The organism is Micromonospora sp. URMC 107, assembly GCF_051386315.1.
Taxonomy (GTDB): domain Bacteria; phylum Actinomycetota; class Actinomycetes; order Mycobacteriales; family Micromonosporaceae; genus Micromonospora.
Genome location: NZ_JBPQTK010000018.1, coordinates 1 through 57,671 on the forward strand (window position 1 = coordinate 1; position 57,671 = coordinate 57,671).

Genomic DNA, 57,671 nt, shown 5'->3' on the forward strand with positions numbered 1-57,671 from the left:
CCCCGCCACCTCGGCTCCCGCCCCCGAACCGGCTGCACCGCAACGGCCTGTGGTTGAGCTCTGCGTCGACGTCGCGCTGCTGCCACTGGTGCGGTGGCTCACCTGCCCGCAAGGCGTTCCTGAGCGCGGCGCGACGACTAGAGCCGGTGGCTGACCCAGACGTTGGGCTCGACGTAGACGGCGTGCTCGTGCGCCACGTCGCAGTGCACCGGCACGAGGGCCCCGGGCACGTGGACCGGCCCGCTGGTGTCGAACGGCAGGCCCGTCCAGCGACGCCAGTCGGCGAGGGTCCCGGCGATCGTCATCGACCGGGTGGCGACGCGTTCGATGCGTCCGCCCGCGCGCACGTGCACCCGCAGCCAGGGGTCGACCGGCAGGCCGTCCTCGCGGACCTGCGCCGCGTACTCCGTCATCGGCAGTTCGGGCCGGGCGTGCTTGCCGCTCGGTCGGACGGGCGCGACCAGCGTGTCGTAGCCCAGTTTCGCGACGGCCTCGCGCATCGCGGCGAGCATCACGGCGGACAGCCCGGTGCCGCGCCGGTCGGGCCGGATGCAGATCTCCAACGCCGAGACGATGTTCGGCTCGGCGCCGGTCAGGCGGTTGAGGGCGGAGCGCTGGATCACCCGGTCCCAGCCACCGTCGGGAAGCTCCGGTTCCGTCCAGCGCAACGGCACCGCGTACGCCCGGGCGACCGCGCGTGCGGGATCGGCGGGGTCGACGGCGGCGAACACGAACTGGGGGTACAGGTCGTGGGCGACGCCGTAGTACAGCGCGCCCATCGGGTCCCACAGCATGAACGGCGGCCACGCCCCGTCGAAGTCTTCGTCGAGCGAACGGGCGAGGTCGGGGCGGTCCGCCAGGCTCACGATGTCGAGGGTCACGGCCGAAACGTAGAGCGCCGGGGCCGGCGCGCGCACCTCGGTTTCGGGGCCTGTGCGGCGGGTCACGGCCGTCCCGGCCGACCCGGCGACCCCACGACGAGGCCCCGAGGCTCCGGACGCTGGCCGGTGCGCGGGCGTTCGGTCTATGGTGACGCCGTGATCGCCCCCGGCCCCTCCCGGCAGCCCCGCACCGCGGTGCACCAGGACCTTTCCGTGCCGTCGCGCACGGCCGCGACGGTCGGGCGGCGCAGCCGCCTCGTCGCGGGCGCGATCAGCCCTCGCCTCGTCGTGTCGTCGGTCGTCCGCGCCAGCCGGGGCGCCGTCGCGCCGATCGTCGCGCCGCCGACCCGGCGGGCGCCTCGCCAGGGCCGCCCGCCGCCACCCGGTCGAGATCCACGGGAGCGGCACCGGCGGGCGGAGCGCATCAGCGCTCCGCCCTTTCTTTTCGTTGCGAGCAGGGAGAAGGACCGATCGTGTACCTCGTGAACAGGCAGGACGAGCTGGGGGTGCTCCGGATCGTCCTGGAGGAGCAGTACGAGCGGCACAGCACCCAGCTGGCGCTGCTGGACCGGCAGGCCCGCCAGGTGCGCTCCGACGGGGCCGATCTCGAGGCCGCCGCCGCGTTGACGGCCGCCACGCGACGGGCCCTCGGCGACATCGCCCGGGCCCTGCACTATCTCGAACAGGGCCGCTACGGCGTCTGCGAGGGGTGCGACCGTGACATCCCGATCGAGGAGCTGGCGCACCGCCCCTCCGCCCGGTACTGCGCCACCTGCCGGCCCGCGCCGCACCGGCGCGCGGCCCACGGCCGCACCGGCTGCGACTGTCGCAGCTAGTCGCGCCACCTGTCCTCGCCTGCGCGGTCCTTCGGGCAGCGCGGCGGAGACGACGGCGCCGGCCCGCCACGAGGGTGGGCCGGCGCCGGGCGCGCAGGTCAGCGGATACGTCGGCGACCGTAGGCGCCGGCGGCGATGGCGACGCCGATCGCGGCGAAGACGACCTGGAGGGCCAGCTCGATCCAGTCGATCCCCCGGGTGTCGTCGACGCCCAGGGCCCCGGCGACGAGTGTGCCGAGGATCGCCGCCACCACACCGATGAGCAGCGTGAGCCAGATCGGGATGTGCTGCTTGCCCGGTACGACCAGGCGGCCCAACGCCCCGATGATCAGACCGATGATGATGGCAGTGAAGAAACCGGTGACTTCCACTGGAGCCGTCCTTCCGGAGAGTTGTCGTCGAGCGGGGTGTTGCCCCCGCCGGAAGGGCGACGAAACCACTGACGGTCACTTCCACAGCTTCTTCACACAACTGTCATGAAGCTGCGAACGAACCGTCATCGGTGTCGCCGGACGGCTCGCAGCCGAGCTGGCCTGGCCGATGACCGCGCCGACCGCCCCGCCCGCGCCGGCGAGCCGGCCGCCGTCCGCGGGGCTGCGGTGCCGCACCGGTCACGGAACGTAGGCGGGCGTTTCGTCGCGCCGGCGCACCTCAGGCCGAGCGAACGAGGGCCGCGTCCCTTCACGCCGCCTCCGGCCCGGCAACGAGCGGGACGGCCCGCCTCGGGCCCGGCACCACCGACGAGGCTGACGGAGCGCGCCGCAACGAGCGGGGCGGCCGGCCTCGGGCCCGGCAACGAGCGGGACAGTCGAGGATGTGGCGCGCCGTCAGTGGCGACCGTTGGTCGGCGTGTAGACGCCGGCGCGGGCGGCTGCCGCTGCCCCTTCGGCGGCCCGGTCCGCCGCGGCCTCGTCGACGGGATCTCCGCTGACGAGCAGGCGGTAGTAGAGCGGTGCCGAGACGGCGCGGATGACTTCGGCCGCATCCGTGCCGGCGGGCAGCTCCGCCCGCCGCACGGCCTGTTCGACGCAGGGAGCCCACTCGGCGATGCGTACGGCGTAGAAGCGATGCAGCGCCTCGGCGGCACGGGGATCGCAGGTCGCGGCGACGATGACCGCCCGGAACAGCGCGCCCTGGCGCGGATCGACCAGGGTGCGCTGCACGAGCCGGGCATTGGCCCGCAGGTCCCCGATCAGCGAGCCGGTGTCTGCCCGGGGCGACGACTGCTCCGCCATGTCCGCCAGCAGGTCGGCGACGAGGCCGGCGACCGTGCCCCAGCGGCGGTAGACCGTCGTCTTGCCCACCTCGGCGCGGCGCGCCACGTCGGCGAGGTCGAGGCGGTCGAAGCCGTGCTCGATGAGCGCGTCACTGGCGGCTCGGAGCACGGCGGCGCGTACCCGGGCGGTCCGTCCTCCGGGCCGAATGGCACCCACGGTCATAACGGGTCTCCAGTTCCCTTAACTGCGGATGGCTGCTATCGTACTCACCGGCTTAAAGGAACCACAGTTCCGTTAATTGGGAGGTGTGATCGTGGAGTACCGACGACTGGGGGCATCCGGCCTCACCGTGCCCGCGCTGAGCTTCGGCGCCGGCACCTTCGGCGGTTCCGGACCGCTCTTCGGCGCCTGGGGCAACACGGACGCGCGCCAGGCCAGGCGCCTCGTGGACATCTGCCTGGACGCCGGGATCACCATGTTCGACACCGCGGACGTGTACTCCGACGGCGCGTCCGAGGAGGTGCTGGGGCAGGCGATCAGAGGCCGACGCGACGCCGTCCTGATCTCCACCAAGAGCGGCCTGCCGACCGGCGACGGGCCGAACGACGCGGGGACCTCCCGGGCCCGGCTCATCCGCTCGGTCGACGCGGCGCTGCGCCGACTCGGCACCGACTACATCGACCTGTTCCAGCTGCACGCCTTCGACGCCGCGACGCCCGTCGAGGAGGTCGTGGCGACGCTGGACGACCTGGTGCGGGCCGGTAAGATCCGCTACGTCGGCGCCTCCAACTTCGCCGGCTGGCAACTCATGAAGTCCCTCGCCGCCGCCGACCGGGACCACCGTTGCCGGTACGTGGCGCACCAGGTCTACTACTCGCTGGTCGGCCGGGACTACGAATGGGAACTGCTGCCCCTGGGCCTCGACCAGGGCGTCGGAGCCGTCGTGTGGAGCCCGCTCGGCTGGGGACGACTCACCGGCAGGATCCGCCGCGACACCCCGCCACCGCCCGCGAGCCGGCTGCACGCCACGGCCGCCTTCGGCCCGCCGGTCGACGACGAGCACCTCTTCCACATCGTGGACGTGCTCGACGAGCTGTCCCGCGAGACCGGCCGGGCGGTGCCGCAGATCGCGGTCAACTGGCTGCTGCGACGACCCACCGTGGCCACCGTCATCATCGGCGCCCGCAACGAGGAGCAGCTGCGGCAGAACATCGGAGCCGTCGGCTGGTCACTCACGCCCGAACAGCTCGCCCGGCTCGACACCGCCAGCGCCCGCACCGCGCCCTACCCGTACTTCCCTTACCAGCGGCAGGAGGGCTTCGCCAGGCTCAATCCCTCGCCGATCGCGACCGCCTCCTGACCCCGGCACCTCGCCGACCACGGGGCTTCCTCGCGGGGCGCCGGAAGCCCTGGACCACTCGCTGTGCTGGCACGTCCGGCTGCGCTGGCCCGCTGGCCGCGGGCGGGCGGGAGACGGCGGCCCGCCGGCGGCATCCGAACGGATGCCGCGAGGCGGGGCCGGCGGCGCGTCGGTTCCGGGCGGCGCCCGTCAGCGCAGCGGGTCGAAGGGGCGCAGCTCCACGGCCTGCCCGCCGCCGGTGATCTGCTCGGCGAGCAGCTCGCCGGTGAGCGGGCCGAGGGTGATGCCCCACATGCCGTGGCCGCCGGCCGCGAAGACGCGCGGCGACCTGGTCCGGCCGATCAGGGGAAGGCCGTCCGGCGTGCAGGGTCGCGAGCCGACCCACTCGTCGGTGCGCGCGTCCAGGTCGGCGCCGCGCAGCAGCGGCCGCGCGGCCTCGGCGATGGCCGAGACACGGCGACGGTCCAGCGGCGCCTCGGCGCTGCGGAACTCCATCATCCCGGCGACGCGCAGCCGGTCGCCCAGCGGCGTGCAGGCCACGCGCTGCGCGGGGAAGTAGACCGGACCGGCCGGCAGGTGCTCGATCGCGACGCTGAAGCTGTAGCCGCGGCCGGCCTGCACGAGGGTCCGGACGCCGAATCGCCGGGCCAGCTGGCCGAGCCAGGTGCCGGTCGCCAGCACCACGGCGTCGTAGCGCTCGTCGGTGCCGGCGGAGGTCGCCACCCGGACCGCGGTGCCCTCGTCGCGGACGTCCACCACGTCGACCCCGGCCACGATCGCTCCGCCCCGCGCGCGGACGGAGTCGGCCAGCGCGTGCACGTACTGCCCCGGGTTGACGTAGCGCTGGTCGTGCAGGCGGATGGCGGCGCCGACCGCGTCCGACAGCGAGGGCTCCACCTCCCGGGCCTCGGCCCCGGTCAGGACGTCGAACTCGATGCCCTGGCCCGCGGCGTGGATGTGCGCCAGCTCGTCGAGCAGGACCGACCGGTCGGCCTCGGTCCGGTACGCCGCGAGGAACGACTTCGCCTCGTGCGTCGGCGCCGCGACCCCGCCGGCCGCCAGCGCGTCGAACGCCGCCAGCGCCCGCCGGTTCATCGGGATGAGGGCCCGCATCGCGGCCTGCCACTTCGCCGCCGTGCTGTGCCGCGCGAAGCCCGCCAGGAACCGCAGGAGCCGGGCGTCCGCGCGCGGCGGCACGTAGACCGGCGAGGACGGGCTCAGCACGGCGCGCACCCCGTAGCGCAGCACGGCCGGCTCCGGCAGGGGAGTGGTGATGCCGGGGGTGAGCCAGCCGGCGTTGCCCCACGACGCGCCCGCCGCCACCCCCGTACGGTCGAGCACGGTGACCCGGACCCCCCGCTCCTGCAGGAACCAGGCGGTGGCCAGCCCGACCATCCCCGCGCCGACGACGGCGACGTGCTGGGGGGCGGGCACTGACTCGACGGGGGACATGGCGTTCTCTCCTTAGGCGCAACCGCGATTGCGGCCAATCCTGTCCCCGCCGGGCCGAGAGGTCATTGTCCGTTCCGACCAAGGTTCGCCCAGGTCATTGGCCCGGACGCACAAGATCGAGGCACAATCGCGGCATGCTCACCGTGGCTGGCGTGGTGGACGCGGCCGGCGCCGCGCTGCTCAAGGTCGTCGTCCTCGCCGACGAGGCGGAGGTACGCGACGTGACCGTCGCCGAACTCGACGACGCCCCGCCCGGCCAGAGCGGCGACCTCGTCCTCGGCGCCGGCATCGCGACCCCCGAGCAGGCGCTCACCGTCGTCGCGCGCTGCGCCGAGGCCGGGGCGGCCGGCCTCGTCCTCAAGCCCCCGCTGGCCTCGCATCCCGACGTGACGTCCGTCGCCGCCCGACGACGCCTGACCCTGGTCGAGCTGCAGCGCCACGGCTCCTGGGCCCAGCTCGTCTGGTTGCTGCGCGGGATGATCGACCGGGCCGTCGCGCCCGGCTCGCCGGAGCCCGGGGAGCCCGGCGTGTACGACGAGCTGTTCGCCCTCGCCGACGCCACCGCCGCCGTCGTCGACGCGCCGGTGACGATCGAGGACGCCCAGTCCCGGGTGCTCGCCTACTCGTCGCGCCAGGACCGCACCGACCCGGCGCGCGTGTCGACGATCGTCGGCCGCCGCGCCCCCGGCAACGTGATCGCCCACTTCCGGTCCCGTGGCGTCTTCCGCAAGCTCGCCACGGGCAGCGAGCTGATCTTCGTACCGCAGGGCCCGGACGGGACGCTGCCCCGCCTCATCATCCCGATCCGCGCGGGCGGCGAGCTGCTCGGCTCGATCTGGGCCGTCGTCGAGGGCCCGGTGCCGGACGGGCGGTTGCGCGACCTGCAGGGCACGGCGTCCGTGCTGGCCCTGCACCTGCTCCGCCTGCGCGTGCAGGCCGACGTCGCGCGCCGGGTGTCGGCCGACCGGCTGCGGGCCGCCCTGCGGGCCCCCGGCAGGATGGGGCGGGAGGAGCTGGCCCTGCCCGAGGGGCCGTGGCGGGTCGTCGCACTCGGCGCGCACGGCGGGACGGGGGAGCTGGTCGACAACCTCGCCCTGTGGGAGTCGATCACCCGCCGGCACGGCTGGCGCCAGCCGCTGCTCGCGGACGTCGGCGACGTCCTGTTCGCCGTCCTGGTCGACGAGGGCGCCGCGCCCGGGTCGCGGCGGTGGATGGAGAGGCTGATCCACGACGTCGCCGTGCAGGACCCGGGGCTGTACGCCGCGTCCGGCGGCGTCGCCCGGGACCTGGCCGACCTGCCGCGATCGCGCGCCGAGGCGGCGGAGCTGCTCGCGTTGCGCGGCCCGGCCGGGCAGCGGGGGCCGGTGCTGCGGTTCGAGGACCAGTGGGCCGAGGTGGTCGTGCACCGGGTGGTCGGCGCGGTGCCGGGCGTCGACCTGCTGGTGGGTGGGCCGCTGCCCGACCTCGTGGCCCACGACCGGGAGCACGGCACCGACTACGTCGCCACGATCGCCGCCTGGCTCGACCAGCAGGGCGACCCGAACAGGGCGGCGCGGCAGCTGCACGTGCATCCCAACACGCTGCGGTACCGGATGCGTCGCCTCACCGAGGTCGTCCCCGTCGACCTCGCCTCGCCGCGCACCCGGCTGGCGTTGCAGATCCAGCTCGCGGCGCTGGGCCCCGCGCCCCGCCCGCCGGCGTAGGAGCCGCCGCCCCGCGCCGGCCGTTGGCGTAGGGGCCCGCCTCGCCCCGACCGCCGACGTGGGCCACCCGCGCCGGCCGCGATCCCCACCGCCGCAGCGCGGGGCGGGCGGACCGGGGCGGCGGTGCGTCGGACGGCGGGCCGCTCAGGCGAGGCGGTGGTCGAGGGCGGTGTGGCGGCGCCCGGCGCCGACGGTACGGACGGCGGCGGCGAGGGCGCGGCGGGAGCCGACCAGGACGACGAGCTTCTTGGCACGGGTGACGGCGGTGTAGAGCAGGTTGCGTTGCAGCATCATCCACGCGCTGGTGGTGAGCGGGATGACGACGGCGGGGTACTCGGAGCCCTGCGAGCGGTGGATCGTCATGGCGTACGCGTGGGCCAGCTCGTCGAGTTCGTCGAAGTCGTAGTCGATGCTCTCGTCCTCGTCGGTGCGTACCGTCAGGGTCTGCTCGTCGGTGCTCAGCGCGGTGACGATGCCGACGGTGCCGTTGAAGACGCCGGCCTGGCCCTTGTCGTAGTTGTTGCGGATCTGGGTGACCTTGTCGCCGACGCGGAACACCCGCCCACCCAGGCGGCGCTCGGGCTGCCCGTCGCGTGCCGGGGTGAGCCGCTGCTGGAGCAGCGTGTTCAACGCCGCCGCGCCGGCCGGGCCGCGGTGCATGGGGGTGAGGACCTGCACGTCGCGGCGCGGGTCGAGGCCGAAGCGGGCGGGGATCCGGGTGCAGGCGACGTCCACGGTCAGCGCGGCGGCGGCCTCGGTGTCGTCGCAGGCGAACAGGAAGAAGTCGCTCAGACCCTCGAGCAGGGGCGGCCGGCCGGCGTTGATGCGGTGGGCGTTGGTGACGACCCCGGACTCCGCGGCCTGGCGGAAGACCTGCGTCAGCCGGACCCGGGGGATGGCCGGGGCGGCGAGCAGGTCTCGCAGCACCTCGCCGGCGCCGACGGAGGGAAGCTGGTCGACGTCCCCGACGAGCAGCAGGTGCGCGCCCGGCGGGACGGCCTTGACGAGCTTGTTGGCCAGGATGAGGTCCAGCATGGAGGCCTCGTCGACGACGAGCAGGTCGACGTCGAGGGGATTGTCCCGGTCATGGCTGGCCTCCCCGCCGGGGCGTAGCTGCAACAGCCGGTGCACGGTGGCCGCCGGATGCCCGGTCAGCTCCGACAGTCGCTTCGCGGCCCGGCCCGTCGGCGCGACGAGGGTGACCTTGGCCCGCTTCGCGGCGGCGAGTTCGACGATCGAGCGGACGGTGAAGCTCTTGCCGCAGCCGGGCCCGCCGGTCAGCACGGCCACCCGGGAGGTGAGGGCGAGACGGACCGCCTGTTCCTGCTCGGGGGCGAGGTCGGTGCCGGTGCGGGCCTTCAACCAGGCCAGCGCTTTGCTCCAGTCGACGCCGGTGAAGTGGGGCAGCCGGTCGGCGCGGTCGCGCAGCAGCCGCAGCAGGGACCCGGCGAGCGACTGCTCGGCACGGTGGAACGGCACCAGGTACACCGCCGTCGTCGGCTCGCCGTCCGGCCCGGGCAGCGTCTCGCGCACCACGCCCTCCTCGCCGACGAGCTCGTCGAGGCAGGCGGTGACGAGGTCGCCCGGCACGTTGAGGATCTTGATGGCGTCGTCGACCAGCTGCGGGTGGGGCAGGTAGCAGTGCCCGTCGTCCGTGGCCTCGGACAGGGTGTGCTGCAGGCCGGCCTTCACCCGCTGGGGGCTGTCGTGCGGGATCCCGACGGCCTGGGCGATGGTGTCGGCGGTCTTGAAGCCGATGCCCCACACGTCGGCCGCCAGCCGGTACGGCTCGTTGCGGACAACGGTGATGGCGGCGTCGCCGTACTGCTTGAAGATCCGCACCGCCAGCGAGGTGGAGACGCCGACGCCCTGGAGGAAGACCATCACCTCCTTGATGGCCTTCTGCTCCTCCCACGCCGCGGTGATCTTCGCCGTGCGCTTCGGCCCCAGCCCGGGCACCTCGACCAGCCGGGCGGGCTCCTCCTCGATCACGCGGAGGGTGTCGAGGCCGAAGTGGGCGACGATCCGCTCCGCGAACACCGGACCGATGCCCTTGACCAGCCCGGAGCCGAGGTAGCGGCGGATGCCCTGGATCGTGGCCGGCAGGACGGTGGTGTACGAGTGCACCTCGAACTGCCGGCCGTACTGCGGGTGCGACGACCACCGACCGGACAGGCGCAGGCTCTCCCCCGGCTGGGCTCCGAGCAGCGCGCCGACCACCGTGAGCAGGTCACTGCCGTGGTCGGTGGCCACTCGGGCGACGGTGTAGCCGGTCTCCTCGTTGACGTACGTCAACCGCTCGAGCACCGCGTCCAACACGGCCGACGGCGGGCGGGTGGGGGCAGTCACCCGCCCATCCTGCCTCCTGCCGACGCGGGGGTGCCGCCGGCCCAGCCGCGCGCCCCGGCAGAGGAGACATCCCGTGCGGGCGGATCGTGAATCCCTCCCGCGATGCAACCGACGGCGGCGGGCGGCGCGTTGGCTCATGGGGTGGCCGGGACCGGGACCCCGCCCATCCTCGTGACCCGACAACGGAGGCAGGACCTTGACTTCGACGCAGCCGACCATCACCCGCCGTGCTCTGCTGGGGGCGGCAGCGGCCCTGCCGCTGGCCGGCTGCGCGGACGGCGGCGCGCCCCCTGCCCCCACCTCCTCCGCGCTCCCCGCTTCCCCTACCGCCACCGCTCGCCCCGCTTCCCCTCCCGCCGCCACGACGAGTGGCCGCCACGAGCGCCTGGCGGAGCTGGAACGCACGTTCGACGCGCGCCTGGGCGTGTACGCCCTGGCCACGGGCACCGGCGACACCATCGCCCACCGCGCGGACGAACGTTTCGCGTTCTGCTCGACGTTCAAGGCGCTGGCGGCCGCGGCGGTGCTGCACCGCCACCCGCTGTCCCACTTGGACACCGTCGTCAGGTACACCGAGGACGACCTCATGAAGAGCTCGGTGATCACCAGGCGGCACGTGGCCACGGGGATGACGATCCGCCAACTGTGCGACGCCGCCGTGCGCCACAGCGACGGTACGGCCGGCAACCTCCTGCTCCGCGACCTGGGCGGGCCGGCCCAGCTGACCGCGTACGCCCGTGGCCTCGGCGACGAGGTCACCCGGATGGACCGGATGGAGCCGACGATCACGACCGCCATCCCGGGCGACCCTCGCGACACCTCCTCCCCGCGAGCACTCGGCACCACCTACCAGCGGATCGTGCTGGGCGACGCCCTGCCACCGGAGAAGCGCGCCGTCCTCCGCGACCTGCTGGAACGCAACGCCACCCGCGCCGGCACCCAGCGCATCCGCGCCGGCGTGCCGCGCGGCTGGACCGTGGCCGACAAGACCGGGACCGGCGACTACGGCACGGTCAACGACATCGCCGTCGTCTGGCCCACGACGTCCCCACCGCTCGTCATCGCGATCATGTCGAGCAAGGCCACCAGGGACGCGGAACACCAGCAGGCGCTCGTCGCCGACGCCGCCGCGTACGTGGCGACCACCCTCACCTAGGACGCGGAGCCCCGCCGTCGTGCGGCGGTCACGAGAGGGCCTTCGCGAGGTGGCGGGCGCCCGCCACCAGGTCGGGCAGGGGCGCGTGCACGCCCTCCCGGCACGCCTGGTCGGTGGCCACCGCCCGCGCCGCCGTGCCGGCGCCCCAGATACCCGAGCACGTTCGCCGCCTCGGTCGGCGTCGCCGAACAGCGCCAACGCGACCGTGGTGGCCAGGCGCAGGGGCGCGTCCACGATGGCCGCCTCGATGTCGTCGGTGGCACCCCGCGCGCCACCCACGGCCGCCATACCGACAGGCCCGCGCCGACTTCACCCGCACCGGCGTGGCCTGCCGCTCGGGCAGCCGGGTTGCGGCCGCCGACTCAGGCCTGACGGTCTACGGCAGCTGCTTGCCCGGCCGGTGTCACGCTGGCGGAGCAGACCCTTCGTGTACGCCTACGGGGCCGTCGCCGGCACGGTCGGGTACCGCGCGGTCAGGTGGTCAAGCGAGGCCCTCCGGCCCGTCCGGCCGCCAGTCGCAGCGCCGCCGAGGTGGTATGTAGCTGGTCGACGGCTTCCGACAACGGTGCTCTCGGGGCACGTCCGGCGCTCAAGGCGCGGCGTGAATCTAAAGAGATCCGCGCGGGGAAAGTTGCCCGGGCGCCGAGGGCCGTTCGGTTGCTGCTGGATTGGTCGAGACGTCCCAGTCAGCCTGTTGCCAGGCAGTGTCTACACGCTTCTGAACGAACCGGCTGGCGTGCGCCTCGAAGTAGGGGCGCGACTGCTTGTCGTAAGCAGTGCACCGACGGCCGGCAAGATGGTGGACTGCGGCCAGTAGATCTCCCGCCACGCCGGCTGCGACGCGGATTTTCCCACCGCTATCGACGTGAACATGACCGTTCTCGAAGAGAGCATCACAGCCGAGCAGGCAAGCCGCCATGATGTTGTTCATGTCTAGCCGCTCGTTCCTTGTTGCGTCGGCGCGCCGCTTGATATGAGCTGCCGTGACGAGGCGTGCCGGCAAATCTCGCCCGCACAGATCACATCTGATGATTGCCTGCGTCCCGAACTTCATTTTCCGTAGCCGGCGCTGTTCTCGACGGCGAAGAGCCGCGGTAAGAGCATCAAGGTCACCTTCAAAATCTACCGAATCGCCGGTTTGATTCTCAGCGGCCGAGGCGAGCGCTGTCGCGGCAGGGGGGCCGCCGCCAACCGGCGCTCCCTGCTTGTTGCCTGACATGCGTAGCGCATGCATTGCGGGTAGGCCAAGCTGCCGCCCGGATACTTGCGCGAACGTGTCGAGCACCTCGAGATCGATGCGTTCGGGATAGAGCTTGTCAGTCCAAACCTCTGCGGCGGATTCGTATAGCGGACGTACCACCCGGGTGACGGTCGCCTCCGTCAGGGTGCCGTTAAAAAATTCCTGATGGTTCTTCGCTCGAGGTCCTCCGGGCACGTAGAAGCCGAAGATCAGATAGTCGCCCGTGCGAATTGTGCGGGCGACATCGCGATTGCTGCGTGATTCGGCACCGTTCCCGCCGTCCAGGACGCTGGAAGTCCAGCCCCAGATTCCCTTCGCCTTCCCCTTCTCGTAGTTCCCGGCGGACGACAACCCGACGTATACGTAGAAGTGAGCTGGCACTGATGTTCCCCCTGAGCACGAAAGATTCGCGCGGTGGAGGCGTGTTCAGGGGTGAAAGCCTGTCGGACCGCTTGCTTCCCGGGATTCTAGTCACTTCGCCCGACGTTGTCAGGACACGTTGAGGTTCAGGGGCGATCCCCAGGGTTCATGGTTTCGTAGACCGTCTCCACGCCGCGGTGTGCTTGGACCAGCGAGGCCAGGTATTCGCGCGTCTCAGGGTCGGTAGAGTAGAGGAGGGTGCCCCGCATCCCCCGGGTCATCAGCACCTTGTAGGTGTTGCGAATGAGCCGGTCCGCCTCGAAGTCGTTGAGCGTCTTACGGCTGCGGAACGCCGGGTCCTTTGATTCCGCCCGCTGCGTGACCAGTCGGCCCTCGCGGGCAACCAGGTCTGGGCCAATGATGACGCCCGACCACTCGTACTCGAAGCCCTGAGCAGTGTAAACGCAGCCTACCTGGTCGAAGCCATTCGGATCAGTGGCCCAAAACGCGCTGCCCGGCGCGTCGCCGATGCTGCGGTCACTCTTGACGTTCCACGGTCGCGACCACTCGCCGATCTGGACGTCCTGCACGAGCGAATCGTCGGGCCGGGGGTCACTCCACGGCCAGCAGTAGCCGGCGGACATGCGGGCCGTCTCCCCGGCGACCTGCTTCGCCCTGAGAAACGCCTCGGCCTCCTCCGGTGACTCCGCCAGCCGCAGGTCGAATCGGCCGTCGCCGGTCCACACCGACGGCTTGCCGCCGTCGAGGCCGAGCAGGTCCACGACCCACTGCTCATAGGCCTCGCTGCCACCGCAGCGGAACTGGTCGTGTAGCGAGACGACCTCTACATCCAAGTTGAGCTGTCTCGCGTGTGCCGAGATGACATCGACGCTGCCCAACTCGCCCGGCTTGACCACCTGGTGCTCGTCGAGGAGGAACACCGGCACGCGGGCGACGGCGATCAGTTCGTCGATTTGCGGGCGCGCCTTGTCCCGCTTCGCCTTCGGCGTGAAACGGTTGACCGAGGTCTCCCGGATCCGGTGTGCCTCGTCGCAGATCAGCACGTCGAGGCCGTTCCGCTCGGCTGACATGAAGCCGTTGAAGTACCCGAACAGGTTTTTCAAGCGGGTCGAGCCCTTGCCGGCGTACTTGCGCATGGTCTGCGTGAACGAGCGCGAGCCAGTGGCGTGCATGACCGAGCGCTGCTGCCGGGCCAGTTCGCCGAGCACCGAGAGCGCGATTACGCTCTTCCCGCTGCCAGGTCCACCGGAGACCACCACGACCGACTTGCGATCTGCGGCGCGTGCCCGCTGCACCGCGTGCAGCACCAACTCGTACGCCAAGCGCTGCTCGTCGAGCAGCGTGAAATGCGACCGTTGCTTCAGCTCGGCGGCGGCGTACGACAGGAGGTGTTTGCTCGGCCGGACGGAGCTATTCAGGAAGCGGTCCGCTGCGGCCGCGCCCGAGGCCGAAGCCAGCTGCGTACGGAGATAGTCGAGGAACTGAGCGCGACGCTGTTTGGTGAAGATACGGCTCTGCTCCGTGGGCCGCCGCAAAAAGAGGTCGTTCACGTCCCGGTCAACGGCGTTGTGTAGGTATACGGCACCCACTATCGGATTGCGGCGGTGGGAGAGGACGCCGAGGAAATCCGTCAGGTACTCACAGTAGTCGCCGACCTGCACGCCGGGGTGCAAGCGCGGGCTCCGGACGTGCTCAACCAGGACAAGGCGGTCAGACCCTTCGTAGGCCTCCGCCTGGGACCATTGCTTCAGCTCCACCAGTACGTAGGAGTCCTCGGCTGTCTTGGGATGTACGCCGGCCAGCACAATGTCGATCCGCTTGCTGGTCAGCGGAAGTTGATATTCGACCAGTACCTCGACCTGGCCCAGGCCGGCGTCTGCCAGGTCCTGCCCGAGCACGGGAAGGCTGCGTTCCCAAGACCGGCGTTCGGCGGGGCTCACGTTGTGGCCGATGTGCTCCGCGATGCGGTCGGCCAGCGTACCGGCGGCGGCGTAGCGAAGTAGACCATCGGCGGAGGTGCGGAACGCAGACACACTTGCCCCCGGGCAGCACGAAGTGATCGTGCGTATGGGGGCGTGTCCGGTTATGGCCGGAAGCCCGTCGTTACGCGCTTGTATCGCTGGACTGTAGCGAAGAGATCATCCCGACGCACGCCCGCTACCGCTTGGCGGCAGAGCCCTTGGCCTGTTGGACAGGGTAGCGCTGGGCGACCTCGTCCAACTTGCTGAGGGCAGCCTCCTCGAGGTCGATGCCGAGGACGTCCGCCAGCCGGGTCAGGTAGATCATCACGTCGCCGATTTCTGCTCGGACACGTGCGCCGGCCTCGGGATCGTCCATAACCGTGTCGGACTGCTCCGGAGTGAGCCACTGAAACTCGGCCAGCAGTTCGCCGACCTCGCCAGCAAGGGCCATGGCGAGGTTCTTTGCCGTGTGGAACTGCTGCCAATCACGTTCCTCGGCGAAGGCTCGCACGCTAGCCGTCAGATCGTTCACAGGAGCAGTCTCGCATTGCTGATCTCCTGGACTCGGTTGGCGTGGGTGTCACCGCAGGGCCGACATCGAATGGCTGCACCGCATTGGCGAACTGGTCAGATGCCCTGAGCGGTGCCGGGCCTACGGTCGCCGGTGAGGGGCAAGTCCGTTCGCGGCTGCACCCGCGAACGCAGACCAAGCGGCCGGTCCGAAGATAAGCGTGGGACCAACCGGGTCCTTCGAGTCCCGGACGGCGACGATGCCGGGCAGATTGGTGGCGACCTCGACGCAGTCGCCGCCGTTGTCGCCGCTGCGGGTGCTCTTGCGCCACACGGCGCCGGTCAGGTCAGTCATGTCGCATCTCCCCGATGAGCCGCTTGATCATGTCTCTCGATTCTGCCTCGCCGAGGGCGAGCGCATCCAGGCCCCTCCAGACGCGGTCGTAGGCGGCCATCTCGTCCGGCTTGTCGAGGTAGAGCGCGCCGGTCAGGGACTCGCTGTAGACGACTGAGGGTTCCGGGGCGGCGCGGCCACCTTTGGTCGGTGGAAAGTCGAGGATGACGAAAGACCCGGCTACCGCTCCGGGCTGAGGGCCCGCCGCGAGCGGCAGCACCCTGACCGACACGTTTGGAAGGTCCGAGAGCTTGATGAGCTGGTCGAGTTGGAGCCTCATCACCTCGGGGCCACCGAGAACCCGCCGGAGCACAGCCTCCGACAGCACGGCATCAAGCCGGGGGGCCGCCGGTAGCCGTCGGACGAGAAGTGCCTGTCGCTGGAGCCGAACCTGCACCGCACGCTCGCGTTCCTCGTCGCTCAACCGCCCGCCAAGACGGTAGAGGGCGTGGGCGTACTCCTTGGTCTGAAGGATTCCGGGGATCAGTGATTCGTCGTACCGGCGGAGGTGCGCGGCTGCGGATTCCAGGCCGACGTACAGCTCGAACCAGCTCGGTACCGCATCCCCGTACGCGTGCCACCAGCCCTTCGGCTTCGTCTCCGCGGCCAGCCCGCGCATCGCCTCGGTCATCTCCGGCGACACACCGTACAGCTCGCACATCGCCTTGACGTCGAGCACCCGCACCGGACCCATGCCGCACTCCAGCCGCCAAACTTTCTGCCGGCTGTATTCGAGGGCTTCTGCGGCGGCGTCGAGCGTCACCCCCGCCTCGTTGCGGAACTGCCTCAGCAGCCGGCCGAGCTGCCGGCGCGGCACCGTCGATCCGAGGTCGTCAACCATCCGCACACTCCCTGGTTCCAAGACGCAACACTGCGTGACCTGCTCGTGCAACTCCTAATCCGTTCAGGAAAGAAAGTCAATGCCTGTCAGAGAAATCGCGCTTTGAAACGTTGCGCAACCACTGCGGACTGTCACAGGATGACGACAGCGCGGCGGCCGGGACATCCCCCGAACCGGCCGCCGCGCTTCCCGCCCACACCCTCGCTGAGCAGCCCGGATGTCGTACCGCTGATCGAAGCTGCGGTGTTCGGGCGAGGCGGGTCCGCCCGTGCGGGGAGGGCGGGTGGACCCGCCCCATCCACGACCAGGCGGAAGGTAGAGATGAGCGCCCGCAACCAGAGGCCCTTCTTGGTGAGCGGTGGGACGACCTACCGCTTCCGCGCGTACCCCAGCTTGCTGCCGTGGCAGGTGCGCGAGCGCCGGTTCCCGACCGCCCGGCTCGGGCGCCGGGGCCTGAACCCAGATGAGGTGTACGCCTTCCTCGACCGGGTGGCCGCCGACATGGCCGCCGTCTACGACGCGCTCGCGCAGAGCCGGAGGGAGGCCGCAGTCGCCAAGCACGCGCTGCGCCGGTTGCAGTCCGGGCAGGCCGAGGGCGGTCGGCGGTGAGCGGGCGGTACGTGATCCACCTGCCGGTCCTCGCCGCCGACCTGCCCGCCGCGCAGCGCCTGGCCCGGGTCGTCGGCCGCTGGATGTCCGTGCTGCCGATGACCGACCCGGGGGAGACCACCGTGTCCGAAGAGGACCAGCAGTTCCTCCGGTACCGGGTCTTCTGCGACGTGCGGCTGCCGGGTGGTCGGCGCTGTGTGCTCCGCGACGGCCACGATGGCGAGTGCTCCCGCCGCCTGCGTCGATGACGGTCGCCACGGCTGACTGTCGGCTGATCCTGGTGCCGGAAACCTTACTGTCCGGTTTCCGGGCTGGCGTCGTACCGGCACGATGGCATCGTGACCGAGCACCAGAACGTCGCCGCCGATCTGGTCGTGGGCGCTGCCCACGCGGCGGTCAGTCGCATCGCCCCCGAGGAACTTGCGGTCTTCGACGAGGTGGCCGCCGGCTGGCGGCGGCAACTGTCGAAGGGATCGGCGAGCTGGTCCGTCCCGCAGGGTGGCGTCGGCTTCGGCATCGACGTCACCCTGGTCAGCGAGCTCGCGCTCCAGGTGGTGGCCGCCGCCGTGGGCGAGGTGCTGGTCCTCGGCGCCGCCACCGTCCGGGCCGGCCTGCTGCGTCGCCGCCGCCGCGAGCTGCCCGCCCCGCCCGACGCCCGACCGGGGCTGGATCCCGAGCAGGCACGCCGACTGCGGGAGGCGTGCCACCGGCACGCGCTGGCGCTGGGCCTGGACGCCGGCCGGGCGGAACTGCTCGCCGACGCGGCCGTCGGCGCGATGGTCGACCCACCGGACGCATGACCGGGCCCGGCGCCGGCGGGACCCACCACGACGGCGGTACGGCCCCGGACGACACGACCGCCAGCGATCGTGACGGCGACGCCGGTGTGGTCGTCGGCCCACGCCTGTCGCCGGACCGGCTCGGCTGGCTCTACGCGCTCGTGCTGGCGTCCCTGATCAGCGTCGGGATCAGCGCCGGTGGGCTCTACTTCCTCGCCGACCGCTCGCTCTCCCGGCCCTGGGCCGCCGCCGTCGACGTCTGCACCCGGGCCCATCCGATCGAGGCGGCGGCGCAGTCGACGGCCCGCGACCGCTGCCTGGCCGGACAGTTCCGCCGGCGTGGAGTGGTCCTGCTCGCCGGGGCGGGGATCGCGCTGGGCGCGGCGGCGGCGCTGGTCCTGGCGCTGCCGCTGGCCGACCGGCGTCGGCTGCGCCGGCGGCTCACCGTGCCGGGCGCGCTGGACCGCTTCGCCGATCTCTGCGACCGCAACGGTTTGGCCGCCCGGCGCCGGCCGAGGTTGGTCGTCGCCGCCCCGCCCGTACGGCAGGCGTACACCACCGGTGGCGTGGTCGGCAGGCCGACGGTGGTGCTCCCGGCGGGCGTCGCGGTGGCCCACGCCGACCCGGCGCGGTTCGACCCCGTCGTGGCGCACGAACTCGCGCACGTCCTCGCCCGGGACGTGGCCTGGGCGTCTGCCGTCCGTGCCCTGATCTGGCTGCCGGTGCCGGCGGTGCTCGCCGCCGGCCTGTTCGAGGTGACCTCCTTCGGGCCGAACGCGACCTACCTGACGGCGCTCGGCCGCGCGGCGGTCGTCGCGGTGCTGACCGGGCTGCTGGCGGCCGGGCTGCTGCGGCGGCGCGAGCGGGAAGCCGACCGGTACGCCGCCGATGCCGGCCACGCAGGGCACCTGGCCGCGCTGCTGCGCGCCGGGACCGCTCGTCCCGCGCGGCGGCGTCGGCTGCTCGCCCGGCATCCGGATCCGGCGACCCGGGCGGCGGCGCTGGGCCGGCCGGCGGACCCGCCGGGTGGCGTGGTCCACGGGCTGGCGGTCGGCGCGGTCGCGATGCTGGCGGCGGGCGCTGCGGACGCCCTCGTGCGTGACCTCTTCCTGACCGCGCAGGCGACCGTCGGCCCGCCCGTCGCGGTCTGCGTCGGCGCCGTCCTGCTGAGCCTCGGACTGCTGCCCGCGCTCGTCCGCCGCGCCGCCGCCGGCGCGGGCGGCTGGTGGCGGCCCGTCCTCGGCGCGGCCGTCGGCTTCGCGGTGACGGCGTTCCTCGCCACCGCACTGCCGGTACCGGGCAGCTCGGCTGTGTCGGCCCGGCCGGACGTCTCCGTCGCGCTGCTGGTCGCCGCGCTCGCGGGACCACTCGCCGCGGCGGTGGCCGGCCTCTGCGTGCTGCTGGCGCGGCTGGTGGTGGCCCGCCGGCCCGGATCGGTCGGCTGGCGGGCAGCCACGTACCTGGTCGCGGTGGCCGCCAGCGTCGCGGTGCTCTGGCCGCTGCCGGCGCTGGCGTCCGTGCCGACCGACGGCAACGCGGCCCGCGCCTGGCTGGTCTTCGCGCTGCCCCGCAGCGGTTGGCCGCTGCTCGCGCTGCTGGTCCCGGTGCTGGTCGGCGCGCTGCTGCACGGTGCCGGGCAGGGGCACCGGCGTCCGGCGTGGCGGTGGGACCGGGGGGTCGTGGCGGTGGTCCTGACCGCCGTGCTGCTCGGTGCGGGGGCCGCCATGTGGCGGACCGAGCTGCTCCCGCCGGACACCCTGGCCGAGGCGAACCGGCTGGCCCAGCAGCGCTGGCTGCTCTGCGCGCTCACCGGCTGGGCGGTCCTGGTGGTGCTCGCGCTCGGCCGCCGCGCCGGTGTCGGCCGGGCGCTGACCGCCGGCTGGGCGGCCGGCACGGCGGCGGCGCTGCTGCAGTACGCGCACGCCCTGGCGACCGGGCGGGCGGACGGGCTGGACACCGCCGAGGCGCACCTGCTGGCCCCACTGGCCTGGCTGGGCTACCTCGTCGCGGTCACCCTGCCGTTCCTGGCGTCCCGGCCGGCCGTGCCCGGACCGGCCCCGTCCCCTTCGGACAGCGCCCGGGCGCCCGTCGCGGCGGTCGCGGCGCTGGCGGCCCTGCTCGCGGTGGCGGTGCTCGGACCGGGGATCCCCGGGGCGTACGCCCCGTTTCCGGTGGCCGGTCCGACCGGTGCCGCGGCGGCGTCGACGGCTCCGGTCGACCCGCCGGCACCCGATGCCACCCCGGGGCCCACGCGGTCCGCGCCGGGGCGGCCCGAGCCCGGTCGGCCGCTCACCCGCGCGGAGGCCCGCCGGGTGGCCGGCGCGGTCCGGGCGGTGCTGCCGCGGGGTTGGCGGGTGCCACCCGACCGGGGCGACGGCGGCGGCTCCCGGATAGACCCGTCGGCCTGCCGGCCCCTGGCCGAGGACGCCTACCTGGACCGGCTCGGCGGAATTGAGCGGGTCCGGGAGCGGGCCCGCTACGCCACGGTGCCCGGCCTCACCGCCACCGCGTCGGCCGAACTGGTGATCGAGATTAGGTCCCACGCCGAACCGGTGCCCGCGACGGTGCTCGCCGAGGCGGAGTCGGCGCGCCGGGCCTGCCCCCGCTTCACCGCCCGGGGCGCGGACGGCTCGGCGGTGCGGTTCGCGGTCGAGGCGCAGCCGCCGCCCGCGCTCGGGGAGCAGTCCTGGCGGGTGGACTACCGGTTCAGCGCGGGCAGCGGGCGGAATCTGATCACCGGACGGTCGGCCTTCGTGATCGTCCGGGCGGGGCACAACCTCGTGACCGTCTACGCCAGCGCCATCACGGAGCCCATGGACGAGCGGCTGCTCGATGCGGCGGTCGAGGCCGCCGTGGCGGGACTGACCGCCTGACCGACGACCCGCCTACGGCGGGGCGACGGCCGCGGGGGGGGCCACGGCCGAGGGGACGACGACCCGCGCGGTCGTCGTCCCCTCGGTGCCGCGGTCAGCGGATCGGTTCGACCCAGATGTTGCGGTAGTGGACGTTGAGGCCGGGGTCACCGTGGTCCTGCAGCCGGATCGGCCCCACGGAGGGGCCCTCCGGGGCACCGTTGCCCGTGGGCCCGTTGATCACCGCGTTGTCGTGGACGGTGACGCCGTTCCACACGACCGTGACCCGGGCGTTCTCCGTCTTGACCCCGGCGCTGTCGAAGCGGGCCGCCCGGAAGGTGACGTCGTAGGTCTGCCACGTCTCCGGCGCGGTGGCCGCGTTGACCGACGGCGCGATCTTTCCGTAGATGGCGCCACCCTCGTCGTTGGCCGGGGTGGTGTCGCCGAAGGAGTCCAGGACCTGGAGCTCGTAGCGGTCCTGCAGGTAGATGCCGCTGTTCGCGCGGGCCTGGCCGGTGACGTCCGGCGGGAGGTTGGGCAGCCAGAACTCGACGTGCAGCCGGAAGTCACCGAAGCTCCGTTTGCTGCGGATGTCGCCGCCGAGGACCTCCACCCCGCCCTTGGCCAGCGGCCACGTCGCCGGGGTGCCGTTGGTGGACTCGAAGTTGTCGAGGCTGGACCCGTCGAGGAGCGTGACCCGGCCGGTGTCGACTCCGGAGCCGTGCGCCTCGAACTCGTAGATGCGGGCCGCGTTGTCGGTGGTGCTGGTGGGCTTGGTGACGGTGAGTCGGACGTATCTGGCCTGGGTGGGGGAGATGTCGTGGGTGGTGGTGCTGGCGGTGTTGGCGGTGACGGTGGTCGTCGTCGTCCACGTCGTGCCGTCGGTGCTGGTCTGGATGGTGAAGTCGCGGGTGTTCCAGGCGGTGTCCTCGCCGCCGGCGCCGGCGTGCTTGACGACGAACCGGCTGACGCTCTGGGTGGCGCCGAGGTCGACCCGCAGCCACTTGCTCGTGCCCGACGAGCACCACTTGTCGCTGTTGCCGCCGGTCACGCTGCCGTTCACGGCCTTCGCCGGGCCCTCGGTGGCCGAGCAGGAGCTGTCGGCCGTCGCCGCCCTGCCCAGCGCCAGGTTCTCGGTGGCGACCTGCCCACCGTAGGCCTCGAACTCGTAGATCCGAGCCGCGTTGTCGGTGGTGCTGGTGGGCTTGGTGACGGTGAGTCGGACGTGTCTGGCCTGGGTGGGGGAGATGTCGTGGGTGGTGGTGCTGGCGGTGTTGGCGGTGACGGTGGTCGTCGTCGTCCACGTCGTGCCGTCGGTGCTGGTCTGGATGGTGAAGTCGCGGGTGTTCCAGGCGGTGTTCTCCCCGCCGGCGCCGGCGTGCTTGACGACGAACCGGCTGACGCTCTGGGTGGCGCCGAGGTCGACCCGCAGCCACTTGTTCGTGCCCGTCGAACACCACTTGTCGAGGTTGCCGCTGGTGACCGTTCCGTTGACGGCCTTGGCCGGGCGCTCGGTGGCCGAGCAGGAGCTGTCGGCGGTCGCCGCCCTGCCCAGCGCGAGGTTGACGGGCGGCTGCTGACCCGGGATAGCGTTGAGCGTGTACCACGCCTCGGTGCTCCACAGCGACTGGCCGTTGCTGGCCGCGAACGGCCGGGGCGATCGGACGTGCACCACCCGGCCGGCCTTGAGGCCGTTGATCACGAGCGTGACCGTCCTGCCGTCCTGCGACAGGGTGGCCGACGAGACCGGCAGGCTCTCCTCGTCGATCTTCGGCCCGCCGTACGCGGCCGTCGCCACGTAGCGCCACTGCTTCACCCGGTACTTGGTGGCCAGTGCCGTGGCGGTGGCCGCGGACAGCGGCTGGGTGTACTCGATCTCGAAGCCGTTGGGCAGCGCCCGCATCGCCCGCATGTCGAAGTGGTTGACGCCGTTCGGGGCGATCTTCTGCAGGCCGTAGCTGAGCTTGCCGTCCTGCCCCCAGTTGCCGCCGCCGTGCAGGCCGCCGGTGTAGATGGCGCCGTCGGGGCCGACGCTCACCTCGGACACCCCCGCCTCCAGGCCCTGGGTCATCCGGAACAGCGCGCCCTGGTACTCGCCGTTGACCTTCTCCAGGTAGGCGCGCTGCAGCCCGCCGTAGGTCACGTCGCCGATGACCATCTGCCCGGCGAAGGGGCCCTGGGTCAGCATGACCGGGGTGCTGGGCGAGTTGCCGATCTCGTTCTGCGGCATCCAGAGGACCGGCTGGACGACCGGGTTGTCGTCGAACGGCCCGGGCGGGTTCATGTAGTGGTTGAAGAAGCGGCCCTGCTTGACGTGCACGAGCTTCGACGACGGCAGCCAGCCACCCTGGTTGTCGGTGACGAAGATGTCACCCTCGGGGCCCCAGCCGATGCCGTGCGGGGTACGCAGGCCGCCGGCCACGTAGTCGACCGCGCCGGTGCTCCGGTTCACCCTGATGGTCGTGCCCCGGTTCGGGGCCGGTTGCGGGTCGGTCGTGGCCCCGCCGTAGTTGATGGACACCGAGAGGTTCAGGTAGAAGTACCCGTCCCGGTACAGCAGGCCGAACCCGAACTCGTGGAAGTTGTTGCCGAACGGCCAGGTGGCCACGGTGCGGTACTGGTCGGTCACCCCGTCGCCGTTGGTGTCGTTGAGTTCGGTGAGCTTCGCCTTCTCCGCGACGTAGATCTTGCCGTCGACGATCTTGATGCCCATCGGCTCCTGCAGCCCGCTCGCCACCCGCTGCCGGGTCACCTGGGCGGGGCTGGTGGCGCCGGTGACGTTGCCCAGGATCCACACCTCGCCCACGCTGGTCAGGGAGCCACCCCAGGTGGCCACGGCCAGGCGGCCGTCGGGGAACCAGTCGAAGCCGGTGACCTGCGGCTGGAAGCCGCTCGGGCGCAGGTCGGTCAGGGTGTAGTTCGGGTGCACCGAGGTGAGCGGCAGCCCGTCGCCGGGGGAGTCGCCACTGGCTTCGCACTCCTTGCGGCCGGGTGCGGTCACCCGGACGACGCCGGCGTCGGTGCTCAGCGCCGAGTTCGGCACGTCGACGAACGAGCCGGAGCCCGGGGGCTGCCACTGCAACGTGAGCTGCTGGCCGCCCGTACGCTCGAAGTGCTCGATGCGCAGGGAGTGGTATCCGGCGGTCAGGTCGACCGCACCGTCCTTCGGCGCCGGGCCGTGCGCGCCGTCGTGGTCGACGATCAGCGTGTCGTCGATCAGCAGGCGTGACCCGTCGTCGCTGATGAGCCGGAAGGTGTAGCGCCCGGCCTGGGTGACGTTGACGTTGCCGAGGACGTGGACCAGGAACTGGTCCTCGATGCCGAAGTCGGCCGCGGTCGTCCAGTTGATCGTCGGCATGAGCTTGTCGACGTTTGGCGTCTGGCCGGCCTTGAGGGTGCAGAGTTTCTCCAGCGGCACCTGCAGGTCGAAGACGCGCAGGGTGACACCGGGTTCCTGCGGCGGGGGAGCCGCACCCGCACTCGGCGGGGACAGCCACAGGCCGGCGACGGCCAGGACGGCGGTGAGGGCGCTCGCGATGGACGCGCGTGCTCGTCGGGACGGTCCGAGCATTCTTCTCCTCCAGGGGAGCGGGACAACGACGTACGTCGTCGCGCGGCGCTCGGGCTCAGCGGCGGGCCCGGGACATCGAACGGACATCGTTGTCATGTCCTGATGGTTGGCCTGGCACGCCGCTGCCTGGTGAGGCAACACTATGATTCTTAAATCTAAATGTCTAGATGTTTATGCGAGATCGTCTGAACTTTCGTTCGGACGGGCAAAAGTCGTCGACGCCGTGCGGCGCCGCCGTGGGACCCGGCCACGGTGGCGCCGCACCGGGTGGGCGGGCCGGAACCCCCGGCGCTACCCGCGGGCGGCGTCGGCCCCGCGCGGGGCGACGAAGACCTTGTCGGCCCGCCCGCCGGCCTGCGCCGCGAGCGCCTGCGAGACCTCCTCCAGCGGAAAGAACGCCGGCCGCAGCCGGTCCAGGCCGAGCGTCGGCAGCATGCCCACCGCACGGTGATGGGTGTACGGGTTGATGACCGCCCCCACGATGGTCAGCTCGCGCGCGAAGACCTCGTTGGGGCGCACCCGCGCCTCCTCGTCCGGCCGGGCGACACCGAAGATCAGGATCCGGCCACCCCGGCTGGCCATGCCGATCGCGGACTCCAGCAGGCGCGCCGAGCCGACGGCGTCGACGACGTACGGGAAGCCGAGGCCGCCGGTCAGGGCCCGGGCCGCCGCCTCGCTGGCCGGGTCGCCCGGGTCGAGGGCGGCGTCGGCCCCCATGCGCAGCGCGAGGTCGCGGCGGTCCGGGCGGGGATCCATCACCACGACGGGGGCGAGCCCGCGGGAGCGGGCCAGCGCCACCATCATCGCGCCCGCCGGGCCGGCGCCGTAGACGAGCACGGGCAGGCCGGAGCGGGGCGCGAGCTGGTCCATGCCGTGGATGCAGCACGCGAGCGGCTCGGTGAGGGCCCCGATCCACGGCGGCGTGGCCGGCGGCAGCCGGTACGCGATCCGCGCCGGCACCACCATGCGCTCGGTCATCCCGCCGTCGAGCCGCACGCCGTAGCCCCGCTTGGCGTCGCAGAGGTGCTCCTGCCCCAGCCGACAGTACGCGCAGGCGGTGCAGTAGTCGTGCGGCTCGACCGTCACCAGGTCGCCGGGCGTGAGCCGGTCGACCCCGGCGCCCACCTCCCGTACCCGCCCGCAGACCTCGTGGCCCAGCACGACCGGCGAGGCCGCGGGGAAGCTGCCGCCGACGATGTGGCTGTCCGTGCCGCAGACCCCGACGGCCAGGGGCTCGATGGTCACCTCACCGGGGCCCGGGGCGCGCGCGGGCAGGCGCTCGACGCGTACGTCGCCCGGACCGTGGCACCGGACGGCGGTGATCGTGCCGGTGTCAGTAAGTGGCACGCAGCAGCTCCTTGAGTCGTCGGATGTGCGCCCGGGCGGCCTCGCCCGCGGCGTCGGGGTCACCCGAGCAGAGCGCCTCGAAGATGGCCTGGTGGTCGGCGACGGCCTGGGCCATGCCTCCGGTGAGGCTGGTCGAACGCATCGCGATCAGCACTCGACTCTGGACACCGTCGAGCATCCGGGTCAGCACGGGACTCTGCGCGGCCTGCCGGATCTCCCGGTGGAACGCGGCGTCGAGTTCGATGTGGCGGGCGAAGTCGCCGTCCGCCGCCACCTGCCGGTGCTCGGTGAGCAGGGCCAGCAGGCGGCGGCGCAGCGCCGGGCTGTACCGCTGCGCGGCCAGCCGGGCCACCGCCCACTCCAGGGCCTCACGGGCCTCGTAGAGACTGACCAGCTCCTCTCCCTCGATGCGGGCGACCACCGCACCGCGGTTGAGGGTCTCGCGCGCCAGCTCGTCCTGCACCAGGCGGATCACCGCGTCGCGCACGGGGCTGCGACTCACCCGGAACTCCTCGGCCAGCGCCGGGACGCTCAGCCGGGTGCCGGGCCGCAGCTCGCCCGAGATGATCCGGTCGCGCAGCGTCCGGTAGAGCAGCTCGCCGACCCGCTCACCGGTCTGGGGATCCGCTTCCTGCGCGGGCGCCGGCAGCGTCGCGGCGGGGGGCCGGGGCATGGAAGGTGGCGTCACTGGCGTCCTCACTCGTGTGGCTCGGGCCCGACCGGCACCGCGGCGAGGAACGCGGCGGCGAATCCGCGATAGTTCGCGGCGACCGCCGCCACCGCCTGAGGGCGGGCCAGGTCCCCGGCGAGCAGCCCGCGCAGCGCGTCCCACCAGATGCTACGCCCGATAGCGAAGCCGGTGAATCCGGCGGCGGCGGCGTCGGCGAGCCACCCCTCGACCCGTGCCGCCGGCGCGTTGGCGCCGAGCAGGATGCACTCGCCGCCGGCCTCGGCCGCGATCCGGGCCGCGGTGCGGTAGTGCTCCCGCCGGTCGAGGTGCTCCAGCTTCCAGACGTCCACCGGCACCTCGTCGAGCAGCTCGGTCATCGCGCGGTGCACCAGGGCGGGCCGCAGTTCCCGCTCGAACCGTCCCGGGTCGCCGCCGACGGCGTCCAGCTGCGCGGGCGTGGGTGGCACGAGCATCTCGAACAGGAAACGGCCACCGGCGTCACGCACCGCCGCGGAGACCTCGGCCAGCCGGGCGCGCTGGACCCGGTTGCCGTCGACGTCGCCCTCGACGTTGTAGCGGACCAGGACCTTGGGCAGCTCGGGCCGGTGGTGCTCCAGGTGGGACTTCAGGTCGGCCGGTTCGGTCTCGTAGATCTCGCAGCCGCCGCGTTCCAGCGGCATGCTCACGGTCACGCCGTTGGCGTGCGCCCGCTCGGCCACGCCGGGGCCGAGCGTCGCGTCGACGAGGATGCCGGCGTGCGCGGCCAGCCCCGGCTCGTCGGCGAGCGCCGCGAGGAGCCCCTCCACCACCATGTGCTTGCCGTCGGCGATCGCCGCGCGTTGGCCGCGCGTGGCGGTGCCGGTGTGGCCGTAGAGCGCCTGGGTGAGCCAGGGACGCTGGTCGACCGCGAGGATGAGCAGGTGCTGCGGCTGGTTCATCGGGGGTCCTCCGACACGATGCAGGGTTTGAAGTAGTCGCCGGCGACGAAGCGGGCGAAGGCGTCGGGCAGTTCGGCGAGGGTCACCGGCACCGTCAACCGGTCCCGCAGCGCGGCGCCATGGCCGCGCAGCAGGTCCCAGTTCGCCTCGACCTCGCTGGTCGGGAAGTAGAAGGAACGCACCGTGTAGCAGTCGGTGCGCCGCCAGCGGGGCGTCGCGGGCATCGTGTAGGGCTCGTCGGACTCGCCGAGGGCGATCACCGCGCCGCCGGGCGCGACCACCCGTTGCGCGGTCTCCCGGGCAGCGGCGGCGCCGCTGACCTCGACCACGAGGTCGTACTGGTTCTCCGCCGCCAGGTCGCCCGCGGCGCGGGCGCCCAGCTCGACGGCGGTGGACAGGCGACCCTCGTGCGGGTCGAAGGCGTCGACCGCGCCGACGCCGAAGGCGCCGGCCACGGCGATGACGCCGAGGCCCAACGGTCCGGCGCCGATGACCAGCGCCCGGTCCACGCCGTCGGGTTGGGTGCGCTGCCACAGCCGCAGGGCGTGCGCGGCGGTGCCGACGGTGTCCAGGCCCAGCACCGCCGTGTCCAGCGGCACGTCGTCGGGCACCGGCAGCAGGCAGCGGGCGGGCACGTCGACGTGCTCGGCGAACCCGCCGTCGCGCTGCCAGCCGATCAGCTCCCGCAGGTGCAGGCACTGGTTGGTGCGCCCGGCGACGCAGCGGCGGCACGTACCGCAGAAGACCGGGATGTAGACGATGCCGCGCGTCCCGACGGGCACGGCGACGTCCGCGCCGACGTCGCTCACGGTGCCGGCGATCTCGTGTCCCGGCACCACGGGCGACCCCGACCGCAGCAGCCGCTTGTCCGAGCCGCAGAGGGCGCAGACGTCGACGCGGACGCGTACCTGCCCGTCCGCGACCGGGCCGAGCGTGGCCCGCTCGAAGTCGATCCGACCGTCGCCCAGGAAGCGGGCACGGACACTGGTGGTCGTCACTTGACGGCACCTCCGGTGATTCCACGCACCAGCCACCGCTGCGCGAAGATCGTCAGCAGCAGGGCCGGCGCTGAGATGAGCGTGCTGGCGGCCATCAGACCGCCGAAGTCGTTCGATCCCTGGCCGATGAAGTTGAAGGCGATGACCGTCAGCGGCAGCGTCCGGTCGTTGGCGAGCGCCAGGGCGAACAGGAAGTAGTTCCAGGAGAAGACGAAGCTGAGCGTCAGTGCCACCGAGACGCCGGGCAGGGCCAGCGGCAGCACCACCAGGCGGAACCGCTGCCAGGTGGAGGCCCCGTCGATGAGCGTGGACTCCTCGATGCTGATCGGGATCTCCTCGAAGAACGGGATCAGCAGCCAGATGCACAGCGGCAGGGTGACGATGAGGTGCGCCACGACGAGCAGGGCGTAGTTGAGCCCGGTGTTCGACGGGGCGTCGATGCGGATGGAGAGCACGAACAGCGGAAGGACGAACAGGACGCCGGGCGCCATCCGGGCGAGCAGGGTGACGAAGCCCAGCGTGTTCAGCTGCCGCCGGACGATCACGTACGCGGCCGGGGCACCCAGCACCAGGCCGAGCAGGGTGGAGCCGCCGGCGACGATGAAGCTGTTGGCGATGTAGCGGCCGAACTCGAACCGCTCGAACAGGTTGGTGAAGTTCTCCAGCGTCAGCGGCGAGGCCACGTCGAACAGGGAACCGGTGATGTCGACGTTGCGCCGCAGCGACGACCAGAGCATGAACAGCACCGGGCCGAAGAAGACCACGGCGAACAGGAAGTACGCGGTGTAGACGCCGACCAGCCGCTTGCCCGCGCTCATTTCGCGGTCCTCCTTCGTACCAGGGTGAAGACGGCGGCGATCAGCACGACGAGCACCAGCAGGGCGATCTGCAGGGTGGCGGCGTAGCTGGGTTCCTGGTCGATGAACGCCTCGTTGTAGCCGTACACGTTGAGGCTGTTCGTCGAGTCGACCGGCCCGCCCTGGGTCATGATGTAGATGGTGTCGAAGAACCGGACCAGGTCGACCGTGCGCAGCAGCATCGCGACGATGAGCACCGGCCGCAGCAGGGGCAGACCGATGTTCCACGCCGTACGCCAGCCGCTGGCCCCGTCGATGGCCGCCGCCTCGAACGGCTCCTCCGGCAGCGACCGGATGCCCGCGGAGATGATCAGCGCCATGAACGGCGTCCACTGCCAGATGTCCACCAGCGCGATCGACCAGGGCGCGATCGACGGGTCGCCGAGCCAGACCACGGGGTCGATCCCGACGACGGCCAGCAGCTCGTTGGCCGCCCCCAGCGACGGATCCATGATCAGCAGCCAGAGCAGGCCGACCGCCACCGACGCGGTGATCGCCGGGATGAGCATCATGCCCTGGAAGACGCGCCGACCCGGCACGTCGAGGCTCATCACGTAGCCGAGCGCGAGGCCCAGCACGGTCTCCACGGCGAGGCACACCACGAAGAGGAAGAGCGTCACCTTCAGGGAGTTGTAGAAGGCCGGGTCGGCGAACATCCGGGCGTAGTTGTCGAACCCGAGGAAGCCCGCGTTCGTACCGTCGGAGAGCCGGTCGGTCACCGACAACCAGACGGTGTACGCGATCGGCAGCAGGACCAGCAGGGCGGTGACCACCGCGGCCGGCACCACGAAGGGCCAGATTCCCCGGGCCGTCGGATGCACCGTCCTCCTCGGCCGGCGCCCCGCCCCCCGCCCCGCGGCGGCGGGGCGGGAGCCGGTCGGGCGTGTCGTCATCGTGTCGGTGCTCATGAGGCTCCTACTCGCGGTTCTTCGCCAGCAGCGGGGTGAGGCCGTCCTGGATCTGCTTGGCCGCTTCCTCGGCGCTCGCCCGGCCGAGGATGACCGTGCCCACCGCGTCGCCGATGACCTTGCGCATCTCGGCGGCCGCGACGCCCACCGGGCCGACCTCGGTGTCACCGTCGGTCTGCGCCTTCGCCAGCACCGTGTTCCACTGCTTGAGCGTCTCGGTGTTGAGGGTGGCGGTGTAGGCGGGGTCCTCGCTGACCGAGGTGCGCGGCGGGGCGATGCCGGACTTGGTCAGCTCCAGCTGGGTCTTCGCGCTGGTGGCCCACTGCACGAACTTCCAGGCGGCGTCCTTGTTCTTCGAGAACGAGGAGACCGCCAGGCCCCAGGAGAGCACGGTGGTCTTCGAGCCGGCGGCGCCGGCCGGGAAGTCGAGGACGCCGATCTTGTCGGCGACCTTGGAGGTCTTGGGGTCGATGATGCTGCTGACCTCGTTGCTCGACTCCAGCTCCATGGCGGCGTTGCCGGCGGCGAAGAGGGCCGAGGACTGGGTGAAGGTGTTGTTGACGACGCCGGGCGGGCCGTAGTCGCGGGCCAGGGTGGCGTAGCGGTTGATCGCCTCGACCGCCTTGGGGTCGTCGAAGTTGGGCGTGCCGTCGGGCTTGGTCCAGCTCACGCCCTGCGAGTGCAGGAACGGCCCGAAGGTGAACGGCAGCGCCGCGGACTGTCCGCGCAACGCGATGGGGGTGACGCTGCCGCCGGACTTCTGCTTGATCGTCGCGGCGGCGGTGGTCAGCTCGTCGAGCGTCTTCGGCGGCGTGACGCCGTACTTGTCGAACAGGTCGGTGCGGTAGTACAGCACCACGCCCTCGACGTTGATCGGCGCCGCGATCAGCTTGTCGTCCACGGTCATGCCGGCCCGCACGGCGGTCGGGAAGTCGTCGACGGCGTAGTCCGCGCCCGCCTTGCTGACGTGCTCGTCGAGCGGCTCGTAGTAGTTGGACTTGGCGAACTGCGGGCCCTCGCGGGAGGGCAGCGTCATGAACACGTCCATCGAGGAGCTGCGCGACTGGAGGTTGAGCTGCACCTTGTCGCGCATCTGCTGCTCGGCGAACGTCTGGACCTTCACCGTGACGCCCGACTCCTTCTCGAAGTCGTCGATCAACGGTTCGATGGCCCGCTGCCAGGGGTGGTTGGACATGATGAGGTTGATCTCGTTGGCGGAGCCGGCGGAGTCCGAGCCGCAGCCGGCGGTGAGGCCGCCGACCAGGGCCAGGGCGAGCGCCGCGCTCAGGTACCTGTGCCGCATGTGCCTGCCTTTCGATGGAGGGGTCACTCAGGCGATGAGAGGGGAGAGCCAGTCGTGGAAGTCGTCGAGGTCGGCGGGATCGGTCGTACGCCACCGCTCGGGCACCGGTCGGGTCAGACCGGCGACCTCGGCCAGCGGCACCGGGTCGTACCCGGCGGTGTAGGGCTCGGTGCCGACGCGGTGCAGGCCGACCATGAGCCCGCTGCGCCCGTCCGCGAGCAGCCGCGCGGCCTGCCGTCCGGCCTCGGCCGCCTCCCGGCGGTCGACGTCGCCGGCCAGGGCGCCCGCCGAGCGCTGCACCATGCCGAGGACCTCGCCGCGGGCGGCGACCCCGAGTTCGGCGGTGACCAGCGCGGCGAGCCGGCGGGACACCCCGCCCAGCAGGATCCGGGTGTGGTTGGCCGCCTCGAAGGGCTCGTCGGTCAGCTCGCGGGCGGCGCCCTCGCTGGTCACCACGAACGCGCGACCGTGCGCGTCGATGGCGTCGGCGACCCGGCGCAGGAAGTCCGCCCGGTCGAACGGCACCTCCGGCAGCAGGACGAGGTGCGGCGCGTGGGCCGGGTCCTCCCGGTGCCACGTCGCGGCCAGCGCCAGCCAGCCCACCGACCGGCCCAGGGTCTCCACGATGCGCACCGGCTCGATCGCCCGCATCGCCGCGTGGTCGCGGGCGAGGTCGGGCACGACCCGGGTCAGGTAGCGCGCGGCGGAGCCGAAGCCGGGGCAGTGGTCGACGCCGACCAGGTCGTTGTCGACGGTCTTGGGGATGCCGGCGGTGCACAGGGGCAACCCGGCCTGCTCGGCGCGTTCGGTGAGGGCCCGCAGCAGCGCCATCGTGCCGTTGCCGCCGATCAGCGCGACCCCGTCGACGCGGTGCGCGGCGAGTGTCGCGACCGCCGCGTCGAGGTCGTCGCCGGTGACCGCCCGGCGGCCGGCGCCGAGCCAGGACCCGCCGCGGCTGGTCCACGCGGGCGGGACGTCGGCGAGGGCGACCGGGGTGAGCCGGCCGTCGACGAGGCCGTCGGGGCCCCCACGCAGGGCGAGGACCTCGTGTCCGTCGGCGCCCTCCAGGAAGCCGCGCAGGCTCGCGTTGACGACGGCGGTCGGCGCGCCGGTCTGGCCGATGAGCAGGCGCATGAGGCTCAGGCCCCCGCCGGCCGGGAGGCGACGCTGAGGTAGGTCTGGAACGCCTCCAGGCCCGGCCGGCCGCCCTCGTAGCCGATGCCCGAGTCGCCGAGTCCGCCGAACGGCACCCACGGCGTGTTCGGTGTGCCCGTGTTGATCCCGACGATGCCGGCGTGCAGCCGGTTGGCCACCGCCCGCGCGGCGTCCAGGTCCGTGCCGCACACGTAGCCGGCGAGCCCGTAGCCCGTGGCGTGGTGCACCGCCAGCGCCTCGTCGAGGTCGTCGTAGACGTGCACCGGCGCGACCGGTCCGAAGATCTCGCCGGTCATGGCGCGGCTGTCCACGGGCGCGTCGAGCAGCACGGTCGGGGTGGCGTAGTGCCCGGCGGCCGGTGCCGCGCCGCCCGGTGCGACGGCACGGGCGCCCTTGGCGACGGCCTCGTCGACCAGGTCGGCCATGCGCGCCGGGTCGCCGGCCGGGGCGAGCGGGCCGATGTCGGTGCCGGGGTCCCGGGGGTCGCCGACGCGCAGGGCGCGGCTGGCCGCGACGAAGGCCTCGACGAAGTCGCCGGCCACCTCCCGGGCGACCAGGATCTGGTTCGCCGCGATGCAGGACTGGCCGTTGTTGCGGTACTTGGCCACCATCAGCGTCTGCGCCGCGGCCTGCGGGTCGGCGTCCGGGAGGACGACGAACGGCGCGCAACCACCGAGCTCCATGACGGTACGCAGGAACCGCGGCGCCGCCTGGGCGGCGACCAGGCGACCGACCCGGGTCGACCCGGTGAACGAGACCGCCCGCACCGCCGGGGCCTCGAGCCACGGGGAGACCACGTCGGCCGGGGTGCCGAGCACGGTGCCGAGCACCCCGTCGGGCAGGTGCCGCTCGCACACCGCGGCGAGCACCATCGACGACAGGGGAGCCAGCTCGGAGGGCTTGAACAGCACGGGGCAGCCGGCGGCGAGCGCCGGGGCGATCTTCCGGGCGGGGATCGAGACCGGGAAGTTCCACGGGGTGAGCACGGCCGCGATCCCGACCGGCCGGGCGGCGACCCGGTGCTCGTGCTGCGGCACCACCGTCAGCCGCTGCTCGTCCTGCCGTTCGACGAGGTCGGCCATGACCCGGAAGTACGTCACGGTCAGCCCCAGCTCGGCGGTGGACTCGGCCAGCCGCTTGCCGGTCTCCCGGGTGATCAGCGCGGCCCAGTCCGCTCGGGTGGCCAGGGCCTCGATGTCGTCGGCGATGGCCCGCAGGGCGGCGGCGCGCCGCGTCACCGGGGTGGCCGCCCAGGCCGGCAGCGCGGCGGTGGCGGCGGTGAGCGCGTCGGCGGCGTCGGCCGGGCCACCCGTGGCGACCTCGGCGAAGGCCGTACCGGTGGACGGGTCGACGACGGGCAGCGCGGGTGCCCGCGTGGCGGCGTCGGGGACCGCCCGGCCGCCGATGCGCACCGCGCTCCGGGTTGCCAGGACCTCGTCGACGATCGGGGAATCGGTCACCAGATCACCGCCAGGATGGCCCATCCTTCAGGGCGGGAAGGAATGGCGAATGCGCTGTCAGCCATGACTGTCCTTTCTGGTAAGACTGGTCCTGTGCGAACGGTGTACAGGTGTCGGGCGTACCCGACGCCGGAGCAGACGGCGGTGCTGAACCGCACGTTCGGGTGTGTACGCGTCGTCTGGAACCGCACCCTCGCTGCCCGCCAGGCCCGCTACCACGCTGAGGGCAAATCGACCTCGTACGCGGAGACGGATCGGGCGCTGACCGAAATGAAGAAGCAGCCCGACCTGACGTTTCTGGGTGAGGTGTCGTCGGTGCCGCTGCAGCAGACCCTGCGGCACCAGCACACCGCCATGACCGCCTTCTTCGCCAAGCGGGCCCGGTATCCGCGGTACAAATCGCGGCACGGCCGCCAGTCCGCGAGTTTCACCCGGTCGGCGTTCCGCCTGCGCGGCGGGAACCTGTCGCTGGGAAAGACACCCGGTGTGCTGCGGTTCGTGTGGTCGTGGCCGAACATCGACCCGGCTGGGTTGGCTCCGACGATGGTGACGGTGTCGCGTGACCCGGACGGCCGCTGGTTCGTGACTCTCGCCGTCGACGTCGACACACCCACCGCACCCGAACCGACGGGCGAGGTGGTGGGCGTGGACCTCGGCCTGACCGATTTCGCGGTGCTGTCCACCGGCGAGCGCATCCCGCATCCGAGGCACATGGAGCGCCGGGAACGGCGGTTGAGGCGCTACCAGCGGATAATGGCCCGCCGACAGAGGGGCTCGGCCAACCGCGCCAAGGCCAAGCAAAGGGTGGCCCGTGCGCATTCGCGGGTACGCGACGCCCGCCGGGATTTCCTGCACCAGCAGTCCACGGCCCTGGTGCGCCGGTTTTCCGCCATCGCCGTGGAGGATCTGGCGGTGGCGAACATGGTCCGCAACCGGTCCCTGGCCAAGGCCATCTCCCGTACCGGCTGGGCCGAGTTCCGCACTCTGCTCGCCTACAAGGCGTACCGCGACGGCCGCGCCCTCGCCGTCGTTGACCGCTGGTATCCATCGAGTAAGACGTGTTCGGCGTGCGGGCATTTGCTCGCCGAGCTTTCTCTCGGCACACGCTATTGGACGTGTCCGAGTTGCGGCACCCGGCATGACCGGGACGTCAACGCCGCCAAGAACATCGCCGTCGCGGCCGGGCTGGTCGAGACGCAAAACGCCTGCGGAGCGGACGTGAGACACGAGGGACCTCCTTCCGTGCGGTCTGCCGTGAACCAGGAACCCCAACCCGTGAGGGTGGGAGTCCCCCGCCTTTAGGCGGGGGGAGGATGTCAAGACTGCTGCTCCTCGTACGGGTCGAGCTGGTCCGGATCGAGGTCGATACCGAGACCGGGGCGGTGGGGCACGGTGACCGTGCCGCGTGCGGTCAGGAACTCGTCGGCGGCCCGGCGCAGCGGGTTAGAACGGACGTCCCACTCGACGAGGGACGTCGCCGCGCTGCTGGCGGCCACCTGCACGGTCGCGGCGGTCGCGATCGCGCCGTTGTACAGATGCGGGTTGACGGTCTTGCCGGCGGCCTCGGCGGCTGCGAGCACCGTCAGGTACTCGCTGATCCCGCCGACCTTGGTCAGGTCCGGTTGCAGGATGGTGACGCCGCTGCCCCGCAGGTACGGGGTGAAGGCCGCGGCGCCGTAGAGGTTCTCGCCGGTGGCCAGGGGCATGCCGGTGCGGGCGCCGAGTTCGTCCAGTTCCTCCGGGCGGTCGCCCGCGAGCGGCTCCTCGACCCAGGCGACACCCAGGTCGGCCAGCGCCGGCAGCATCCGCAGCGCCTCGGGCAGTGACCACGCCTGGTTGGCGTCGGCGAAGATCTGCGTCCGGTCGCCGAGGACGTGTCGTGCGGCGCGGACGTTGGCCAGGTCCCGGTCGCGGCCGAAGCCGACCTTGACCTTCACGGCGGTCAGCCCGAGCGCCGCACACTGTGCGGCGGTCTCCGCGACCCCGTCGGGACCGAGGCTGGAGCCGTAGACGGGCAGCTCGGTGCGGGGGTGCGTGGTGAGCAGCGACGCCAGACTCCGTCCGGCGTGCCGGGCGGCCAGGTCCCACAGCGCGATGTCGACAGCGCTCACCGCCTGGTGGATCGGGCCGGGGGCGCCCCACTGGCGGCCCAGCGGGCCCAGCTTCGCCATCAGCGCCCGTTGCGTCCCGGCGGGGTCGACCGGCCGCGCGCCGAGCAGCAGCGGCGCCACGCCCTCCCTGATCGTGGCGACGCGCTCGCGCCAGGCCCAGGACGGGTAGTTGGCCCAGCTCTCGCCGACGCCGACCGAACCGTCGGCCAGCTCGACCTCGACCAGCACCATCACGCGGTGGGTCAGGGGGGCGAAGGACATCGCGATCTGCTCGGCGGGCCGGGCGCGGAACACCCGGCAGCGCACGTCGGCGACGGGGACGTCGGGCAGCCGCACGGTGTCCACCGGGCGGCCTGCGGGGCCGGCCTGGTCGGCCGCGTCCGGGGCGTGCCGTAGATCTCCGCTGAGTCCCATGAGGCCTCTCTCACACTTGTGAAGAACTGCATGCAGTTCTAGCCGCCGTTCACCGGCCCGTCAAGGGCTGGAAACAAAACTGGGACGACCCGGCGGCGGGCGGGCAGGGCGAAAAAGGACGACGCGCACCGCAACGGGACGCGTCACCGCGCGATGCGGTGGGAGGCGCCCCGGCGTCGAAGCCCGCGCTCGGTGAGGTTGAGGCCGTTGCGGACCGCGCGGCGGGTGGCGGGCCGGGACGGGAAGGGTCAGGCGGTGATGACGCGGATGCCGTTGCGCCGTACGGCCGTCGCGACCGCCTCGGGCAGCGGCGCGTCGACGACCATGCTGTCGATCCGGTCGAGCCCGCAGACCTGCACCGGAGCGGTGGAGGTCAACTTGCTCGCGTCGACCACCAGGACGATCTCGTCGGCGATCTCCATCAGGGCGTGCTTGGCGCTGAGCTCGATCTCCGAGCGCACGTAGACCCCGCGCTCGTCGACCGCGCCGGCACCGAGGAACAGCATCCGGATCCGCAGGCGGCGGGTCAGGTCGAGGGCGGCGAAGCCGACCAGCGCCTGGTTGTCGTGCAGCAGCTCGCCGCCGATCCCGATCACCCGGGCGCGCGGCCGCGACAGCATGTGCCCCAGCACCGGCACCGAGTGCGTGACCACGCACCCCTCGAACTCGGCGGGCAGGGCGTGCGCCACCTCGGCGGCGGTGGTCCCGCTGTCGATGCCGACGGTGTCGCCGGGCTGCACCAGGCGGGCGGCGGCCGCCCCGATGGCCAGTTTCGCCTGGGTGTGGGTCTGGGCCCGGGAGGCGAAGCCGGGACCGGCGACGCCGCCCGGCGGCAGGCTGACCCCGCCGTGCACGAGGGTCACCTCGTGAGACTCCGCGAGCTGACGCAGGTCGCGGCGGACGGTCATCTGCGAGACGCCGAGCTGGGCGCTGAGCTCCGCCACGGAGAGGAAGCCCGCCCGCCGCAGCGCCGCCATGATCTGCGTGCGGCGCCGGGGGGCGCTCTCGTAACGGGACGTCTGCACGCTCACGCCGGGCCCTCCTGCCGGATGTCACCCCACGGGGCTCGGTGGAGAGTTTAGAGCAACCTAGGGATGTTATTTTTCTACCATCCGATGGTAGGTTGCCAACGTCCTTTGGTAAATCTGGGAGGTACCATGACCGTCGCCACCGTGTCGCCCACCGTCCTGGCCCGCCCCTCCGGCGGCTACGCCATGCTCGCCGTCGACCAGCGGGAGGCCCTGCGGGCGATGTTCGCCGCCCACCAGAGCCAGCCGGTCACCGACGCGCAGATCACCGACTTCAAGGTCGCGGCCGCCCGCGCGCTGAGCCCGTACGCCTCGGCGATCCTCGTCGACAAGCAGTTCGGCTGGGACGCCGTCATCGCGCAGGAGGCCGTCGCCCCCGAGTGCGCCCTGATCGCCGCCGCCGACCGCTTCACCGCCAGCGACACCGAGTTCGTCGCCGACGTCGCCATCGACGACGACGTCGACCCCGCCGCCGTACGCGCCCAGGGCGCCAAGGCGCTCAAGCTGCTCGTGCTCTGGCGCCCCGACGAGGACCCCGCCCCCCGGATCGCCCTGGTGACGGACTTCGTGCGGCGGTGCCGCGACAACGGACTCGTCAGCATCATCGAGCCGGTGTCCCGCGCCCCCCGCCAGGGCGGCGCATTCGACCACGACGCCGGCATCCTCGCCGCCGCCAGGGAACTCGGCTCGCGCGGCGCCGACCTCTACAAGGCCGAGGTCCCCACCGCCGGGCAGGGCGCCCCCGCGGAGATCGTCGCCGGCTGCGCCCGGCTGAGCGAGTCCATCGCCGGGCCCTGGGTGGTGCTGTCCTCCGGCGTACCCGCCGAGCTCTTCCCCGACGCCGTCCGCCTCGCCTGCCAGGCCGGCGCGTCGGGCTTCCTCGCGGGCCGGGCCATCTGGGCGTCGGTCGTCGGCAGCCCGACGATGGCCGACGACCTGCGGACCATCTCCGTGGACCGGCTGCGCCGCCTCTGCGACGTGGTTGACGACGCCGTGTCCCGCTGACGGTGGCCCTCCTCGGCGCCGCCCTCGCGGTGGTCGCGGTCGCCCTCGGGGCGGCCATGCAGCGGGTCACCGGGCTCGGCTTCGCGCTGGTCGCGGCGCCGTTCCTGGTCATCATCCTCGGCCCGTTCACCGGGGTCGTGCTGGCGAACCTGCTCTCCGCCGCGATCAACCTCGTCGTCCTGGCCTCGACCTTCCGGGCCCTGCACGGCCGGCTGGCCGTGGAGATGATCGTCGGCGTCGTGGTGGCCGTCCCCCTCGGCGCCTGGGTGGTGGCGTCCCTGCCCGGACCGCTGCTGCTCATCGGCGTCGGCTCGATCACGGCGGTCTCCGTCGCCTGGGTCGCCCGGGGCAACCCGCTGCGGTTCCTGCGCCGCCGAGGCGGGCCGGTGCTCTCGGGCTTCACCTCGGGGTTCTTCAACACCACCGCGGGCACCGGCGGGCCGCCCCTGGCCGTCTACGCGGTGAGCACCGACTGGGGCCAGCGCAGCTTCGTGCCGACCGTGCAGCTCGTCGGCCTGGTGACCAACGTGCTGTCGCTGGCCGCCAAGGGCACGCCGAGGCTGTCCTGGCCCCTGCTGCTGGCCTGTGGCATGGCGATGGCGGTCGGCATCGCCGCAGGTCAGGTCCTGTCCCGCTGGCTGCCGGAGGAGCATGCCCGGCGGTCGGTCATCGGCCTGGCGTTGATCGGCAGCGTCATCGCCGTCGGAAAGGGAGTGACCGCCCTGTGGTAGTCGACACCGACGACACCTTGTCGCGGACGGACCGGCGACGCCGGTGGCCCGGCCGGGTCTTCGACACCGGCGTCGACCCCGACCCCCGGTTCAGCCTCGCGAACGAGCGGACCTTCCTGGCCTGGATCCGCACCTCGCTGGCCCTCTTCGCGGCCGGGATCGCCCTGGAGGCGCTCGCCCTGCCCATCGCGCCCGGGCTGCGCCGGGCGGCGGCCGTCGTCCTGATCGTGCTCGGCGCCGCGGCGCCGGTGCAGGCGTGGCTCGGCTGGCTGCGTACGGAGGCGGCGCTGCGCCTCGGTCGGAGCCTGCCGCCTCCCGCGCTGGCGATGCCGCTCGGCCTGGGCCTGGTCGCGGCGGCCGGGCTGATCCTGCTCGGCCTCGTCCGGTGAGCCGCGCCACCGCGCCCCGCGACGCGCCTCGTCCGGTGAGCCGCGCCACCGCGCCCCGGCATGGGGACCGATCGGCGTCGACAGGGCGCCCCGTGACGCCGCCGCCCCTGGACGGCGACCCTGGCCTGCAACTCGAGCGGACCACGCTGGCCTGGCGGCGCACCGCGGCGGCGTTCCTGGTCGCCGGTGCCGTCGGCGCGCGCCTGCTCACGCCGCTGCTCGGCGGCTGGGCCTATCCGGCCGTGGCGGCGCCGGCGCTCTGCGCGGTCGCGGTCGCCCTCGCCCGGTGCGTCCCGTCGCGCCGCACCATCGGGCGGCGGCCCGCCACGACGGCGCGCGGGAAGCCGGTGCCACCGGGGCCGACGGTCGTCACCCCGGGGGCGGGCTGGATGGCCGGCGTCGCGGCCCTGACCTGCCTCCTCGGCCTCGCCGCGGCGGCGACCGTGCTGACCGCCGCGACGCCGCCGTGGCCCCCGTGATCGTGCGAACCGCGGCGACGCGTCGAGGTGGCCGTACCAGAACTGGGGGAGGCGCGTCGTCCGGGCAACACCTAGTCTCGGGCGTATGGCGAGGTACTACGACGTGCACCCGGACAACCCACAGCCCCGGGTCCTCCGGCAGGTCGTCGACCTGATCCGCGACGGCGGCTTGATCGCCTACCCGACGGACTCGTGCTTCGCGTTCGGCTGCCAGCCGGGCAACCGCTCCGGCCTCGATCGGATCCGGGAGATCCGTCGGCTGGACGAACGGCATCACTTCACTCTGGTGTGCCGTGACTTCGCCCAACTCGGCCAGTTCGTGCACGTCAGCAACTCGGTCTTCCGGATGGTGAAGGCGTGCACCCCGGGCAGCTACACCTTCATCCTGCCGGCGACCCGCGAGGTGCCGCGCCGGCTGTTGCATCCCAGGAAGCGCACGGTGGGCGTACGGGTCCCCAGGCACACGGTCGTCCAGGCGCTGCTGGCCGAACTCGGCGAGCCGTTGGTGTCGAGCACACTGATGCTGCCTGGCGAGGACGAGCCGATGACCCAGGGGTGGGAGATCAAGGAACGGCTGGACCATCTCCTCGACGCGGTGATCGACGCGGGCGACTGTGGAAAGGAGCCGACCACCGTGGTCGACCTGTCGCAACCCGAGCCCGAGATCCTGCGTTACGGGGCCGGAGACCCGGGCTGCTTCGAGTAGCCGCATCGTCGGGGCGACGGTCGTTCGGGCAAATCCTCATCACCACGCACCCGATCCCGACCGGCGGCTGCCGGGGTGTCGGCCCGTCTCCGGCAGGTGAACACGGCTTACCCGTTCGTGCCCGGCGGCGTCACCGCCGCGCTGACCAATTTCGCCGCGCTCACCCAGGTGGCCCAGGACGCGGCCGGGGCCGCACCGCAGCTCCTCACCCCGCCGGCCGGCGCCGGGCTGCTGATCGCCTACGCGCTCGCCGCCGCGCTACTGGCCATCGTCCTGCCCCAGCGTAGGGACGTTGCCTGACCGGGGCGGCCCACGGGGTCCTCCGAAGAGGGCGCATGAGCGGGGGGCCATCGTGCGCCGCGTCCGACGGGGAGCCCGGGCCGCTCCGGGACCGTGACGGTGGCCGCAGGAAAACTGCCGTAGGCCGTTCTTCCCGGGTAGATATTTACATAGATCAAAGCACTGCCTACGATCTCGGTACTGCGCGCATCGAAGGTGTTCTATCCCCGGCCCCCAAGGATGGACCGTGCGATCATTCAGATCCCTCGTCACGCTCGTGGCCGCCCTCGCCACAGCGCTGACCGCCACGCTCTTCGTCGCCTCACCCGCCCAGGCGGCCCCGAACTTCAAGGCGCCGTACCCCTGCGGCCAGCGGTGGACGTACAGCCACCACAGCGCCGAGGTGCGACTTGCCCTCGACTTCGTCCGCGCCGACGGCGGCGGCACCGCCGGCACCCCGGTGCTCGCCTCCGCCCCCGGCACCGCGACCCGCCACTACCAGTCCAGCGGCGCCGGCAACTACATCGTCATCGACCACGGTGGCGGCTGGAAGACCTACTACTTCCACCTCGCCGCGTACTCCGTCGGCAGCGGCGCGTGGGTGAACACGGGACAGCAGATCGGCACCACCGGCAGCACCGGCAACTCCTCCGGCGCGCACATCCACTACGAGCAGCTCTACAACGGCGTCGGCCAGACCATCAGGATCAACGGGGTCTCCCTCGCGCCGTACCCCGGCTCGTACCACCAGAAGTACCTGACCAGCGACAACGGCTGCGGTGGCGGTACCGCCTTCTGGACCTGGGGCTCGGGCGTGCGGGTGCGCGCCGACGCGTACCTCTCCTCCCCGACCGTAACCAGCCTGGCTGGCCCCACCCTCGTCCACGTGCTGTGCCAGAAGCAGGGCGACTGGGTCTCCGCCGAGGGCTACACGAACAACTGGTGGTCCCGGCTGCGGGACCAGAACGGCTACATCACCAACATCTTCATCGACCACCCGGCGTCACAGCTACCTGGCGTCCCCATCTGCTAGCTGCCCTGCCAGAGCGGCTTGTTGAGATCGTCTGACGACACGACGTAGACGGACGTGATGACGAAGGCCTCCGGTTGTGGAGTGGAGCCCTCCAGGGACCGCTCCGGCAACCAGGAGGCCTTCGTGCTTCACGCTGACGCCGCTTGACTCGTCGTGCACGTCCTCGTTCGGTGCGGGCGCAGACGCGGCGTGGGCGAGGAGTCCTGCCTGAGGCGGCCACCTGCGGTCACGGGCACTGAACGCCTCGTGGATCAGCGGGCGACCAGGAGCAGCAGGCTGCGACCGCGCAGCAGATAGCCGGTGCCCTGTCCGCCGATCAGCGTCTCCGACCCGGGTGCGGCGACCTGGTCGACGCCCTCCGCCCAGGTGGCGGTGTCGGTGACCCGGTACCAGCGCTTCCCGGCTCCCGGGGACGGGAGGGTGAAGTGCACATCCCCGGACCAGCCGTTGTAGCCGACGTAGATCGCCGATGCCGGGTCGCCGAACTCGGTGCCGTCGATCCGCCAGCCGAGCGCGTGGTTGCCCGCGTCGCCCCAGTACGCACCGTCCGGGCTGGTGCCGGCCGGCGTGAACCAGGCCAGCTGGGCGAGCCCGTTGCCGTTGGCGTCAACGGCGGAGTAGAAGTTGGCAGGCCGTAGCGCCGGGTGCGCGTGGCGGAAGGCGGCCAGCCGCGAGGCGAAGGTCCGGAAGGTGGTCTGGTCGGTGGTCGGGCTCCAGCCCAGCCAGTTCGCCGACGAGTCCAGGTTGTAGGGGTTGTTGTTGCAGCGCAGCCCGCGCAGGGTTTCGTCGCCGCCGGTGACCATCGGGGTGCCGGCCGACAGCATCAGGAACGCGTGCCCGTTGCGGGCCGCCCGACGCTGGTCGGCGGCCACCCCGCCGTGGTCCCAGGAGATGTTGTCGTCGCTGCCGCCGTCCGACGGCCCGTACGGCCATGCCTGGTTGTTGTTCTTGCCGTTGCAGGCGTACAAGTCGGCCAGGGTGAACCCGTCGTGGGCGACCATGAAGTTCACCGAGTGCCAAGGCTTTCGCCCGTCGTCGCCGTACAGGTCGGAGGAGCCGGCGAACCGGTCGGCGAGTTGGCCCGGGGTGACCACGTCCACGCCGAGCTTGTTCTGGTCGCGGCGTAGCGTGTCCCGGTACCGCCCGTTCCACTCCGCCCACCCGGCCGGGAAGTTACCCACCTGGTAGGTTCCGTTGCCGATCGCCCACGGCTCGGCGATCCAGTCGACGCCCGCGCCACCGCCGGCCGGTCGGGGCGGCATCTCCCGGGTGATCCGGTTGAGTGCGGTGTTCGGGTCGGTCCGGCTGTACGAGAAGCAACCGTGCTGGCAGGTGTTGCCGAGCACCGAGGCGAGGTCGTGCCGGAAGCCGTCGACCCCGAGGACGTCCTTCCAGTACGCCAGCGAGTCGACGATGAGATCCTGGGCGACGGGGTGGTAACTGTTGTAGTTTCCACCGACTCCGGTGTTGTCCCAGGAGGACTGCCGGTCGGCGGTGAGCGAGTAGTAGGTGGGATTGTCCAGCCCGCGCCAGGAGAAGACGTCGTACACGGACGACCCGCCCGCGCTGTAGACCCCGTTCTCGCCGGTGTGGTTGTAGACCACGTCGACCAGCACCTTGATCCCGGCGTCGTGGAACGCCTTCACCATCTGCTGGAACTCCCGCGTCGGTCCCCCTGGCGAGCGGTCGTAGGCGTACCGACGGTCCGGGGCGAAGTAGTTGAGGGTCATGTAGCCCCAGTAGTTGTCGCCTGCGGTGCCGGTCGGATCGACGTCGTTGGTGTCGTTCTGGGTCTCCTGCAACGGCAGGAACTCCACCGCGGTCACCCCGAGCGAGGCGAGGTAGCCGGCCTTCAGCCCCGCGCCCCGGTAGGTGCCCCGGTAGGCGGCCGGCACCGACGGGTCGTTGCGGGTCAACCCGCGCAGGTGTACCTCGTAGATGACGTCGTCCTTCAGGGCCCGGCCCGGCTTGGTGCCGAAGGCGGGCGTGGTCGTGGGCAGGACGACGCCCTTCGCCGCGTGCGGGCCGCTGTCGACAGCCCGGTACGTCGGGCCGGAGGCGTACACCGTCGAGGTGGTCATGCCGGGCCGGAGCGGGTCGTGGCTGATCTCCCGGGCGTACGGGTCGAGCAGAAGCTTGTTGGGGTTGAACCGGTTACCGGCGGCGTCCACGTCGGCGATGAACCCGGCCGAGGAACCCTTCGTCCAGGCGGCGCTGTACGGCCAGTTCGGCCCCCAGGCGCGGTAGCCGTAGTACACGGTGCCGGTGATGCCCGCGCTGCGCAGTGCGGCGACGTCGACGGTGACGGCGAACGTGCCGGCGGCATCCCTGGTGAGCAGGTGACTGGCGTTCTCCTGGGTGCCGGTAGGTGCGGCGTAGAGATTGACCGTCATTCGGGTGGCGGCGGACGAGTGGACCCGGAACGTGATCCGCGACCCGGCGCTGTCGTAACGGGCGCCGAGGGTGCGGGTGTCGATGCCCGCGACGGCCGGTGCGGGCGCGGTGACCAGGGGCACGGCGACGGCGGCCAGCGCGGCGCAGAGCAGGGCGGCGAGGGTGGCTCGGGCACGCGAGGCTTGCGGTACGGACATGATCTTCTCCGGACGGGGGCGCGGAACCGACGTGACGTGGGGGGACGGGTGGGACGATGCGAGGTGGGGCGATCCGGTCGCGCCACCGGTGTGACGTGCGAGGGTGTTGAAAGTTCTCTGCAAGATTGGCAAAAAGATAACAGTCGATTTCAAGGCCGTAAAGTGGTCGACGGCCGCCGATGGAACCCGATCGGCTCGGGGGTGTCCAGGGCCAGCCCGGCGCCGCTCCTGCCGCTGTCAGGTCATGACCGCCGGTGCCGGTTCGGGGCGATGGCCGATCGCCCCGGTCACACCTCACCGTCTGCAACGGGGCGTGAAAGCGGTAGGCTGTCGAAACGGGTATGCGGCGGCCGAGGACGCGCCCAGCCACCCGCCTTCTTCCCGGCTTGCAGCTGCCAGCGAATCCGTTGTGCGCTGCCCTGTGACATCTTGGAGTGCATTTTGGCAGATATGACGCCGCCCGCCCTGAATCCCTTCGATTCAGGGAGCGACCGGGACACCGACCGCGAACACGGGCAGGCGGTGGACGTGAGCGCGGACGCGATGACCCGCATGCGCACTCCGTTCGTCTCCCGGGACACCGACCGGGGTGCCACTGACGAGGCCGACCGACACTAGGTGCATCGTTCTGCCTCCCGTGACGCCTCGAGAGTCGCCGTGCGCCCGGAGGCTCGGCTGTGCAGACTGAGGCGATGTCCGCCGCCGGCCCACCCGCCCGCCACCGTCGTCGTACCCAGACTCTCGTCGCGGTGGTCGCCGCGCTCGCCATGGCGGTCGCGCTCGGCGCCTGGGCGCTGCGGGACCGGGTCGCCGGCGAGGACGACGTGCCGGAGCAGGGCGCCGTGACCGCCTCCCGTGCCGCCCCCGTGGACGGCGCCCCCGTCTGCGCCGGTCGGGCGGTTCGGGCGCCCCGCGAGCTGCGGGGCATGTGGATCACGACGGTCAACAACATCGACTGGCCGAGCCGGCGCGGGTTGCCGGCGGAGTCGGCGCGGGCGGAGTTCCGGGGCTGGCTGGACCTGGCGGTGCGACGCAACCACAACGCGGTCTTCGTGCACGTGCGCCCGAGCGGGGACGCGCTCTGGCCGTCGGCGTACGCGCCCTGGTCGGAGTGGCTGACCGGGGGACGCGACGGCCGCGACCCGGGCTGGGACCCGATGGAGTTCATGGTCGCCGAGGCGCACGCCCGCAACCTGGAGTTCCACGCCTGGTTCAACCCGTACCGGGGCGGACAGCCGGCCACGGTCGGCGGGCCCGGCCCGAAACTGGACCAGCTCGCGCCGACGCACCCGCTGCGACGGCACCGCGACTGGGTGGTGACCTATCCCAGCGCCGACCGGCCCGGCAGCCGCCTCTACTTCAACCCCGGCATCCCCGAGGCACGCACGTTCGTCGAGGACGCGATGCTGGAGGCGGTCCAGCGCTACGACGTCGACGGGGTGCACTTCGACGACTTCTTCTATCCGTACCCCGAGGCCGGGCAGGACTTCCCGGACGACGCGACGTTCGCCCGGTACGGCCGTGGCTTCACCGACAAGCACGCCTGGCGCCGGGACAACGTGAACACGCTGGTCCGCGAGATGAGCGAGCGGATCAAGGCGATCAAGCCGTGGGTGAAGTTCGGCATCAGCCCGTTCGGCATCTGGCGCAACAAGCGCACCGACCCGGCCGGCTCGGCGACGGCCGGGTTGCAGAGCTACGACGACATCTACGCCGACACCCGGCTCTGGGTACGGAAGCAGTGGCTGGACTACGTCGTGCCGCAGCTCTACTGGCACATCGGTTTCGGCAGGGCCGACTACGCCAAGCTGCTGCCGTGGTGGGTGGCCACGGTGCGGGGCACCCGGGTGCAGCTCTACATCGGCCAGGCCGACTACCGGGTGGGCGAGCGCGGCGCCTGGCGCGACCCGGCCGAGCTGGACCGCCAGCTCGCCCTCAACCGTCGGTACGGCGTGAGCGGAAGCGTGCACTTCAGCGCCGCGCAGGTGCGCGCCGACAAGCTCGGGGCGGTCAGCCGGTACAGCGGCGCCCACTACGCCGGCCCGGCGCTGGTGCCCACGATGGCGCAGCTGCCGGCGGCGCCGCCGCCCGCCCCCACGGTCACCGACGCGCGGCGCGCGGACGCCGGCGGGGTGACGCTGGCCTGGCGCGGCGACGGCGCGACGAGCTTCGTCGTCTACCGCGTGGACGGCGACGCGGCCCGGCTCGTCGGCACCGCCCGGGGTGCCGGCTGGGTCGACCGCACCGCACCCGCCGGCCGACCGCTGTCCTACTGCGTGTCCGGCCTGGACCGCAGCGGCAACGAGGGCCCGATCAGCGCGCCGATCTCCGTCGACGCGCGGTAGGCGGTCCGGGGAACTGCGACGGTACGGCTCGCGACGGCGACCGGCGGAAGCGCGGTCAGGTCGAAGTGCTCGTGTCCGGGTGCGCGGCGGACCGAGCACGGGGGCGACAGCGCGCGCGGGGCGCTCGCCCTCGTGCCGCCCCGGTCGCCTGGAGGGCCGATCGCGCGGGTTACCCTGCGGCGGTGGTGGACGGTGCGGACGGGGAGCGGTTGGCGGCGTCGCTGGCCGACCGGCTCGACGCGGTCACCTTCACCGACCTGACCACGGACGAGGTCACCGCCCGGCTGATCGACGCGGTGGTCGACTGGGCGGGGGAGCGGGGCTGGCGGGTCTACCGGCGGGCGTCCAGCGTGTTGCCGCTGCCGCCGCCGATGTCCGCGCAGCAGTCGGTGCTCGACGTGGCCTGCGCCCGTCCGGACGGGCCGCCGGTCGTCGTCGAGGTCGATCACGGTACGCGCCGCCGCACCTGGGAGAAGCTGCGCGCCGAGGCCGACGCGGGACGGGTCCCGCTCTGGGTGCGCTGGGGCGCCGGCCGGTTCACCGCGCCGCCCCCGCCGATCCTGATGGTGACCTGCGAGGTGAGCAGGCGGCCGGACCCGACCGGAAAGGGGCGGGTGCACAGTCGTTCGCCGCGCGCCGACAGGCTGCCGCCGGCGCATTCGGCCGTGCGGGTCGCGACGGTGGACGCCGTCGAGTTGCCGCTGCCGCCGCCCGGGTCGCCCGGCACCGGGGCCTGAGCCGCCCGGCAACGCCCGGCGTACGGACTGGCTGCGGGACCGGCCCTCCTGGCTGCGGGCGGTGGCGCTGACGTATCCGCTCCTCGCGCCGATACCGGGCTGGGGCGTCGACCCGCGCTTCGAGCCGGGCGCGGCGATCGGCGAGCCGGGTGAACCCGTGCCGCCGCTGCTGCTCACCCGGGCCGGCCGGGAACGGCAGGAGATCGCCGAGACGGTCGCGGTGTTCCTCGACGCGGCGGCGGACGCCGGCGTACGGGTGGAGGTCATCGACGTACCGGGCGGGCAGCACGGCTTCGACATGCTGGACCACACCGACGAGTCCCGGCGGGCCGTCGAGCGGGCGGCTGACTGGATCTCGCAGCGACTGGCCCGGTGACCGGATCTCCTTTCCGCCCCGTACCGGCGACGCTCAGCGGTGCGACAGCCGGTCGTGACGCGCTTCCAGGTCGGCGTCGTCGTGGAAGACCTCGCCCACCGCACCGACTCCGGCTAGGGGCCGGGAGTCCGGTGGGAGGAGCCGCCCGGGAAGGGCGCTGAGCCCACGGCATCCCACCGCGCACGAACGGCACCGACCCCCGTCCGCCACGGCCCACCTGGGGCCGGGAGTCGAACTGGGTGCGGGTACTCAGCGGCGGACCGGTGCGCCAGCTCAGGCATCCTCGGCCAGACCCGCCGAGGATTCTGACATGACCGAGACGCTGCACCGACGTGCCGAACCGTTCCCCCTCGCGTCACCACGGCTGACGGCCGGCGAACGCTGGCGCCGGGCACGTCTGACGTTCTTCGGCCGGGTACTCGGGGCGGCGGTGCGGCTCGCCGGTCGCCATCCCGCGACGTGGCGGTGGTCGGCCAGGCGGCACCACCCGGTACTGGACCTCCTCGCGGCGGCGAACGCGCGGGCGGGCTGCGCGCTCGCCGCGCTGGACGTCCCGGCGTACCGGGCCTACCTGCGCGCCCGGCCGGCCGGGGTCCGTCGTCGGCTGCGGGACTTCCCGGAAACCGACAAGGTGGGCTACGTCGTCCCCTTCGACGCCGCCAAGCGCTGCCGGGGCGGACGACTGCCGGAGCGGGGCGTGGTGGTCGACGAGTCGGCCGGCTCGTCGGGCCGGCCCTTCAACTGGCCCCGCGGCGAGCGGGAACTGCGCGCGGTGCACCGCGACATCGTCGGCTACACCAGCCTGGTCTTCCCGATGCGTCGCCCGTTCGTCATCAACGCCTACTCGATGGGCGCTTGGGCGACCGGGACGACGACCGGCGCCGCGATGGCCCGGATCGCGGTGGTCAAGAACACCGGCCCGGACCTCGGCAAGATCGTCGACACGTTCCGCGAGTTCGGCCCGGACTTCGACTACCTGGTGACCGCGTACCCGCCGTTCCTGAAGCACCTGCGCGACCGGCTCGACGCCGACGGCTTCGACTGGTCGCGCCACCGCATCTTCGCCAGCTGCGGGGGAGAGGGGATGACCGAGGCGTTGCGCGGCTACCTGGAGGAGCGGTTCCTGAAGGTCCGGTCGGCGTACGGCGCCTCGGACCTGACCATCGGGATCGGCGCGGAGACCCGGTTCACCGTGTGGCTGCGGCGACGCCTGCGCAGTGATCCCGAGCTGCGGGCGGCGCTGCTCGGCGGGGACGAGCAGCGGTTGCCGATGGTGTTCCAGTACAACCCGTTGGCCACCTACCTGGAGACCAACGAGCGCCGGGAACTGCTCTGCACGATCACCGGTCCCGACGTGCTCCAGCCGCGGCTGCGGTACAACGTCGGCGACGAGGCGCTGCTCGTCGACTACCCGCGGATCCTCGACCTGGTCCGCGGCGACCCGCGGCGCTGGGCCGAGTGCCGCGCGGCGCTGGCCAGCGAGCGGATGACCCTGCCGGTGCTGCTGCTGTTCGGCCGGCGCGATTCGACGGTGTCGTACCTGGGCGCCAACCTCTACCCGCAGGACGTGGAGTACGGCCTCTACGCCGGCAACCCGTACGCCGCCGAGATCAGCCGGTTCTGCCTGGCGCTGGCCGAGGACGCCACGCTGGAGACCCGGCCGGTGGTCCACCTCGAACTGCGCCGCCCGCTGCCCGGCTCGCAGCGCGAGGCACTCGCCGTCGCCTGCCGCAGCGGGGTGCTTCGGCACCTGGCGGCGGTCTCCCGCGACTTCGCGCAGTCGCTGACCGAGGACCCGGCCGCCGGCGATCTCCGCATCGAGCTGCACGAACCGGGCGCCGGCCCGTTCGCCGGACAACAGAAGATCAAGAACATCTACCTGGTGGGCTGAGTGATGCGTACCCGTGACTTCTCCAAGGCCCCGGCGCGGGCCCAGGCCGGCGCCATGTTCTTCGGCGCCACGCGCTACCGCGGGCCGCTGGCGATCCTGCGGCTCCTCCCGGCCTGGCTGCGGATGGTCCGCGACATGCGCCGCATGTCCGGATACCGCTGGCACCGGGTGTACTGGGAGTTCCCGTTCACCCTCGGCACCGTCGCGTTCTTCGCCGACCGCGAGGCCATGCTGCGCTTCGCCCGGTCCCGGCACCACCGCAGGCTGATGGTCTGGCTCACCGACGGCAACCGCAACGCGAGCGCGGGCTTCATCCGGCTCTTCACAGCCGAGCCCGACGGCTACTCCAACGGGCTGTGGCGGGCCGAGTCCCCCGAGATGGGGCACATCGAGACGTTCACTCCGCTGGGCCCGGAGACGGTGGGACCGGCGGTGCGGCGATGACCGCGCCGCGCGGCCTGGAGCGGGTCGTCGACCGGCGCGGCCTGCGCGAGTTCCTGGCGTTCACCGACCGGGTGTACGCCGGCGAGCCGCGCTTCGTGCCGCCGTCGCGCCAGCAGGTGCGGCGGTGGTGGCGCGACGGCGTGCCGATGTACGTGCTGCGCGACGCCGGCACCGGCGCCGTCGTGGGGCGCACCACCCTGCACACCGACGCCGCCCTCGACGCCAGGCTCGGCCGCCGGTGTCAGCTCTTCGGGCTCACCGAGTTCACCGACGCGGCGGCGCGACCGCTGTTCGAGGCGGTCACCGCCGCCGCCCACGCCGCCGGTGACCGCGACGCGCTCTTCGGGCCGGTCGCGTTGCTGCCCAACCAGGCGGGCGGGGTCATCACCTCCGGGTACGCCGACCGGGGCTTCATCGACAGCGCCTGGAACCCGCCCCGGTACGTGGGCGCCTACGAGTCGTACGGGTTCCACCGGCGGTTCGAGTCGGACACCTGGATCTGCCCGGTCCCCGCCGGGGACGACGTCCCGCTCGGCACGGACCCGGACGGCGCGGAGCTGAGGGTGCACCGGGGCGACGTCCGTCGGCTCGCCGACCAGCTCGAGCTGCTGCGCGAACTGCTCAACGCGTCCTTCGCCCAGCTCGGCTACTACACCGAGATCTCCGCCGCGCAGCTGCGCCGGCAGACCGACGGGCTCGCGTACCTGCTGGACGAGTCGCTGCTGCTCTACCTGAGCAGGGCCGGGCGGCCGGTGGCGTTCGTGCTGTGCGTGCCGGACATCAGCGAGTTCGTGGTCCGGGTGCGCGGCAACCTCAACCTGGTCAACCAGCTCCGGCTGCTGGCGGCACGGCGCCGCTACCGGCGGGAGGCGGTGCTGATCGTCAAGGGGGTGCTGCCCGAGCACCAGGGGCGCGGATACCAGCGGCTGCTCTCCGCCGCGCTGCGTCGCAACCTGCACGCCGGCGGGTACACGACGCTGCGCAGCACCTACGTCGGGCGGGACAACCCGGCCTCGGCCGCGCAGTACCGGGCGCTGGGCGGCCGGCCGCTGCACGGGTACACCTTCTACGAGAAGGCGCTGTAGATGGGGCTCGCGGCGTTCCGGGCGCTGGAGCCGCTCTGCTGGCGGTCGCCGAGCGCGCACAACACCCAGCCGTGGCGGCTCGACCACCGGCCCGGGGCGATCCGGGTGGGCTGGGACCAGGCGTACACGCTGCCGGCGGCCGACCCCTCCGGGCGGGACCTGCGGCTCTCCCTGGGCGCCTTCGTCGAGACCTGCCTGATCGTCGCGGCGGACGCCGGACTGGGGATGGAGTTCGTCGCCGACCACTGCGTCGCCGACCGCCGGGTGGGCTGGCTGCGGGCGTCCCCGCACCGCTACGACACCCCGTTCAACGCGGCGCAGGTGCTCACCCGCCGCACCCACCGGGGCCGGTTCTCGGCCGGCCCGGACGCCGAGGTGGTGGCGGCCGCCGACGCCGTCGCGCGGGCGTCGGGCGGGACGGTCCGGGCCGTGCCGGACGCCGGGCTGCTGGCCCGCCTGCTGCGGGTCGCCGACCGGCAGACGTACGCGGATCCCGCCGTGGTCGGCGAGTTGCGGTCGTGGCTGCGGCTCACGCCGGCGCACCCGCACTACCACGCCGACGGGCTCACCGACCGGTGCCTGGGCCTGTCCGGGCGGGAGGCGACCGCGTTGCGGGCGACGCTGGTGGCGTACCCGGCACTGCGCCGGCTGGGCCTGCCCCGGCTCCTCGCCGCGGCGTCCGGCAACCCGCTCGCCCTCGGTGGCGCCGCGCTCGTCCTCGTCGGACCGCCCAGGATGGACGACGCGACACAGGTGGAGTTCGGTCGGGTGCTCGCGCGCACCTGGCTGACCCTGCACGCGGCCGGGCTGGCGGCGCACCCGCTGAGCCAGCTCGTCGACGCGTCCGACACCCGGGAGGCGCTGGGGGCGTTGCTGGGCGTGGCGCCGCGGCGCCTGCTGCACGTGGCGCGGGTCGGCCGGCCGGTGGGTCCGGCGGCACCCTCGGCGCGCCGGGTCGGTGGCGTCGGGCAGGGCCTCCGCTGATCCCGTCCGTCAGGACGCCTGGCTGGTCGTGGCCCGCCGCACCTCCGGGCGGGCCACCGGCTCCGACCCGGCCCGGCGGACCGGGGTGAACAGCCCGCCGACCGCGACCAGCAGACACCCCGCCCCCGCGACGAGGGCGACCGCCGGGACGCCGTACCGGCCCGCGGCCCAGGTCAGCACCGCGGCGCCGGCCGGCCCGAGCGAGTAGTGCGTGCTCCAGAACGCCGACGTGACCCGCCCGAGCAGGTGGTCGGGCGTGATCTCCTGGCGCAGCGACATCGAGCAGATCCCGCCCACGCTGACGCCGCACAGGTATACCGCGGTCAGCACGGTGACGCCCCGCACGCTCCCGACGACGCCGATGCCCGCGATGGCGAGACCGCACATCGCGTGCGCGCCGATCCAGGTCATGCCGAAGCCGCGCCGGCGGCGCAGGGGCGCGACCAGCAGCGCTCCGACGATCGTGCCGAGCGCCGCCAACCCGAGCACCGTGCCGACGGTGCGGTCGGAGCCGCCGAGGTCGTGCTTGACGTGGTAGACGAGGACGTCGGTGAAGCCGTACGTCAGGAAGATGAAGACCGACAGCAGGATGGTCAGCGAGCGGAGCACGGGCTGACGCCAGAGGAACCGCGCGCCGGCGAGGAACTCGGCCAGCCGGCTCTCCCGCGTCACCGCGCCGTCGGCCCCCGCGCTCTCGTCCGACTGCCGCAGCCGCACCAGCCAGAGGCCGGCGGCCGACAGGGCGAAACTGGCCGCGTTGATGGCGATGGCCGCCGTCGGGCCGAACCGGGCCGACACCACGCCGGCGAGCAGCGGCCCGAGGACGGCCGCCGCCGCGTACGTCGCCTGGAGGCGCCCGTTGGCCTCGGTGATCCTGGGCCGGTCGACGAGGTTGCGCACCGCGGTCACCGCGGCGACCTGGAACACCATGCCGGCCGCTTCGCAGATGGGCAGCACGACGAAGAGCAGCCAGATCTGCGGGCCACCCAGCCAGGCCAGCGGAATGAGGCCGTAGAGCAGCAGCCGGGCCAGGTCGGCGGCGATCATCAGGGTCCGCCTGTCGTACCGGTCGACCAGGACGCCGCCGAAGATCCCCGCGCCGACGGACGCGGCGCCGGCCACCGCCGTGAGCAGGCCCATCTGGGCGACCGACCCGGTCGCGTGCAGCACGAGCAGCGGCACCGCTATGTAGGCGAACGAGTCACCGGCCGCGGAGAGCGACTGCGCAGCCCAGTAGGCGCCGAAGTTGCGGTCACGCCACAGGGGACGGACCGGATCGGAGCGTCGGCTCATCCGGCGAGGGTAATCCGAACCCCCGCACGAGCGGTGCCCCCGGCGCGGCGACCGGTGGCGAAACCAGGGTGTGCCGGCGGCGCGCGTCCTCGTATGATCCTCCCGCGGTGGGCGGCTCCCCGCGGTGCTTCCTTCTCACTTCCTCCGACGAAACTAGCGTCGCGACTCTCCGCCCGCCGCTTCGCACAGGGAGGTCGCGGGCATGGATGCGCTGGCCGTGGTACTGCTGCGACGCACCGGCCGGGTCGCGGTGGTGGGCACGGGCGCCGTTCCCGCCGACGGCACCGCCTGGGTGGCCGCGCTCGAGGCCGATCTGGCCGACCGTGGCTGGCTGCTCCGCGACGACCTGCGTACGGCGGCGGCCCGGCTGCCGGCGGCGGTGCGCGTCCGCTGGGCCGACTGGCTGCTGGCGACCGTCGACGAGCTGGTCGGCGCGGATCGCCCGATGCTGCCGCTCTACCGCGCGTTCCCCGACACCCCGCGCGACATCGAAGCGGTCTACGTGCGGCGGCTGCTCACCCACCTGTTCGCCGTGCCCGGCGCGCCCTGCGTGCTGTGCGGCCGCGAGGACGGTGGCGCGCCGCTCGACCCGTGCGGTCATCCCGTCTGCCCGGCGTGCTTCCCGCCGGAGCAGGTCACCGCGTGCCCTGTCTGCGGCCGCCGGCTGGCGGCGGACAACACGTACCTGACCGTCGTCGCGCCCCCGTCGCCGCTCCGGCGCCCGCCACGGCGGGCCGCCGCGCCGGTCGAGGACGTGGGCGAGCGCGCCGCCCCGGACGCGCCGCCGCTGCCGGTGCGGCTCGCCGGGCTCGAGACCGACCCGGTCGGCGCCGCGGTCCGGCTCCGGGACGAACTCGTCGCCCGGCCTGCCGCGCTCGGCGAGGCCGACCGGGCCGACCTCGAGGTGCTGGTGAGATCCACCGCGCCGGGCCGCCTCGACTGGCTGCCCGAGGTGGTGCCCGCGCGGGAGACCCTCGCGCTGGTCATCGCCTGGGCGCTGCACGCCACGGCGGGCACCCCCGGCCAGCACGACCTGGTCGCCGCCGCCCGGCAGCGCTGGTCGACCGCGACGGACGTGGCACGGACCCTGTGGGCGTACTCGGGTGGGGACCCGGGGCTGGTCCTGCCGCGGCGGGACGACGAGGCCGCGGCTCCGGGCGCGACCTGGCGTCCGGTCCACGAGCCTGCCGTCGTCGTGCCCGGCACCCGGGTGCGGGCCCTACCCCGCCCGCTGCGGCGCGCCGCTCTCGCGCGGCTCGACGCCTGCGGCGCCGCGAACGCGGCGGAGGACCTGCGCCGGCACCCGGCCGTCTGGAAGCGCCTCGGCGAGCGGCTGCACCCGTACGAGAAGGTGGCCGCACACCCGGCGGCGGTCGTCGCCTTCGCCGCGCTGCGCGGCACCCGCGCGGCCCGCGCCGGCGCGCTCGGCGCGGCCATCCTGGCGGCCTGCGCCCGCGAGCCCCGGCACCTGCTGCTGACCGAGCATCCCGACGACACGGTCACCGTCCGCCTGCGGACCCACGCGTCCCTGGTCGAGGCGGCCCTTTCCGGCGGCGACGTGGCGGGGGCCGCCCGCCTGCTCACCGAACGCCCGGGCGAGTTGTGGCGCCGGCTCGACCACCTGCTGCGGGTCGCCGGCGACGAGCCGGCGGCATCCGCGGCGATCGGGACGGCCATGCGCCGGACCGCGGCCCGGGTGGCGCCCGGCGTGCTCGCCGCGGCCGCGGCCCAGCTGGCCGGCCGGGACGAGACGGTACGGGCGACGGCGGCCGAGCTGGCGGCGACCGCGCGGGCCCGGGCGGCGGCGCGGGCCCGCAGGGCCGGTCACACCAATGCCGCCCCGGCGCTCGCCGTCGGTCTGGGCGACGTTCTCCGCGCCGTCGTGCGCGGCGTGCGCGGTGACGGCCCCGCCTTCCTGCGAGGGCTCCGGCCGGCCGGCGAGGCGCCCCCTCCCGCCGAGGCGCCGGCGGCGGACGGCGCCGTCGAGGAGCCCGGGATCGTCGGCGGCCGGCCCGGCCCCGGAATGCCCCGGCGGGTCTTCCATCCCCGCAGCAGCGTCGTGACCACCTGGACCGAGCCCGAGCGGCGCCCGCCGGTGCCGGCCACGGCGATCACCGCGGTACGCGAGCTGGTCGACGCCGAGCTGATCGCCCGCGCGGCCCGGCTCGGCCGGTTCGACGTGGCGGTCGTCGACGCCGCCCTGGCCGAGGTGCCCGCGCCGATGCGGGAGCGGGCCGCCTCGGCGCAGCTGGCGGGGTGGCCACGGGGCAGTGTGCGGGCGCTGCCCGACGCCGAGGTGCTGCGGTTCTTCCTGCACTGGGAGGACCCGGGCGCCACGCGGGTCGACCTCGATCTGTCCTGCGTGTTCTTCGACCAGGGCTGGCGGCGGGTGGGCCACTGCGACTTCACCCGGTTGCGCTTCGCCGACGGCGGCGCGATCCACTCCGGCGACCTCACCTCCGCTCCGGCTCCGCTCGGGGCCACCGAGTTCCTCGACCTGCACCTGGCCCGCCTCGCCGGACACGGCGTGCACTACGCCGTGCCGACCGTCCTCAGCTACAACGCCGTGCCGTTCGAGGCCCTCACGGCGGCCATCGCCGGCGTCATGCTGCCCCTCACCGGGGGCGAGCAGTTCGACGGGGCGCGGGTCGCGCAGCGGTTCGACCTGCGTGGCAACGCCCGGATGCTGCTGCCGATGGTCGTGGACCTGCACACCCGGCGGTTGCTCTGGACCGACCTGACCCTGACCGGCCGCGGCTACGGCCACAGCGTCGACCGGCACGGCGACCAGCTCGCCCGGGCGGCCGCCGACCAGTGGGAACACTTCCTCGGCGGCCACCGCGCCACGCTGCTCGACCTGCTGGCCTGGCACGCCGCCGGGCGCGCCGACCGGGTCCTGGTGGGCCACCCGGACCACACCTGCACCGAGGTGCCGCCCGACGTGGCCGCCGTTCGCGCGGCGGCGTCGGCGGCCACCGGCGAGCTCCGCGTACTGCCCGACCTGGCTGGCCGCACCGTCCTGGCCGGCGCCGTCGACCCCGACGCCCTCGACCGGCTGGTCCCCGTTTCCGGTCCGGTCGCGCCGGGCTCGACGGTGGTGACGGTGACCGGCACGCCCGGTCACCCGTGGACGGTGCGGCGCGTCGGCGACCTGCTGGCCGGGCTGGGCACCGGCTGAGGCGACCGATCCGCGCGGTGCGTGCGTGTGGTTATGTAGGCTCGCACCGATCTTCGCGGGAGGCCACCCAGTGATCGAACTTCACGTCGAGCCGGAGCTGCTGGAGAAGGCGTCGCGTGTGTGCGACGACCTGCGCGACGACCTGCGGCGCGGTGTCTCCGACGTCGAAGACGAGACGCGGGCCGCGGTCGCCGGCCTGCCCGGCTGGCAGACCCGGGCGGCGTTGGAGCAGCTGCGCTGGTCGTGGTCGGACGACCTGACCAAACTGGACGGCTACCTGGCGCAGATGGGTGACGCTCTGCGGGGCTGCGCGATGGACTACCGGTACAGCGACGAGGCCAGCGCCGCCCACTTCGACATCCGGGGGCGGTGACCGCTCGGTGGTGACGTACGCGGACCTGCGCGAGGCGCGCGTCGCCCCGCTCCGGGACGCCGCGCGGGCCTGGACGGAGCTGTCGCGGGCCTGCGCGAAGCTGGAGGAGCGGTGTGGCGCCGAGCTGACCCGGCCGCTGCGCGGCTCGGGCTGGCAGGGGCCGGCCGCCAGTGCGGCGTTGGGCCGGCTGGACGAGCTCGATGACGAGTTCGAGGTCGCGAGCCTGCACACGCGGACCGCCGCGAGCGTGTTGCGGGAAGCGGCGCAGGAGTTCGGTGACCTGCAGCAGCGGTTGGAGTCGGCCGTCGGCGCCGCCCGATCCCTCGGACTGGCCGTGGACGACGCCGGCCGGGTGTCCGCGCCGACGATGTCGGCAGCACAGAGGCACGACCCGGACGCGGAACTCGTCCACCGCCGGCACGTCCAGAACGCCGCGACCTACACCGACCTCATCGCGCGGATCGTCACCGA

The 57,671-nt window shown here is 73.0% G+C and carries 49 protein-coding genes and 1 pseudogene (1 of these 50 running past the window's edge); 26 read left to right on the forward strand and 24 right to left on the reverse strand.

From position 1 onward, the window contains the following. Positions 1-137: 137 nt before the first annotated feature. Complete coding sequence (locus ACSNN9_RS06555; protein WP_436671806.1) at positions 138-881, reverse strand: N-acetyltransferase; 744 nt, start codon at positions 879-881, stop codon at positions 138-140. A 482-nt stretch (positions 882-1,363) separates the two neighbouring features. Between ACSNN9_RS06555 and ACSNN9_RS06560 the strand changes: the two genes are divergently transcribed. Continuing rightward, a complete protein-coding gene (locus ACSNN9_RS06560) occupies positions 1,364-1,717 on the forward strand; it encodes a hypothetical protein (RefSeq protein WP_436671808.1) in 354 nt (117 codons plus the stop codon). A gap of 98 nt (positions 1,718-1,815) precedes the next feature. On the opposite strand, the gene ACSNN9_RS06565 is transcribed toward ACSNN9_RS06560, so the two are convergent. Together ACSNN9_RS06565 and ACSNN9_RS06570 are read right to left on the reverse strand one after the other, a co-directional pair. Beyond that, entirely contained in the window at positions 1,816-2,088 is a 273-nt protein-coding gene (locus ACSNN9_RS06565) for a GlsB/YeaQ/YmgE family stress response membrane protein (protein ID WP_436671809.1), read from the reverse strand. A 456-nt stretch (positions 2,089-2,544) separates the two neighbouring features. After that, on the reverse strand, positions 2,545-3,156 hold the full coding sequence (locus tag ACSNN9_RS06570) for a TetR/AcrR family transcriptional regulator (protein ID WP_436671811.1): 612 nt from the start codon (positions 3,154-3,156) through the stop codon (positions 2,545-2,547). Positions 3,157-3,247: 91 nt separating this feature from the next. On the opposite strand from ACSNN9_RS06570, the gene ACSNN9_RS06575 reads away from it, so the two are divergent. Then, entirely contained in the window at positions 3,248-4,294 is a 1,047-nt protein-coding gene (locus ACSNN9_RS06575) for an aldo/keto reductase (protein WP_436671812.1), read from the forward strand. A gap of 189 nt (positions 4,295-4,483) precedes the next feature. Here ACSNN9_RS06575 and ACSNN9_RS06580 read toward each other — a convergent pair whose 3' ends face one another. After that, a complete protein-coding gene (locus ACSNN9_RS06580; RefSeq protein ID WP_436671814.1) occupies positions 4,484-5,746 on the reverse strand; it encodes an NAD(P)/FAD-dependent oxidoreductase in 1,263 nt (420 codons plus the stop codon). A gap of 134 nt (positions 5,747-5,880) precedes the next feature. Between ACSNN9_RS06580 and ACSNN9_RS06585 the strand changes: the two genes are divergently transcribed. Continuing rightward, positions 5,881-7,449, forward strand: a complete 1,569-nt coding sequence (locus ACSNN9_RS06585; protein ID WP_436671815.1) for a helix-turn-helix domain-containing protein — start codon at positions 5,881-5,883, stop codon at positions 7,447-7,449. Positions 7,450-7,593: 144 nt separating this feature from the next. Here the strand turns inward: ACSNN9_RS06585 and recD2 are convergent, their stop codons facing one another. Next, entirely contained in the window at positions 7,594-9,798 is a 2,205-nt protein-coding gene (gene recD2 / locus ACSNN9_RS06590; protein ID WP_436671817.1) for an SF1B family DNA helicase RecD2, read from the reverse strand. A 217-nt stretch (positions 9,799-10,015) separates the two neighbouring features. Between recD2 and bla the strand changes: the two genes are divergently transcribed. Continuing rightward, entirely contained in the window at positions 10,016-10,954 is a 939-nt protein-coding gene (bla, locus tag ACSNN9_RS06595) for a class A beta-lactamase (RefSeq protein WP_436671892.1), read from the forward strand. Positions 10,955-11,561: 607 nt separating this feature from the next. Here the strand turns inward: bla and ACSNN9_RS06600 are convergent. The 5 genes from ACSNN9_RS06600 to ACSNN9_RS06620 all read right to left on the reverse strand — a co-directional run bounded on the left by ACSNN9_RS06600 (position 11,562) and on the right by ACSNN9_RS06620 (position 16,281). Further along, entirely contained in the window at positions 11,562-12,575 is a 1,014-nt protein-coding gene (locus ACSNN9_RS06600) for a hypothetical protein (RefSeq protein WP_436671818.1), read from the reverse strand. A 125-nt stretch (positions 12,576-12,700) separates the two neighbouring features. Beyond that, a complete protein-coding gene (locus tag ACSNN9_RS06605) occupies positions 12,701-14,608 on the reverse strand; it encodes a DNA/RNA helicase domain-containing protein (RefSeq protein ID WP_436671820.1) in 1,908 nt (635 codons plus the stop codon). Positions 14,609-14,732: 124 nt separating this feature from the next. Beyond that, a complete protein-coding gene (locus tag ACSNN9_RS06610; RefSeq protein WP_436671821.1) occupies positions 14,733-15,068 on the reverse strand; it encodes a nucleotide pyrophosphohydrolase in 336 nt (111 codons plus the stop codon). A 120-nt stretch (positions 15,069-15,188) separates the two neighbouring features. Beyond that, entirely contained in the window at positions 15,189-15,401 is a 213-nt protein-coding gene (locus tag ACSNN9_RS06615) for a DUF397 domain-containing protein (RefSeq protein ID WP_436671822.1), read from the reverse strand. Continuing rightward, positions 15,394-16,281 carry a helix-turn-helix domain-containing protein gene (locus ACSNN9_RS06620; RefSeq protein WP_436671824.1) on the reverse strand — a complete coding sequence of 296 codons (888 nt, stop codon included), beginning with the start codon at positions 16,279-16,281 and terminating at the stop codon, positions 15,394-15,396. The genes ACSNN9_RS06615 and ACSNN9_RS06620 overlap by 8 nt, the downstream gene beginning before the upstream one ends. Positions 16,282-16,602: 321 nt before the next feature. Here ACSNN9_RS06620 and ACSNN9_RS06625 point away from each other — a divergent pair, with 321 nt between their 5' ends. The 4 genes from ACSNN9_RS06625 (at position 16,603) to ACSNN9_RS06640 (ending at position 20,542) form a co-directional block, all read left to right on the forward strand. Beyond that, positions 16,603-16,890 (forward strand): DivIVA domain-containing protein, encoded by a 288-nt coding sequence (locus ACSNN9_RS06625; protein ID WP_436671825.1) that lies wholly within the window; start codon positions 16,603-16,605, stop codon positions 16,888-16,890. Beyond that, positions 16,887-17,138: a hypothetical protein gene (locus tag ACSNN9_RS06630; protein ID WP_436671826.1), complete on the forward strand. Its 252-nt coding sequence runs from the start codon at positions 16,887-16,889 to the stop codon at positions 17,136-17,138. Before ACSNN9_RS06625 ends, ACSNN9_RS06630 begins: the two co-directional genes overlap by 4 nt. A gap of 90 nt (positions 17,139-17,228) precedes the next feature. Continuing rightward, the gene (locus tag ACSNN9_RS06635) at positions 17,229-17,690 is read left to right on the forward strand and encodes a hypothetical protein (protein WP_436671828.1); all 462 of its coding nucleotides are present in this window, start codon (positions 17,229-17,231) and stop codon (positions 17,688-17,690) included. Then, positions 17,687-20,542: a M48 family metalloprotease gene (locus tag ACSNN9_RS06640; protein ID WP_436671830.1), complete on the forward strand. Its 2,856-nt coding sequence runs from the start codon at positions 17,687-17,689 to the stop codon at positions 20,540-20,542. The genes ACSNN9_RS06635 and ACSNN9_RS06640 overlap by 4 nt, the downstream gene beginning before the upstream one ends. A gap of 94 nt (positions 20,543-20,636) precedes the next feature. Here ACSNN9_RS06640 and ACSNN9_RS06645 read toward each other — a convergent pair whose 3' ends face one another. From ACSNN9_RS06645 to ACSNN9_RS06690, 10 genes are all read right to left on the reverse strand, one after another. After that, a complete protein-coding gene (locus tag ACSNN9_RS06645) occupies positions 20,637-24,092 on the reverse strand; it encodes a discoidin domain-containing protein (protein ID WP_436671832.1) in 3,456 nt (1,151 codons plus the stop codon). 291 nt (positions 24,093-24,383) lie between these two features. After that, the gene (locus ACSNN9_RS06650; RefSeq protein ID WP_436671834.1) at positions 24,384-25,439 is read right to left on the reverse strand and encodes an alcohol dehydrogenase catalytic domain-containing protein; all 1,056 of its coding nucleotides are present in this window, start codon (positions 25,437-25,439) and stop codon (positions 24,384-24,386) included. Next, positions 25,426-26,112: a GntR family transcriptional regulator gene (locus tag ACSNN9_RS06655; protein ID WP_436671836.1), complete on the reverse strand. Its 687-nt coding sequence runs from the start codon at positions 26,110-26,112 to the stop codon at positions 25,426-25,428. The genes ACSNN9_RS06650 and ACSNN9_RS06655 overlap by 14 nt, the downstream gene beginning before the upstream one ends. Before the next feature lie 23 nt (positions 26,113-26,135). After that, complete coding sequence (locus tag ACSNN9_RS06660) at positions 26,136-27,047, reverse strand: 2-deoxy-5-keto-D-gluconate 6-phosphate aldolase domain-containing protein (protein ID WP_436671838.1); 912 nt, start codon at positions 27,045-27,047, stop codon at positions 26,136-26,138. After that, positions 27,044-28,045: an alcohol dehydrogenase catalytic domain-containing protein gene (locus tag ACSNN9_RS06665; protein ID WP_436671840.1), complete on the reverse strand. Its 1,002-nt coding sequence runs from the start codon at positions 28,043-28,045 to the stop codon at positions 27,044-27,046. The genes ACSNN9_RS06660 and ACSNN9_RS06665 overlap by 4 nt, the downstream gene beginning before the upstream one ends. Continuing rightward, complete coding sequence (locus ACSNN9_RS06670; RefSeq protein WP_436671841.1) at positions 28,042-28,863, reverse strand: carbohydrate ABC transporter permease; 822 nt, start codon at positions 28,861-28,863, stop codon at positions 28,042-28,044. Before ACSNN9_RS06670 ends, ACSNN9_RS06665 begins: the two co-directional genes overlap by 4 nt. Next, positions 28,860-29,723, reverse strand: a complete 864-nt coding sequence (locus ACSNN9_RS06675; protein ID WP_436671844.1) for a carbohydrate ABC transporter permease — start codon at positions 29,721-29,723, stop codon at positions 28,860-28,862. Before ACSNN9_RS06675 ends, ACSNN9_RS06670 begins: the two co-directional genes overlap by 4 nt. Before the next feature lie 94 nt (positions 29,724-29,817). After that, on the reverse strand, positions 29,818-31,113 hold the full coding sequence (locus ACSNN9_RS06680; RefSeq protein ID WP_436671846.1) for an ABC transporter substrate-binding protein: 1,296 nt from the start codon (positions 31,111-31,113) through the stop codon (positions 29,818-29,820). A gap of 27 nt (positions 31,114-31,140) precedes the next feature. Next, positions 31,141-32,247: a diphosphate--fructose-6-phosphate 1-phosphotransferase gene (locus ACSNN9_RS06685; protein WP_436671848.1), complete on the reverse strand. Its 1,107-nt coding sequence runs from the start codon at positions 32,245-32,247 to the stop codon at positions 31,141-31,143. A gap of 5 nt (positions 32,248-32,252) precedes the next feature. Next, positions 32,253-33,728, reverse strand: a complete 1,476-nt coding sequence (locus ACSNN9_RS06690; protein WP_436671851.1) for an aldehyde dehydrogenase family protein — start codon at positions 33,726-33,728, stop codon at positions 32,253-32,255. A 63-nt stretch (positions 33,729-33,791) separates the two neighbouring features. Between ACSNN9_RS06690 and ACSNN9_RS06695 the strand changes: the two genes are divergently transcribed. Beyond that, on the forward strand, positions 33,792-35,030 hold the full coding sequence (locus tag ACSNN9_RS06695; protein WP_436671893.1) for an RNA-guided endonuclease InsQ/TnpB family protein: 1,239 nt from the start codon (positions 33,792-33,794) through the stop codon (positions 35,028-35,030). A 14-nt stretch (positions 35,031-35,044) separates the two neighbouring features. Here ACSNN9_RS06695 and ACSNN9_RS06700 read toward each other — a convergent pair whose 3' ends face one another. Together ACSNN9_RS06700 and ACSNN9_RS06705 are read right to left on the reverse strand one after the other, a co-directional pair. Next, a complete protein-coding gene (locus tag ACSNN9_RS06700; RefSeq protein ID WP_436671853.1) occupies positions 35,045-36,253 on the reverse strand; it encodes a mandelate racemase/muconate lactonizing enzyme family protein in 1,209 nt (402 codons plus the stop codon). A gap of 248 nt (positions 36,254-36,501) precedes the next feature. Continuing rightward, positions 36,502-37,284: a DeoR/GlpR family DNA-binding transcription regulator gene (locus tag ACSNN9_RS06705; RefSeq protein WP_358086290.1), complete on the reverse strand. Its 783-nt coding sequence runs from the start codon at positions 37,282-37,284 to the stop codon at positions 36,502-36,504. Positions 37,285-37,410: 126 nt separating this feature from the next. Between ACSNN9_RS06705 and ACSNN9_RS06710 the strand changes: the two genes are divergently transcribed. From ACSNN9_RS06710 to ACSNN9_RS06740, 7 genes and pseudogenes are all read left to right on the forward strand, one after another. Beyond that, complete coding sequence (locus ACSNN9_RS06710) at positions 37,411-38,286, forward strand: hypothetical protein (protein WP_436671854.1); 876 nt, start codon at positions 37,411-37,413, stop codon at positions 38,284-38,286. A 2-nt stretch (positions 38,287-38,288) separates the two neighbouring features. Beyond that, positions 38,289-39,017 (forward strand): TSUP family transporter, encoded by a 729-nt coding sequence (locus ACSNN9_RS06715; RefSeq protein ID WP_436671855.1) that lies wholly within the window; start codon positions 38,289-38,291, stop codon positions 39,015-39,017. Then, complete coding sequence (locus ACSNN9_RS06720; protein WP_436671857.1) at positions 39,011-39,406, forward strand: YidH family protein; 396 nt, start codon at positions 39,011-39,013, stop codon at positions 39,404-39,406. The genes ACSNN9_RS06715 and ACSNN9_RS06720 overlap by 7 nt, the downstream gene beginning before the upstream one ends. Positions 39,407-39,498: 92 nt before the next feature. After that, the gene (locus ACSNN9_RS06725) at positions 39,499-39,885 is read left to right on the forward strand and encodes a DUF202 domain-containing protein (RefSeq protein ID WP_436671858.1); all 387 of its coding nucleotides are present in this window, start codon (positions 39,499-39,501) and stop codon (positions 39,883-39,885) included. An 85-nt stretch (positions 39,886-39,970) separates the two neighbouring features. Beyond that, entirely contained in the window at positions 39,971-40,591 is a 621-nt protein-coding gene (locus ACSNN9_RS06730; protein ID WP_436671860.1) for an L-threonylcarbamoyladenylate synthase, read from the forward strand. A 96-nt stretch (positions 40,592-40,687) separates the two neighbouring features. Next, the gene (locus ACSNN9_RS06735; protein ID WP_436671861.1) at positions 40,688-40,891 is read left to right on the forward strand and encodes a hypothetical protein; all 204 of its coding nucleotides are present in this window, start codon (positions 40,688-40,690) and stop codon (positions 40,889-40,891) included. 277 nt (positions 40,892-41,168) lie between these two features. Further along, positions 41,169-41,660: pseudogene (locus ACSNN9_RS06740) on the forward strand (M23 family metallopeptidase); the annotation flags it as partial. 494 nt (positions 41,661-42,154) lie between these two features. Here the strand turns inward: ACSNN9_RS06740 and ACSNN9_RS06745 are convergent. After that, the gene (locus ACSNN9_RS06745; protein ID WP_436671862.1) at positions 42,155-44,494 is read right to left on the reverse strand and encodes an alpha-amylase family glycosyl hydrolase; all 2,340 of its coding nucleotides are present in this window, start codon (positions 44,492-44,494) and stop codon (positions 42,155-42,157) included. A 692-nt stretch (positions 44,495-45,186) separates the two neighbouring features. On the opposite strand from ACSNN9_RS06745, the gene ACSNN9_RS06750 reads away from it, so the two are divergent. The 7 genes from ACSNN9_RS06750 (at position 45,187) to ACSNN9_RS06780 (ending at position 52,356) form a co-directional block, all read left to right on the forward strand. Beyond that, a complete protein-coding gene (locus ACSNN9_RS06750) occupies positions 45,187-46,839 on the forward strand; it encodes a glycoside hydrolase family 10 protein (RefSeq protein WP_436671863.1) in 1,653 nt (550 codons plus the stop codon). Positions 46,840-47,021: 182 nt separating this feature from the next. Continuing rightward, positions 47,022-47,576 carry a hypothetical protein gene (locus tag ACSNN9_RS06755; protein ID WP_436671864.1) on the forward strand — a complete coding sequence of 185 codons (555 nt, stop codon included), beginning with the start codon at positions 47,022-47,024 and terminating at the stop codon, positions 47,574-47,576. 61 nt (positions 47,577-47,637) lie between these two features. Then, positions 47,638-47,952 (forward strand): alpha/beta hydrolase, encoded by a 315-nt coding sequence (locus tag ACSNN9_RS06760; RefSeq protein WP_436671866.1) that lies wholly within the window; start codon positions 47,638-47,640, stop codon positions 47,950-47,952. Positions 47,953-48,262: 310 nt separating this feature from the next. After that, the gene (locus tag ACSNN9_RS06765; protein WP_436671868.1) at positions 48,263-49,843 is read left to right on the forward strand and encodes a phenylacetate--CoA ligase family protein; all 1,581 of its coding nucleotides are present in this window, start codon (positions 48,263-48,265) and stop codon (positions 49,841-49,843) included. Positions 49,844-49,846: 3 nt separating this feature from the next. Beyond that, a complete protein-coding gene (locus ACSNN9_RS06770) occupies positions 49,847-50,287 on the forward strand; it encodes a DUF4188 domain-containing protein (protein ID WP_436671896.1) in 441 nt (146 codons plus the stop codon). Beyond that, positions 50,284-51,372 (forward strand): GNAT family N-acetyltransferase, encoded by a 1,089-nt coding sequence (locus ACSNN9_RS06775; protein ID WP_436671869.1) that lies wholly within the window; start codon positions 50,284-50,286, stop codon positions 51,370-51,372. Before ACSNN9_RS06770 ends, ACSNN9_RS06775 begins: the two co-directional genes overlap by 4 nt. Continuing rightward, positions 51,373-52,356, forward strand: coding sequence for a nitroreductase (locus tag ACSNN9_RS06780; protein WP_436671870.1), 984 nt, complete (start codon positions 51,373-51,375; stop codon positions 52,354-52,356). It begins immediately after the preceding gene. Positions 52,357-52,365: 9 nt separating this feature from the next. Here the strand turns inward: ACSNN9_RS06780 and ACSNN9_RS06785 are convergent, their stop codons facing one another. Then, positions 52,366-53,649, reverse strand: coding sequence for an MFS transporter (locus ACSNN9_RS06785; RefSeq protein ID WP_436671872.1), 1,284 nt, complete (start codon positions 53,647-53,649; stop codon positions 52,366-52,368). Between the two features lie 202 nt (positions 53,650-53,851). Here ACSNN9_RS06785 and ACSNN9_RS06790 point away from each other — a divergent pair, with 202 nt between their 5' ends. From ACSNN9_RS06790 to ACSNN9_RS06800, 3 genes are all read left to right on the forward strand, one after another. Continuing rightward, complete coding sequence (locus ACSNN9_RS06790) at positions 53,852-56,827, forward strand: MXAN_6230/SCO0854 family RING domain-containing protein (RefSeq protein WP_436671874.1); 2,976 nt, start codon at positions 53,852-53,854, stop codon at positions 56,825-56,827. 70 nt (positions 56,828-56,897) lie between these two features. Continuing rightward, positions 56,898-57,200, forward strand: a complete 303-nt coding sequence (locus ACSNN9_RS06795; RefSeq protein ID WP_436671876.1) for a WXG100 family type VII secretion target — start codon at positions 56,898-56,900, stop codon at positions 57,198-57,200. A gap of 10 nt (positions 57,201-57,210) precedes the next feature. Then, a protein-coding gene (locus ACSNN9_RS06800) for an alpha/beta hydrolase (protein ID WP_436671877.1) crosses the window boundary here: on the forward strand, positions 57,211-57,671 show its beginning. 1,207 nt of this gene lie beyond the right edge of the window; only the first 461 of its 1,668 coding nucleotides appear in the window; it begins with the start codon at positions 57,211-57,213; its stop codon lies beyond the right edge, outside the window.

Coding starts and splice junctions, on each gene's coding strand:
- ACSNN9_RS06570 (WP_436671811.1), bottom strand. CDS start 3,156: ATGACCGTGGGTGCCATTCGGCCCGGAGGACGGACCGCCCGGGTACGC.
- ACSNN9_RS06580 (WP_436671814.1), bottom strand. CDS start 5,746: ATGTCCCCCGTCGAGTCAGTGCCCGCCCCCCAGCACGTCGCCGTCGTC.
- ACSNN9_RS06585 (WP_436671815.1), top strand. CDS start 5,881: ATGCTCACCGTGGCTGGCGTGGTGGACGCGGCCGGCGCCGCGCTGCTC.
- ACSNN9_RS06615 (WP_436671822.1), bottom strand. CDS start 15,401: ATGACTGACCTGACCGGCGCCGTGTGGCGCAAGAGCACCCGCAGCGGC.
- ACSNN9_RS06620 (WP_436671824.1), bottom strand. CDS start 16,281: ATGGTTGACGACCTCGGATCGACGGTGCCGCGCCGGCAGCTCGGCCGG.
- ACSNN9_RS06625 (WP_436671825.1), top strand. CDS start 16,603: ATGAGCGCCCGCAACCAGAGGCCCTTCTTGGTGAGCGGTGGGACGACC.
- ACSNN9_RS06640 (WP_436671830.1), top strand. CDS start 17,687: ATGACCGGGCCCGGCGCCGGCGGGACCCACCACGACGGCGGTACGGCC.
- ACSNN9_RS06645 (WP_436671832.1), bottom strand. CDS start 24,092: ATGCTCGGACCGTCCCGACGAGCACGCGCGTCCATCGCGAGCGCCCTC.
- ACSNN9_RS06655 (WP_436671836.1), bottom strand. CDS start 26,112: ATGCCCCGGCCCCCCGCCGCGACGCTGCCGGCGCCCGCGCAGGAAGCG.
- ACSNN9_RS06660 (WP_436671838.1), bottom strand. CDS start 27,047: ATGAACCAGCCGCAGCACCTGCTCATCCTCGCGGTCGACCAGCGTCCC.
- ACSNN9_RS06670 (WP_436671841.1), bottom strand. CDS start 28,863: ATGAGCGCGGGCAAGCGGCTGGTCGGCGTCTACACCGCGTACTTCCTG.
- ACSNN9_RS06680 (WP_436671846.1), bottom strand. CDS start 31,113: ATGCGGCACAGGTACCTGAGCGCGGCGCTCGCCCTGGCCCTGGTCGGC.
- ACSNN9_RS06685 (WP_436671848.1), bottom strand. CDS start 32,247: ATGCGCCTGCTCATCGGCCAGACCGGCGCGCCGACCGCCGTCGTCAAC.
- ACSNN9_RS06695 (WP_436671893.1), top strand. CDS start 33,792: ATGACTGTCCTTTCTGGTAAGACTGGTCCTGTGCGAACGGTGTACAGG.
- ACSNN9_RS06700 (WP_436671853.1), bottom strand. CDS start 36,253: ATGGGACTCAGCGGAGATCTACGGCACGCCCCGGACGCGGCCGACCAG.
- ACSNN9_RS06710 (WP_436671854.1), top strand. CDS start 37,411: ATGACCGTCGCCACCGTGTCGCCCACCGTCCTGGCCCGCCCCTCCGGC.
- ACSNN9_RS06730 (WP_436671860.1), top strand. CDS start 39,971: ATGGCGAGGTACTACGACGTGCACCCGGACAACCCACAGCCCCGGGTC.
- ACSNN9_RS06745 (WP_436671862.1), bottom strand. CDS start 44,494: ATGTCCGTACCGCAAGCCTCGCGTGCCCGAGCCACCCTCGCCGCCCTG.
- ACSNN9_RS06750 (WP_436671863.1), top strand. CDS start 45,187: ATGTCCGCCGCCGGCCCACCCGCCCGCCACCGTCGTCGTACCCAGACT.
- ACSNN9_RS06765 (WP_436671868.1), top strand. CDS start 48,263: ATGACCGAGACGCTGCACCGACGTGCCGAACCGTTCCCCCTCGCGTCA.
- ACSNN9_RS06770 (WP_436671896.1), top strand. CDS start 49,847: ATGCGTACCCGTGACTTCTCCAAGGCCCCGGCGCGGGCCCAGGCCGGC.
- ACSNN9_RS06775 (WP_436671869.1), top strand. CDS start 50,284: ATGACCGCGCCGCGCGGCCTGGAGCGGGTCGTCGACCGGCGCGGCCTG.
- ACSNN9_RS06780 (WP_436671870.1), top strand. CDS start 51,373: ATGGGGCTCGCGGCGTTCCGGGCGCTGGAGCCGCTCTGCTGGCGGTCG.
- ACSNN9_RS06785 (WP_436671872.1), bottom strand. CDS start 53,649: ATGAGCCGACGCTCCGATCCGGTCCGTCCCCTGTGGCGTGACCGCAAC.
- ACSNN9_RS06790 (WP_436671874.1), top strand. CDS start 53,852: ATGGATGCGCTGGCCGTGGTACTGCTGCGACGCACCGGCCGGGTCGCG.